The organism is Mycobacterium sp. 1081908.1, assembly GCF_001673535.1.
In the GTDB taxonomy this organism is placed as follows: domain Bacteria; phylum Actinomycetota; class Actinomycetes; order Mycobacteriales; family Mycobacteriaceae; genus Mycobacterium.
Genome location: NZ_LZLY01000102.1, coordinates 1 through 55,048 on the forward strand (window position 1 = coordinate 1; position 55,048 = coordinate 55,048).

The window sequence follows — 55,048 nt, forward strand, 5'->3', positions numbered from 1 at the left end:
GCGCGGCGCCGTCACTAGGCTGATCGTCGATGAGCGCCGTCGGCGACCACACGTTCAAGGGATTGGCCACCCGCCCCGGGGGGTGGCGGGTAGGACTCGCCGGGCGACGGTTGATCGGACATGGGCAACCCTCCACTGAGTTAGCTGAACCAGGCCGAATTACAGTACCTGCCGGGCCTGCGCAGCGGTATAAGCGCGAATCGCCGCGCGCCGCGCTAACGCCGGACCGTCGTTCCGCGGGGCCCGTCCGACAGGAATCCCAACAGGTCGTAGCGGGTGATCACGCCGACCGGCTTGCCCTCCTCCACCACCATCAGGGCGTCCCAGTCGCGCAGCGCCTTGCCCGCCGCGCTGACCAACTCGCCGGCGCCGATCATCGGCAGCGGCGGGCTCATGTGCAGCGACACCGCATCGGCCAGCTTTGCCCGGCCCTCGAAGACGGCCGACAGCAGCTCGCGTTCGGAAACGCTGCCGGCGACCTCGCCGGCCATCACCGGCGGCTCGGCGCCGACCACGGGCATCTGCGAGACGCCGTACTCGCGCAGGATGCCGATGGCGTCGCGCACGGTCTCGGCCGGATGGGTGTGCACCAGATCGGGCAGCGCCCCCGACTTGCGGCGCAGCACGTCGCCGACGCTGAACTCCTCCGTCGACCCGTCGAGGCGCGCCCGCAGGAACCCGTACGACGACATCCAGGCGTCGTTGAAGATCTTGGACATGTAGCCCCGCCCGTCGTCGGGCGGATTTGCGCCGCCCCCACCCGGACCGGCGATCCGCGCCTTGCCGACGGAGTCCTACACGCCGTGGGTCACCCGGGTGCTGGCGTTCATCATCGACAACATCCCGGCCGGCGTCCTCGTCGGCATCGGCGCGCTCATCCAGGCGCTGACCACGCAACAGTCGTGCGTCAGCGACATCACCCAGTACAGCGTCAACCAGTACTGCGTTAACCAGCCCAGCGGCATCGGCACGATGGCGTTCTGGTTGGCGTGGCTGGCCGCGGTGGCCTACCTGGTCTGGAACTACGGCTACCGCCAGGGCATCACGGGCTCGAGCGTCGGCAAGTCGGTGATGAAGTTCAAGGTGGTCAGCGAGGTGACCGGCCAGCCGCTGGGTTTCGCGATGTCGGTGGTGCGCCAGATCGCGCACTTCGTCGACTCGCTCATCTGCTACATCGGCTACCTGTTCCCGCTGTGGGACGCCAAGCGGCAAACATTGGCGGACAAGATCATGACGACGGTGTGCCTGCCGATCGAAGAGGGCGCGGCGGCCTGAATCCGGCGGGCATTTGGTCGGCGGGGCGGTGGCGCGGCGCCGTCACTAGGCTGATCGTCGATGAGCGAGGACCGTAGCGGAGACCACACGTTCAAGGGATTGGCCACCAAGGCGATCCACGCCGGCTACCGTCCGGATCCGGCGACCGGGGCGGTGAACGCCCCGATCTACGCAAGCAGCACGTTCGCCCAGGACGGCGTCGGCGGCCTGCGCGGCGGATTCGAGTACGCGCGCACCGGCAACCCGACACGGGCCGCGCTCGAGGCCTCGCTGGCGGCCGTCGAGGAGGGCGCCTTCGCGCGCGCGTTCGGCTCCGGGATGGCCGCCACCGACTGCGCCCTGCGCGCGATGCTGCGGCCCGGCGATCACGTCGTCATCCCCAACGACGCCTACGGTGGCACCTTTCGGCTGATCGACAAGGTGTTCACCAAGTGGAACGTCGAGTACACGCCGGTGGCGCTGTCCGACCTGGACGCCGTCGCGGGCGCGATCACCGCACAGACCCGGCTGATCTGGGTGGAAACGCCGACCAACCCGTTGCTGACGATCGCCGACGTCGCCGCGATCGCCGAACTGGGCAAGCGGAACTCCGCAAAGGTGTTGGTGGACAACACCTTTGCGTCGCCGGCGCTGCAGCAGCCGTTGACGCTGGGCGCCGACGTGGCGCTGCACTCGACCACGAAATACATCGGCGGGCACTCCGACGTGGTGGGCGGCGCGCTGATCACCAACGACCCGGAGCTGGACGACGCGTTCGCATTCCTGCAGAACGGGGCGGGCGCGGTGCCGGGCCCGTTCGACGCCTACCTGACGATGCGCGGTCTGAAGACCCTGGTGCTGCGGATGCAGCGGCACAGCGAAAACGCTTGCGCGGTGGCGGAATTCCTCGCCGAGCACCCGTCGGTAAGCGCGGTGCTGTATCCGGGCCTGCCCGACCACCCCGGCCACGAAATCGCCGAGCGGCAGATGCGCGGCTTCGGCGGCATGGTCTCGGTGCGCATGCGCGGGGGCCGGCGGGCCGCCGAGGAGCTCTGTGCCCGCACCGAGGTGTTCATCCTGGCCGAGTCGCTGGGCGGCGTGGAGTCGCTGATCGAGCTGCCCAGCGCCATGACGCACGCGTCGACGGCCGGTTCGCAACTCGAAGTGCCCGACGACCTGGTGCGGCTCTCGGTCGGCATCGAGGACGTGGCCGACCTGCTGGCCGACCTCGAACAGGCGCTGGCTTAGTACGGCCACCCCGCCACGGCGCCGAGCGTGAAGCTGCGCCGGGATTCCGCGCTGATTTTCGCCGTGGCTTCACGCTCGGTGTTGGTGCTATGAGCGCAATCCCCGCCGCGGGGGGAGCCGCCCAGACGGCTGCTCGCGCTGGCTTAGGAGTGGTACGGCTCCGCGCTGACCAGGGTGACCTCGACGGTGTTGCCGTTGGGCACCGTGTAGCTGCGGGTCTCGCCGACCTTGGCGTCGATCAGGGCGCCGCCCAGCGGTGAGTTCGGCGAGTACACCTCGAGCTTGCCGTCGTTGACGCCCTCCTGGCGGGTGGCGATCAAGAACGTCTCGCTGTCGGACTTGTCCCCGTTGTAGTAGACCTTGACCACCGAGCCGGGCAGCGCGACGCCGGACTGCTTGGGCGCCTCGCCGACCTTGGCGTTGTTGAGCAGGTCCTGCAGCTGGCGGATGCGGGCCTCCTGCTGACCCTGCTCCTCGCGGGCGGCGTGGTAGCCGCCGTTCTCGCGCAGATCGCCCTCTTCGCGGCGGTCGTTGATTTCCGCGGCGATGACCGGACGATTCGCGATCAACTGGTCGAGCTCGGCCTTGAGTCGGTCATGTGACTCCTGGGTCAGCCAGGTCACCTGAGTGTCCGTCATCTCGTCGTGCTCCTCGTATTTCTGTCTCGTTCGCGTAGTCGCGCAAGTTTTTGCACCCCGCTGCCTGGGTGTATCCGGGTCCCGCCCCGCCCTACCGCCGCTCCGTTCTTCCGACGGCCTTAATGCAGCAATACACGGTCCCTAAGGGAACCGTGCATTCATCCATGTTACCACCGCGCAAACAGATGATGACTCAATATTCGCTGTTGGTCTTGATCCTGCGGTCAGGCCGGACGCAGGTAGCCGGGCACATCGGTCCCGCAACCGTAGACGTCGGCCATCACCGGCGGCCGGACGGATTTCACCGTCGTCGTCACCTGCACGGTGGCCTGGTCGGACGGCGGTACCAGCACCTCGCGCCTGCCGGTCTCGCCGCCGTCCTTGGCCCGGACCCGCACGATGCAATCCACCGGGCGCGACGGGTCGGATCGCGTCACGCTGATCGTTACCGACGCCGTCTCGTTGTCGATCACCTGGTAGCCGGCCAGCGAGCCCGCGACGTCGCTGGTGCCGAGTCGCTGGTAGCCCACCACGGCGACGACGACACCCACGGCAACGACCAGCACGGCCAGACCGATGGCCACCCAACGACGCGATACGCGCGACAGCCGCGAACGCCCGTAGCGCGCCTCGGGGCGCGGAAGGGAGGTTTCAGTCATGCCTGGGTATGCCTGGGTAGACGGGCTGCCGGACGCCGGCCGACAGGGTGCAACGATCGGAACTGGAATTATAAGGTCGCTTCTAGCACTTCTAGCCCTGCAGGGGCGACCAGCGAACCGACAAGGGGGCACGTGAGCGAACTGCGGTTGATGGCGGTGCACGCCCACCCCGACGACGAGTCGAGCAAGGGTGCGGCCACCCTGGCGCGCTACGCAGACGAGGGTCACCGGGTATTGGTGGTGACGCTGACCGGCGGCGAGCGCGGCGAGATTCTCAACCCGGCGATGGACCTGCCCGATGTGCTGGAACACATGGCCGAAATCCGCCGTGACGAGATGGCCAAGGCGGCGGAGATCCTCGGGGTGGAGCACACCTGGCTGGGCTTCGTCGACTCCGGCCTGCCCCAGGGCGACCCGCCGCCCCCGCTGCCCGAGGGCTGCTTCGCGCTGGTGCCGCTGGAGGAACCGGTCGAGGCGCTGGTGCGCGTGATCCGCGAGTTCCGGCCCCACGTGATGACCACCTACGACGAGAACGGCGGCTACCCCCACCCCGACCACATACGCTGCCACCAGGTTTCGGTCGGCGCCTTCGAGGCCGCCGGCGACTACGCCCGCTTCCCCGACGCGGGCGAGCCGTGGACGGTGTCCAAGCTGTACTACAACCACGGCTTCCTGCGGGCGCGGATGCAGCTGCTGCACGACGAATTCGTCAAGCGCGGCCAGGAGGGCCCGTTCCAAAAGTGGCTCAAGCACTGGGATCCCGAGCACGACCCGTTCGAGTCCCGGGTGACGACGCGGGTCGAGTGCTCGGCGTATTTCAGCCAGCGCGACGACGCCCTGCGCGCGCACGCCACCCAGATCGACCCGAACGCCGAGTTCTTCGCCGCGCCCATCGAATGGCAGCAGCGGCTCTGGCCCACCGAGGAATTCGAGCTGGCCCGCTCCCGTGTGCCGGTCAAGCTGCCCGAGGACGACCTGTTCGCCGGGATCGAGGATGACGGGTGACGCATCATCTCCTGAAGGTGATCGCCGACGGCCCCCACAACCACGGGCCCGACTTCGGCAAGGCCAGTCCGGTCGGGCTGCTCGTCGTCGTGCTGCTGGTGGTCGCGACCCTGTTCCTGTTGCGGTCGATGAGCCGGCAGCTGAAGAAGGTTCCGAAGACGTTCGACCCGGAGCACCCCGAGCCCGATCAGGCCGCCGACGAGGGCACCGACACCCTCGGCGAGGGGCCCGGCCCGGCGAGCGGACCCACGCGTGCGCCAGGACCCGGCGATGAGCCCGGCTGACGCCGCCGGAACCAACACCCTCGGTCTGGCCACCAGCCCGTACCTGCGTCAGCACGCCGACAACCCGGTGCATTGGCAGCAGTGGACCTCGCAAGCGCTGGCGGACGCCGCGGCGCGCGACGTGCCGATCCTGCTGTCCATCGGCTACGCCGCCTGCCACTGGTGTCACGTCATGGCCCACGAATCGTTCGAGGACGACGAGGTGGCCGCGGTGATGAACGCGGGATTCGTGTGCATCAAGGTCGACCGCGAGGAACGACCCGACATCGACGCGGTGTACATGAACGCCACGGTCGCGCTCACCGGGCATGGCGGGTGGCCGATGACGTGTTTCCTGACACCTGACGGCCGCCCCTTCTTCTGCGGCACGTACTACCCGAAAGACGGCTTTTTGCAACTCCTTTCGGCCGTGTCCGCGACGTGGCGGGACCGCCGCGGCGAGGTCGAGGAGGCCTCCGACCACATCGCCGGGGAGCTGCGCAACATGTCCGGGGGGCTGCCGTCGGGCGGCCCCGACGTCGCGCCGGCGCTGTGTGACCATGCCGTCGCCTCCGTGCTCGGCGACCAGGACATGGCGCACGGCGGGTTCGGGGGCGCCCCCAAATTCCCGCCGTCGGCGATTCTCGAGGCGCTGCTGCGCAACCACGAGCGCACCGGGTCGGCGGCGGCGCTGGAGGCGGTGGCGCGCACGGGCAACGCGATGGCGCGCGGCGGCATCTACGACCAACTCGCCGGCGGCTTCGCCCGCTACAGCGTCGACAACGCTTGGGTGGTACCGCATTTCGAGAAGATGCTCTACGACAACGCGTTGCTGCTGCGCGCGTACGCCCACTGGGCGCGCCGCACCGGCGACCCGCTGGCCCGCCGGGTCGCCGCCCAGACCGCGGGGTTCCTCGTCGGCGCGCTGACCGACGGTGACATGTTCGTCTCGTCGCTGGACGCCGACGCCGACGGCCGCGAGGGCTCGACCTATGTGTGGACACCGGCGCAGCTGACCGAGGTGCTCGGCGCCGACGATGGTCCCTGGGCGGCAGAGCTTTTCGCGGTCACCCCGGCCGGCACCTTCGAGCACGGCAGCTCGGTGCTGCAGTTGCCCGCCGACCCGGACGACCCGCAACGGGCCGAACGGGTCCGCGCCGCGCTGCTCGCCGCGCGGCTCACCCGAGCGCAGCCCGGGCGCGACGACAAGGTCGTCACGTCCTGGAACGGGCTGGCGATCACCGCGCTGGCCGAGGCCAGTGTGGCGTTGGAGGACCCCGAATTGGCCGCTGCCGCAAGGCGTTGCGCGCTCTCGCTGCTGGCCCTGCACGTCGTCGACGGCCGGCTGCGGCGCGCCAGCCTGGGCGGGGTGGTCGGCGACAGCCCCGGCATCCTGGAGGATCACGCGATGCTGGCCACCGGCCTGCTCGCGCTGTACCAGCTGACCGCCGAGGAGTCGTGGCTGACCGCGGCGACCGACTTGCTGGACACAGCGCTGCGCCACTTCGCCGACCCGCAGCGGCCCGGCCGCTGGTTCGACACCGCCGACGACGCCGAGCAATTGGTGCTGCGCCCCGCCGACCCGCTGGATGGCGCCACGCCGTCGGGCGCGTCGTCGATCACCGAGGCGTTGCTGACCGCGGCGCACCTCGTCGACGGGGAACGCGCGGAGCGGTACCTGCGGGCGGCGGGTGAGGCCCTAGGCGCGCACTCGCTGCTGCTGGAGCGCGCGCCGCGGTCGGCCGGGCATTGGCTGGCCGTCGCCGAAGCCGCGGTGCGCGGGCCGCTGCAGGTCGCGGTCGCCTGCGACCCGTCGCGGTCCCCGCTGCTGGCCGAAGCGCGCCGGCTGGCGCCCGGCGGGGCGATCGTCGCGGGCGGCGAGCGGGATTCGTCGGCGCTGCTGGCCGGCCGGGACCGGGTCGGCGGCGCCGACGCGGCCTACGTGTGCCGCGGCCGGGTGTGCGACCTGCCGGTGACCGGGGCGGCCGAACTGGCGGCGGCCCTAGATGTTTCGGGAGGGTAGCCCGGAGGCTACCCTGCGTCCCATGCCAAACGCCTCGGACCGCGTCCACGCGATCACGGACACCGTCAACCGCTACATCGAGCTCGTCGCCAAGGGCAGCGCCGACGACCTGGTGGACCTGTACGCCGACGACGCGACCGTCGAGGACCCGGTCGGGGGAGAGGTGCACATCGGGCGCCAGGCGATCCACGGCTTCTACTCCGCGGTCGACGACGTGCAGCGCGAATGCGAGCTGGTGTCACTGCGGGTGGCCGGCAATGAGGCGGCGTTCCAGTTCCGCCTGACCGTCACCGCGGGGGAACACCGGATGGTGATCGAGCCGATCGACGTCATGGTCTTCGACGACCGCGGCAAGGTCACCGCGATGAAGGCCTACTGGTCGGCCGCGGACGTGACGCAGCTCTAGGCGGGGTTGCCGACGTAGAAGACGGCGAACCACATCGCGATGTAGTGCAGGATCGCCGCGATCGCCGTGAAGGCGTGGAAAAACTCGTGATAGCCGAACGTCTTTGGCCACGGGTCCGGCCAGCGCAGCCCGTAGAGCAGCCCGCCGACGCTGTAGAACGCGCCGCCGGTTGCGAGCAGCACCATCGCCGCCACCCCGGCGACGTGGATGATCGTCGGCGCATACCAGACCGCCACCCAGCCCAGCAGCAGGTACAGCGGCACGCCCACCCAGCGCGGCGCCGTCGGCCAGCACACCTTCAGCACGATGCCCGCCAGCGCGCCGCCCCACACGATCCACAACACCGTGCGCCCGTCGGCTGGCGGCATCGCCAGCATCGCGAACGGCGTGTAGCTGCCGGCGATGAACAGGAAGATCATCGAATGGTCGAGCCGCTTCATCAGGTTGCGGCTCTTCTCGGACTTCCAGGTGACGCGGTGGTAGGTGGCGCTGACCGCGAACATCGCCACGGTCGCCAGCGCGTAGGCGAACGTCGTCAGCCCGGCGCGGGTGGACGCCACCGCCCACGACACCGACACCAGGCTCGCGCCGCAGACGATCGCCAGCCACGCCGAGTAGAAGTGAATCCAGCCGCGCATGCGGGGCTTGGAAATGGCCTCGACGGCCCCCTCGACGAGCTGTTCGACGGGGTTGCCGGGCGCGATCGCCTCGGGATCCGGGTTGGTGGGCGTGCTGGTCTTGCTGCTCATGTCTCCTGATGCCTCGACTTGGGGCCGTTAGAACCAACAGTAGCGGCGAATGATCACGACCCGGTGTTGGACGTGCGGTGGGGTTGCGCAAATCCAGGCCGGAATTTGGGGTCGCTCACAGTAGGGTGGAGCTTCGTGGAGATCATCCCGCCGCGGCTCAAGGAGCCGTTGTACCGCGTCTATGAGCTGCGGCTGAGGCAGGGTCTGGCGGCCACGAAATCCGAACTTCCCCGCCACATCGCGGTGCTGTGCGACGGAAACCGGCGCTGGGCGCGCAACGCCGGTTACGACGACGTGAGCTACGGCTACCGGATGGGGGCCGCCAAGATCGCCGAGATGCTGCGCTGGTGCCAGGAGGCCGGCATCGAGATGACGACGGTGTACCTGCTCTCCACCGAAAACCTGCAACGCGACCCCGACGAGCTGGCCGGCCTCATCGAGATCATCACCGACGTGGTCGAGGAGATCTGCGCCCCGGCCAACCGCTGGAGCGTGCGCACCGTCGGGGACCTGGCGCTGATCGGTGAAGAGCAGGCCCGCCGGGTGCGCGACGCGGTGGAATCGACCCCGGCCGTCGCGCCGTTCCACGTCAACGTCGCCGTCGGCTACGGCGGCCGCCGGGAGATCGTCGACGCGGTGCGGGCGCTCTTGAACAAAGAACTCGCCAACGGTGCCAGCGCCGAGGAGCTCATCGACGCGGTGACCGTGGACGGTATCTCCGAAAACCTTTACACCTCCGGGCAACCCGACCCCGACCTGGTGATCCGCACCTCGGGGGAACAGCGGCTGTCGGGGTTTTTGCTGTGGCAGAGCGCCTATTCGGAGATGTGGTTCACCGAGGCGCACTGGCCCGCGTTCCGGCGCGTCGACTTCCTGCGCGCGCTGCGTGACTACAGCCAACGGCATCGGAGGTACGGCAAGTAACCCGTGCCACACTGGATGCATGGCTGCGCTGTCGGCGGTGGTGTTCACGCTGAGTGGGTGGCTGGGGTTGTATCTGCTGGCCCGTGATCCGCGTAAGCCGGTGCTGGCGCTGGCGGCGATCGGGCTGTGCGGTTTCGCGCTGGTTGTGGCGCTGGACGCGGTGCGCACGGCCGGCACCGGGCACCTCGCGCTCCTCGGCCGGCTCGAGATCTATCTCGCCGCGGTCCCCAGCGTGGCGTGGTTCGCGGTGCTCGTCGAGCTCTCCCGGCCGGGCGACCGCTGGCGGGCGCGCACCGGCGAGTTGCTGCTCGTCGGCGGTGTGGGCGCGCTCATCCTGCTCGGCGCGGCGCTGGCCGGCAGCGTCGAAGGGCCGCTGCGGCTGGGGCACCTGCTGATGATGGCGGTGATCTCGACGTCCACGTTGGGCGCGATGGTCGTCGCGGTTCGGCGGCCCGCCCAGCCCACCCCAGTCGTGGGCGTCGTGGTGGTCGCGACCCTGTTCTTCGCCCTGGCCAACGCCATCCTGATCATCCCGTTGGGCATCGTGCCGAGCTGGCTTGCCCTGGCGTCGACGGGCTGCGACGTCCTGACGCTCGGCGTGGCGGTGGCCCTGTGGGACGCCTTCGACGAGGGCCAGGCGCTGCGCGCCGACATGCTGCGCTCGTTCTCCGGTTCGATGGCGGTCGCGGTGCTGTTCGGCGGCCAGGCGCTGATCGGCCTGACCCTGACCCGCGGGGAGCCCACCGCGCAGAGCGTGCTCACGGTGCTGCTGTTCACCACCCTGGCGATCGCGATCGCGGTGCAGGTGCTGGCCGACCCGCTGGCCGGCGTGCTGGACCGGCTGGCGTTCTCCCGGTCGCCCGCGCTGCGCGCCGACCGGGCCGCGCTGCGGCACACCGGCGCGGCGCTGCCGCTGCGCTCGGTCGATCCCCGCAAGGACCTTCAGCACATCGATGACGACGCCTTCGCCCGCCTCACCCGCCGCGCGCTGGGCCACTACGCCGACCTGACCAAGCTCGTCGCCAGCCCGCTGACCGCGTTGCCCGTGATCGACGAGCGACTGGCCGCACGCGGCGCCCCCGACCACCCGGTGGAGCGGGCGAACGAGCTCAAGGCCGTTCTCGCCGACGGCATCGCCCGGCTCAAACCCCGCGACGCGGGCGATTTCGGGACCACCGAGGAATGGCGCTACTACAACTCCCTGTACTTCCCGTACGTCGTCGGGGTGCGCGCGTACGCGCAGAACGCCACCGCGGCCGGCCTGGACCCCACTGCCCGGCAGGCCTGGCACTGGCTGGTCACCGAGGTGCCGCAGCGTTCGCTGCACAACTGGCAAAACGCCGCCGCCCGGCTCATCGCCGCCGATCTGCGCGGACGGGTGCCGGTCCCCAGCGACTAGCGGCTCGCGAGACGTAAACGCGGCGCGGAGCAACCGATCAGGCCACCAGCCCCACGATTTGTGACACGTGTGGAATTAATTGGCGCCAGGCGGGAATAGCCGGGCGAAATGCCTCGTCCTTGTATCCGTGGCAGCAGTTGGCAGCGCCACGCGTCGATATGGCAGTGCTCCGGCGGCACGCTCAAACCAGATCGACCCCCTACGCCATCGCTAGGAGTAATCACATGACCGCTGTTTCTGGTCTCCCCACCCGCCCCCTGTACGACTCGACCGACTCGCTGCTGCGTTTCGCCATGCGCGCCGACGCCACGCTGACGGGGCTGTGCGGCCTGGCCGTCGCCTTCTTCGCCGACCCGATCTCGTCGCTGACCGGCCTCACGTCGGGCCAGGAATACGCGATGGGCGCGTTCTTCGTGCTCGCCGGCCTCGTCGTGTTCAGCCTCGCCGCGGCGCCGGACCTGCGCCGCGTCGGGATCGGCATCATCGTGGCCAACGTCGTCTTCACGCTGGCCGCGATCGTGGCCGCCGGGGCAGTGCCCATGTTGACCGCAACCGGGGTGGCGGCGACGCTGGCCACCGGCGTCTACACGGCGGCGTTCGCCGGCCTGCAGTACCTGGGAGTGCGTCGCCTCGCGACGTAGCTTTTCCGCGCCTCCGGCCCGGTTCCCGCGCTACAGCTTGCGCAGGCGGAGGCGATTGATGGAGTGGTCGGCGTCCTTGCGCAACACCAGGGTGGCGCGGGGCCGGGTCGGCAGGATGTTCTCGACCAGGTTGGGTCGGTTGATCGACCGCCAGATCTCGCGCGCGGCGGCGACGGCCTTGGTGTCGTTGAGCGCCGAGTAGTGGTGGAAGTGTGACTCCGGGTCGGCGAACGCCGTGCCGCGCAGCGACAGGAACCGCGACACGTACCACTGCTCGATGTCCTCGATCCGGGCGTCGACGTATAGCGAGAAGTCGAACAGGTCCGACACCATCAGGGTCGGACCGGTCTGCAGGACGTTGAGGCCCTCCAGGATCAGGATGTCGGGGTGGCGGACCACGTGCTTGGCTCCCGGAATGATGTCGTACTTCAGGTGCGAATAGACCGGCGCGCACGCGTAGTCGGAGCCGGATTTGACCGACGTCACGAACCGCATCAGCGCCCTGCGGTTGTAGCTTTCCGGAAAACCCTTGCGGTGCATCAGGTTTCGCCGGTCCAGCTCGGCGTTCGGGTAGAGGAAGCCGTCGGTGGTCACCAGGTCGACCCGGGGGTGGTGATCCCAGCGGGCCAACAGCGCCTGCAGCACGCGGGCCGTCGTCGATTTGCCGACGGCCACGCTGCCCGCCACCCCGATGACGAACGGCACCGGCCGGTCCGGGTTCTGCTGGGGTTCCCCGAGGAATTCCGCGGTGGCGGCGAACAGCCGCTGGCGCGCCGCGACCTGAAGGTGGATCAGCCGGGCCAGCGGCAGGTAAACCTCTTCGACCTCCAGCAGGTCGATCTGCTCACCGAGACCACGCAGCCCGACCAGTTCCTCCTCGGTGAGGGCCAGCGGCGTCGACATGCGAAGCGCACGCCACTGTTTTCGGTCGAACTCCACATAAGGGCTCGGCTCGCTAGGCCGCGGCATAGTGGTCAAGTGTGGCAGGGGCGGACGCGCGCCCGACGGCTGGGCTGGCGAAAACCGCGCTGGATAGACTGGCAGCCGTGACTGCCGCACCCGACGCCCGTACCTCCTCCGCACTGATGTCGGCCCCGCTCGCCGAGGTCGACCCCGACATCGCCGAGTTGCTGGACAAGGAGCTGCACCGGCAACGCGACACCCTGGAGATGATCGCCTCCGAGAACTTCGTGCCCCGCTCGGTGCTGCAGACCCAGGGCAGCGTCCTGACCAACAAGTACGCCGAGGGATTGCCCGGCCGGCGCTACTACGGCGGATGCGAGCACGTCGACGTTGTGGAGAACATCGCCCGCGACCGGGCGAAGGCGTTGTTCGGCGCCGAGTTCGCCAACGTCCAGCCGCATTCGGGCGCCCAGGCCAACGCCGCGGTGCTGCACGCCCTGATGTCGCCCGGGGAGCACCTGCTCGGCATGGACCTCGCCAACGGCGGCCACCTCACCCACGGGATGAAGCTGAACTTCTCCGGCAAGCTGTACGAGGCCGGCTTTTATAGCGTGGACCCGAAGACGCACCTGGTCGACATGGACGCGGTGCGGACCAAGGCGCTCGAGTTCCGGCCCAAGGTGATCATCGCCGGCTGGTCGGCCTACCCGCGGATCCTCGACTTCGCCGCGTTCCGGTCGATCGCCGACGAGGTCGGCGCCAAGCTGTGGGTGGACATGGCGCACTTCGCCGGGCTCGTCGCCGTGGGCCTGCACCCGACGCCGGTGCCGCACGCGGACGTGGTGTCCACGACCGTGCACAAGACGCTGGGCGGCGCCCGGTCCGGGATGATCCTGGGCAAGCAGGAGTACGCCAAGGCCATCAACTCCGCGGTGTTCCCGGGCCAGCAGGGCGGCCCGTTGATGCACGTCATCGCGGGCAAGGCGGTCGCGCTCAAGATCGCCACCACCCCCGAGTTCGCCGACCGCCAGCAGCGCACGCTGTCCGGGGCGCGCATCATCGCCGACCGGTTGCTGGCGGCCGACGTCGCCAAGGCCGGCGTCTCGGTGGTCAGCGGCGGCACCGACGTGCACCTGGTGCTGGTCGACCTGCGCGACTCGCCGCTGGACGGCAAGGCCGCCGAGGACCTGCTGCACGAGATCGGCATCACCGTCAACCGCAACGCTGTCCCGAACGACCCCCGGCCCCCGATGGTGACGTCGGGGCTGCGGGTGGGAACGCCGGCGCTGGCCACCCGCGGTTTCGGGGACGCGGAGTTCACCGAGGTCGCCGACATCATCGCCACCGCCCTGGCGGCCGGCGCCTCGGCGGACGTGTCGGCGCTGCGGCAGCGGGTTACCCGCCTGGCCAGGGATTTCCCGCTCTACGAGGGCCTGGAGAACTGGACGCTCGTCGACCGCTGACGGGGTTAGGGACCAAAGTCACCATTCGGCGGCGACACACCTCAACAATTTCACCGAACCTGTACCTACGAGTTACGGTAACCGCATGGCACAGAAACCTGTTCCTAACACGCTGACCCTCGAACTCGAGCCCGTGGTCGAGCGGCTGATGGACCACCACCTCAACACCGAGGACCTGTGGTTCGCCCACGACTACGTGCCCTTCGACCAGGGCGAGAACTTCGCCTTCCTGGGCGGACGCGACTGGGACCCGTCGCAGACCACCCTGCCCAGGAGCGTCACCGACGCCTGCGAGATCCTGCTGCTGCTCAAGGACAACCTCGCCGCACACCACCGCGAGCTCGTGGAGCACTTCATCCTCGAGGAGTGGTGGGGCCGCTGGCTGGGCCGCTGGACCGCCGAGGAGCACCTGCACGCCATCGCGCTGCGCGAATACCTGGTGGTGACCCGGGAGGTCGACCCGACCGCCAACGAGGAGGCCCGCGTCCAGTACGTGATGAAGGGCTACCGCGCGGACACCTACTCGCAGATCGAAACCCTGGCCTACATGGCGCTCACCGAGCGCACCCACGCGGTGTTCTGCCGCAACCTGGCCGCGACGATCGAGGAGCCGGTGCTGGCCGGCCTCATCGACCGCATCCGCAGGGACGAAGAGCGCCACGAGCACATGTTCGCCAGCCTCGTCGCGCACTGCCTCTCCTACACCCGCGACGAGACCATCGCCGCGATCGCGGCGCGGGCGGCCGAGCTGCAGCCGGTGGGAGCCGACATCGACGCCTACGCGGGCAAGGTGCAGAACGTCGCCGAGGCGGGCATTTTCACCCCGGCGGATTTGCGGCAGGCGATCTCCGACCGCATCACCGAATGGGGTGTGGCGGGCGAGCCCGCGCTGAAGCAATTCGTCATCAGTTAAGCCGATCGTCACCCGAACCGGCCGCGGCCCGCGGCCGGTTTTTGGTGTCGCCGTGTCGGTCTCGGCGCGCCTGCGCGGCGCCGAAGCGGCCACGAGAGTAGCGTCGTTCCCGATGGCCAGCGACAAGATCTGCTGCCAGGGCGGCACCTCCCGTCACGACAAGGGCAGGACCGGCCCCGGTCCTGGTGCTGCGGCTCCCGCCGACATGCCTGTGCGGGTCCGCGCGGGCTTACCCGCTCGAGGAGCGCTTCGTGACCGATCTCCGGACCTATGTGCTCGACACCTCTGTGCTGCTGTCCGATCCGTGGGCGTGCAGCCGGTTCGCCGAACACGAGGTGGTGGTGCCGCTGGTGGTGATCAGCGAGTTGGAGGCCAAACGCCACCACCACGAACTGGGCTGGTTCGCCCGTCAGGCGTTGCGCCTGTTCGATGATCTTCGGCTCGAGCACGGACGGCTGGATCAGCCGATTCCCGTTGGGACACAAGGCGGTACGCTGCACGTCGAACTCAATCACACCGACCCGATGGTGCTGCCCGCGGGATTCCGCACCGACAGCAACGACTCCCGGATTCTGAGCTGCGCCGCCAACCTCGCCGCCGAGGGCAAGCGAGTTACGTTGGTCAGCAAGGACATTCCGCTGCGGGTGAAGGCCGCCGCGGTGGGCCTGGCCGCCGACGAGTATCACGCGCAGGACGTCATCGTCTCCGGTTGGGCGGGGATGCAGGAGATCGAGACCGGCGCCGACGACATCGACGCGCTCTACGCCGACGGTGAGATCGACCTGGTCGAAGCTAGAGACCTCCCCTGCCACACCGGAATTCGGCTGCTGGGCGGCAGCTCTCACGCACTTGGGCGCGTCAACGCGGCCAAACGCGTGCAGTTGGTTCGCGGCGACCGCGAGGTGTTCGGGCTGCGCGGCCGTTCCGCCGAACAGCGGGTGGCGCTGGACCTGCTGCTCGACGAGTCGGTGGGCATCGTGTCCCTGGGCGGCAAGGCCGGCACCGGCAAGTCGGCGCTGGCGCTGTGCGCGGGACTCGAGGCGGTGCTCGAACGGCGCACCCACCGCAAGGTGGTGGTGTTCCGCCCGCTGTATGCGGTCGGCGGCCAGGAGCTGGGCTATCTGCCCGGCAGCGAGAGCGAAAAGATGGGCCCGTGGGCGCAGGCGGTCTTCGACACCCTCGAAGGCCTCGCCAGCCCGGCGGTGCTCGAGGAGGTGCTTTCCCGCGGCATGCTCGAGGTGCTGCCGCTGACCCACATTCGGGGCCGCTCGCTGCATGACTCGTTCGTCATCGTCGACGAGGCGCAGTCGCTGGAGCGCAACGTGCTGCTGACCGTGCTGTCCCGGTTGGGCACCGGTTCGCGGGTGGTGCTGACCCACGACATCGCCCAGCGCGACAACCTGCGCGTCGGCCGCCACGACGGGGTCGCGGCGGTGATCGAGAAGCTCAAGGGCCACCCGCTGTTCGCCCACATCACGCTGCTGCGCAGCGAGCGCTCGCCGATCGCCGCGCTGGTCACCGAGATGCTCGAGGAGATCGCCGGGCCGCACTGAGTGTGAATCCTTGGCCTTGAGTGTGAGTACAGGGCGGGAAATCCGCGCAAATCTCGCCCTGACGCAACACCGAAAGCCCTGGTTACACGGGCAACGCCGCGGTTGCGCGCCCTACCCCGGGTAGGCTTCTCACGTGCCGAAACGACCCGACAGCCAGGCCTGGCGCTATTGGCGGACCGTCCTGGGCGTCGTGGCGGCCGCGGCGGTGCTGGTGATCGGGGCCCTCACCGGTCACGTGACGCGGGCGGACAACCTCAGCTGCTCGGTCGTCAAATGCGTCGCGTTCACGTTCGACGACGGGCCGGGGCCATACACCGACCGGCTGCTGCAAATCCTGAAGGACGCCGACGCCAAGGCCACCTTCTTCCTGATCGGCAACAAGGTCGCCGCCAACCCCGCGGGCGCCAAGCGCGTCGCCGACGCCGGCATGGAGTTCGGCAACCACACCTGGGAACACCCCAACATGACCACGATCCCCCCGGAGGACATCGCGGGCCAGTTCTCCCGTAGCAACGACGCGATCACCGCCGCGACGGGCCGGGCACCCTCGCTGTGGCGTCCCGCCGGCGGGCTGTCCAACGACGCGGTTCGCCAGACCGCCGGCCGGTTCGGCCTGGCCGAAATCCTCTGGGACGTCATCCCTTTCGACTGGATCAACGACTCCAACACGGCCGCGACGCGATACATGCTGATGACGTACATCAAGCCCGGCTCGGTGGTGTTGTTCCACGACACCTACTCGAGCACCGTCGACCTGGTGTACCAGTTCATCCCGGTGCTCAAGGCCAACGGCTACCGGCTGGTGACGGTCAGCGAATTGCTGGGGCCCCGGGCGCCGGGCAGCACGTACGGCGGCCGGGACAACGGTCCACCGGCCAACCAGCTGCACGACATTCCCCCCGGCGACATCCCCGCGCTGCCCAACACCTCCTCACCCAAGCCGATGCCGAATTTCCCGATCACCGACATCCCGGGCCAGAACTCGGGCGGCCCCAACAACGGCGCCTAGGTGATCACGCCGCGCCGGCTGCGGACCCCAGCGGCGGGGCGGCGAAAGTCCGCGCGCAGGTTGACGATTGACTACGCGACCGACCTCGCGCTGGCCTACGTCCTGGCCTTCGTGGACGCGGCCGCGATCTTGATCCCGCTGCGGGGGCACACGTCCGTCGCTCCCAGCGCTGACTTCGTCGAGAAGAACACCGCGGTGATGCTGGCCCTCGTCACGGTGGGCGTCGCGGGCGTCGCGGTGGCCGGGGCGCTGAACCTGACTCCCACGCTGCGCTGGTATGTCGCCGGCGACGAACCAACCCGCGAACAGCGCGAAGCCGCCATGAAGATGCCGGGGCGCCAGTCGGCGATCCTGGTGCTGGCGTGGGCAGCGTCCGGTCTGTTCTTCGCGCTGTTCAACCTCGACGCCGGGGCGCAGCCGCTGCTGCCGGTCGCGCTCGGCGTGCTGCTGGGCGCACCGGCCGCCGCCGGCACCGGGATGCTGCTCGCGCAACGCACTTTGCGGCCCATCATGGGCGCGGCCACCCTGAGGGCTGAGCCGCGGCTGGCGGTACCCGGCGTGTTCGCGCGGCTGGTACTGCTGTGGTTTCTGTGCAGCGCGCTCCCGATCGGGGTGATCGCGACCCTGGTCGTGATGCGCTCCTACGGCTGGCTGATCGAGAAGTCCGCCGCGCTGGACGTGCCGATCCTGGTGGTGTCGATGGCGGCGCTGGTCCTCGGGCTGCCGACGATGATCCTGACGTCCCGATCCATCGCCGATCCGCTGGGCGAGGTCGTCGACGCGATGGCGGAGGTGGAGCACGGCCGCATGGAAACCTACGTGGGGGCCTATGAGCGATCCCAAATCGGGCGCCTGCAAACGGGATTCAACCGAATGGTTACCGGGCTCGCCGAGCGGGATCGGCTGCGAGACCTGTTCGGCCGGCACGTCGGAACCGATGTCGCGCAGCGCGCCATTCAGGAGGGTGCGTCGTTGTCCGGCGATGTGGTCGAGGCGGGGATCCTCTTCATCGACCTGGTCGGCTCCACGCAACTCGCCGAAAGCCGCCCGCCGCAAGAGGTTGCCGAGGTGCTCAACGACTTCTTCCGGATCGTGGTCGACGCGGTCGACGAACACAACGGGCTGATCAACAAATTCGCGGGCGACGCCGCGCTGGCCGTCTTCGGCGCCCCGTTGCGCACGGCGCAGCCGGCATCGGCGGCGCTGGCGACGGCGCGTGCGCTGGCCACCCAGTTGCGCCGGCTACCGGTCGTCGATTTCGGCATCGGCATCTCGGCGGGCCGGGTGTTCGCCGGCAACGTCGGCGCCGAAAATCGTTACGAGTACACGGTAATCGGCGATGCGGTCAATGAGGCGGCGCGGCTGGCCGACCTTGCCAAGACCGCCGAGCGGCGAATCTTGTGTTCGGCGGCGGCCATCGAGCGGGCCGACGACGCCGAGCGCGCGCACTGGGCCGAGTGCTATTCCACCGTGTTGCGCGGGCGCTCCGAGGCCACCCACGTGTCGGCGCCGGCGGGGCCGGTTACCGCCTGACCTACTTCTTTACCTTCAGCGCCCCAACGACTTTGTTGATGATGCCCGCCGAGGCCGCGTCGCCGATGGGCGTCGCGCCCATGAAGACGGTGACCGGCTTGGTGTCGACCGCGACGATCACCACCGAGTCACCCTTGACGTTGCGGGCGGGGTCGGCGATCGTGATGTCGGCGTCCACCCGGGCGGCCTTGACGCCGTCGACCGTGAGCGACGACGTCTTCGTCGGGCCCAGGGTGGGCGTGGCGTTCGCGTAGCCCGGTCCGTTGGCCACGCAGTCCAACAACTTCGCCGCCTGCGCGCCGACGTCCATGCTGGAGACGAAGTTGGTGACGGCGACCTCTGCCTGCATCATCCATTGATTGGCCCCGGGCACCTCCGCCCCCACGCCGACCGCGCCGATGAGGTTCGGGGATTGGTCGTCGGAGAAACCCTGCCAGCCGGGCGTGGCGCTGGCCGGGAACGACAGCTTGCCCGCGCTGATCGTGTCGCCGGACGGCTTGTCGCCGCCGGACACATTCGGCGTGCAGCCGGTCGCCGTCTGCTGGCCGCTGTTCGGCGACGACGACGGGGCGCTGGTGGACGAGGGGACGGACGGATTGGTCGAGGGGCCCGCCCTGTTCGGCTTGTTTCCGCTGTTGAGCCCGATCACCAGGAGCACCACCAGCACGATGACGCCCAGCACCGCGATGCCGGCGAGGATCAGCCACGGGGCCTTGGAGCGTGGCCCTGGCGGCGGCCCGGGCGGGTACGGCCCGCCGGGCCAGCCCGGCGGAACCTGCTGCCCGGGTGGCGGGAACTGCTGGGGCTGGTAGGGGCCGGCCGCGTACGGGCCACCCGGCGCGGGGTAGGGGTAGCCGCCGCCCGGCGGCGGGCCACCCGGTGGCGGACCACCCGGGGGCGGGCCGCCCTGCGGCGGGCCGCCCTGCGGCGGGCCGCCCCAATATGGGCCCTGCCCATAGGGATTCGCCCCGTAGGGATCCTGACCGTACGGGCCGCCGGGGGGAGTCGTCATCGCTGAACCGCTCTCATCTATTTCTCCGGCTTCACTTTGGCCATCGCCAACACGTCGAGTCGGCGGTCCAGCTCTTCAACCGACAGCTTGTCACCGATCAGGCCGCGGTCGATGACGGTCTGCCGGATCGTCTTGCGCTCCTTGAGCGCCTGTTTGGCCACCGCGGCGGCCTCCTCGTAGCCGATGGCCGAGTTCAGCGGCGTCACGATCGACGGCGACGACTCGGCCAGCTCGCGCAGGTGCTCGACGTTGGCCTTGAGCCCGACGATGCAGCGCTCCGCGAACAGCCTCGAGACGTTGGACAGCAGCTTGAAGGACTCGAGAATGTTGCGCGCCATCATCGGGATGTAGACGTTGAGCTCGAAGGCGCCGGACAACCCGCCGACGGCGACGGCGGCGTCGTTGCCGATCACCTGCGCCGCGACCTGCGTAACCGCCTCCGGCAGAACGGGATTCACCTTGCCCGGCATGATCGAGCTGCCCGGCTGCAGGTCCGGCAGCTGGATCTCGGCCAGGCCGGTCAGCGGGCCCGACCCCATCCAGCGGACGTCGTTGGCGATCTTGGTCAACGACACAGCGATGGTGCGCAGCGCGCCCGAGGCCTCGACCAGCCCGTCGCGGGCGGCCTGGGCCTCGAAAGAGTTGACCGCCGGGCGCAATTCGCTCAGGCCGGTGGAGGCGACCAGGGTCTCGACCACCTTGACGCCGAACCCGTCCGGCGCGTTGAGTCCGGTGCCCACGGCGGTGCCCCCGATCGCGAGCTCTCCCAGCCGCGGCAGCGTGGCCCGGACCCGTTCGATCCCGGCCTCGATCTGGCGGGCATACCCGCTGAATTCCTGGCCCAGCGTCACCGGGACGGCGTCCATCAGGTGGGTGCGGCCGGACTTGACGACCGTGTGCCACTCGCGGGCCTTGCTCGCCAGCGCGTCGTGCAGCACCTCGAGCGCGGGGATGAGGTGACGCACCGCGGCCTCGGTCGCCGCGATGTGGGTGGCGGTCGGGAAGGTGTCGTTCGACGACTGCGACATGTTGACGTCGTCGTTGGGATGCACCGTCACGCCGTTGGCGGCGGCGATGCTGGCGATCACCTCGTTGGTGTTCATGTTCGAGCTTGTCCCCGAACCGGTTTGGAAGACGTCGATGGGGAACTGATCGTCGTGGCGCCCGTCGGCGATCTCGGCCGCCGCGGCGATGATCGCGTCGGCCTTCTCCGGCGCCAGCAGCCCGAGGTCCTTGTTCACTTGCGCGCACGCGCCCTTGAGCAGCCCGAGCGCGCGGATCTGGGTGCGCTCCAGGCCGCGGCCCGAGATCGGGAAGTTCTCGACCGCGCGCTGAGTTTGCGCGCGCCACAGGGCCTTTGCCGGCACCCGAACCTCGCCCATGGTGTCGTGCTCGATGCGGTACTCGGCGTCCTCAGTGGCCATAGATTGGTCTTCCTCGTTTCGGGTTGGGTTCAGGGCAGGGGATAGGCGGCAGAGCTGTCGCCGGTGAAGTCGATCGCGGAGTACTCGTTGAGCTTGGACAGCCGGTGATAGGCCTCGATCAGGCGCACGGTGCCCGACTTCGACCGCATCACGATCGACTGGGTGGTGCAGCCGCCGGGGTAGTACCGGACGCCCTTGAGCAGGTCTCCCTCGGTGACCCCGGTCGCGCAGAAGAAGACGTTCTCGCCTGACACCAGGTCCTCGGTGGTCAGTATCTGGTCGAGGTCGTAGCCGGCGTCCAGCGCCTTGCGGCGCTCGGCGTCGTCTTTGGGCGCCAGTTGCGCCTGGATGGCCCCGCCCATGCAGCGGATCGCGGCCGCGGCGATGATGCCCTCCGGTGTGCCGCCGATCCCGGCCAGCATGTCGGTGCCCGACTCCGGCCGGCACGCGGAGATGGCGCCGGCGACGTCGCCGTCGGTGATCAGCCGGATCCGGGCCCCGGTGGCCCGGACGTCTTCGATGAGCTGTGCGTGCCGCGGCCGGTCCAGGATGCACACCGTCATGTCGCGCACCGACAGCGCCTTGACCTTGGCGACGGCCTTGATGTTCTCGGCGATCGGGGCGGTGATGTCCAGCACGTTGGCGGCCTCGGGCCCGACGGCGATCTTGTTCATGTAGAACACCGCCGACGGGTCGAACATCGCGCCGCGGTCGGCCACCGCCAGCACGGAGATGGCGTTGGGCATGCCCTTGCTCATCAGCGTGGTGCCGTCCACCGGGTCGACGGCAAAGTCGCACTCGGGCCCGTCGCCGTTGCCGACCTCCTCGCCGTTGTAGAGCATCGGCGCCTGGTCCTTCTCGCCTTCGCCGATCACCACCACGCCGCGCATCGACACGGTGTTGACCAGCTCGCGGATGGCGTCGACGGCCGCGCCGTCGCCGCCCTCCTTGTCGCCGCGGCCCACCCACCGGCCGGCCGCCATGGCCCCGGCCTCGGTGACCCGGACCAGCTCCATCGCCAGGTTGCGGTCGGGGGCTTCACGGCGTTGAGGGCGATCGCTCATGGTTGCCGATTGTCCCAGAAGCGAATCGGTCCCCCGGAACTGGGATACTCGGGCTCATGACCGACGAGCCGCAGCCGAACGCCGAGGTAGGCGAGCCGGCGCCGGCGCCCAAACCGGCGAAGCCCCGGCTGCTGCAGGACGGTCGCGACATGTTCTGGTCGCTGATCCCGCTGGTCATCGGCTGCATCCTGCTGGCCGGGCTGGTCGGGATGTGCTCGTTCCAGCCGGTCGGGACGAACAAGGGCGCGATCCCGTCCTACGACGCGGCGGCCGCCTTGCGGGCGGACGCCCAGACGCTGGGCTTTCCGATTCGGCTGCCCCAGTTGCCCGCCGGCTGGCACTCCAACTCCGGCGGTCGCGGTGGCATCGACAACGGCCGAACCGACCCCTCGACGGGTCAGCGGCTGCACGCGGCCACCTCGACCGTGGGCTACATCAGCCCGACGGGCATGTACCTCGGCCTGACCCAGAGCAACGCCGACGAGGACAAGCTCGTCGGATCGGTCCATCCGTCGGCGTATCCGACCGGGGCCGTCGACGTCGACGGCGTCAACTGGGTCGTCTATCACGGCGCGGGCCAGAACGGCTCCGCCGCCGAGCCGGTATGGACCACCAGGCTGACCGGACCGGCCGGTGCCACCCAGATCGCGATAACCGGTGCCGGCGGCGCCGACGAGTTTCGTACGCTGGCCTCGGCGACGCAGTCAGCGTCGCCTTTGCCCAGCCGCTGAAAGAAGGCATCGCGTGACCGCACCCGAAGCAGACCTGTCCGGATGGTCGGTGGCACCGTTCACCGGAGGCGGCTACACCCACGACGTCTATCGCAAGGGCGCGGGCCCCGGCGTGGTGCTGATTCCGGAGATCCCCGGAATCCACCCCGCCGTGCTGGGCCTCGGTAATCACCTGGTGGACAACGGGTTCACCGTCGCCATGCCGTCGCTTTTCGGTGTGCCGGGTAAGCCGAAGACGCTCGGCTACATCATCGGCACCACCACGCGGGCCTGTGTCGCAAGGGAATTCGCGGCGTTCGCCACCAACAAGGAGCGGCCGGTGTCGTTGTTCCTGCGCGCGCTGGCCCGCGACCTCAACGCGTCGACGCCGGGCAAGGGCGTCGGCGTCATCGGCCAGTGCTTCACCGGCGGCTTCGCGCTGGCCGCCGCCGTCGACGACAGCGTTTTGGCCCCGGTGCTTTCCCAGCCGTCGGTGCCGATGCCGCTGGGCCGCGCGCGGCGCGCCGACACGGGGTTGAGCGAGTCCGAGATGACCACCGTGGCCGACCGTTGCGCCAATGACGGCCTGTGCGCGATGGGCCTGCGCTTCAGCGAGGACAACATCGTGCCGCGGGAACGGTTCGCGGCGCTCAAAGCGCGCCTCGGCGACGCGTTCGAGGTGATCGAAATCGACTCGCGCCCAGGCAATGAAGGCGGCTTCGGCAAGATGGCGCACTCGGTGCTGACCGACGAGGTCCGCGAAGTCGACGGCCAACCGGCTTACGAGGCGCGCAAACGGGTAGTCGAGTTCCTAACCGAGCGGCTCAGTTAGGGAAGTTCGAGATCATGGCGACCGACGACCGCGTGGTCGAAACCACCCATGGCCCGGTGCGGGGCGCTGACGACGGCGGCGTCAGGACCTGGAAGGGCGTCCGATACGCCGCGCCGCCCGTCGGCGACTTACGGTTCCGGCGACCGGAGCCCCCGGAGCGGTGGGCGGAGGTCGCCGACGCCACGTCCTACGGCCCCGCGTGCCCGCAACCCGCCTTTCCCAACATGCCGCTGGACCTCGGTGCCCCGCAGGGCGAAGACTGCCTGAGCCTGAACGTCTTCGCGCCGGCGGGCACCGCGCCCGGTGACGTCAAACCGGTGATGGTGTGGCTGCACGGCGGTGCTTACGTTCTGGGGTCGGCCAGCCAGCCGCTCTACGAGGGCCACCGGTTGGTCACCGGCGGGGACGTTGTCGTCGTGACGGTCAACTATCGGCTCGGGGCGCTGGGCTTTCTCGACCTGTCGTCCTTCAACACCGCCGGGCGCCGCTTCGATTCGAACATCGGGCTGCACGACGTGCTGGCGGCGTTGCGCTGGGTGCGCGACAACATCGCGGCGTTCGGGGGTGACCCCGGACGGGTCACGCTGTTCGGCGAATCCGCGGGCGCCGGGATCGTCACGACACTGCTGGCCGCCCCGGCGGCCGAGGGCCTGTTCGCCGGCGCCATCGCGCAAAGCTCGCCGGCCACATCGGTATACGACCGCGACCGGGCCGAGCGCGTCGCCGTGAGCTTCCTCGACAAGCTGCGCGTCGACCCGGCCGCGTTGCCCGAAGCGCCGATCGCGGCGATCCTGGCGGCGTCGCAGGAGGTGTTCGACGAAGTGCCCGTGCGCAATCCGGGCTTGCTCGCGTTCGTACCGATCGTCGACGGCGACCTGCTGCAGGACTACCCGGTCAAGGTCGCGCAGGAGGGTCGCTCGCACCCGGTGCCGCTGATCATCGGCACCAACAAGCACGAGGCGGCGCTGTTCCGCCTGATGCGCTCGCCGCTGATGCCGATCACCCCGAGCGCGATCACGTCGATGTTCACCCAGATCGCCGCCGAACAGCCCGACCTGCAATTGCCAAGCCAGGAGCAGATCGTGTCGGCGTACTCCGGATTGCGCCGCAAGGCAAGGTTTTTGAGCATCGCAACCGACGTCGGCTTCCGGATGCCGTCGGTGTGGCTGGCCGAGGGGCACAGCGGCGTTGCGCCGGTGTATCTGTACCGGTTCGACTACTCGACCCCGCTGCTGAAGCTGCTGCTGGTCAACGCCGCCCACGCCACCGAATTGCCTTACATATGGGGCAATCTCGGGGCGCCGAAGGACCCGACCCTGAAGCTCGGCGGCGCCAGGACCGCCAAGGCGGTCTCGAAACGGGTGCGCACCAGGTGGGTCAACTTCGCCACCCACGGCAAACCCGCGGGCCCGGCCGGCGAGCCGGAGTGGACGCCCTACCAGGAGGCCGACCGGGCCTGCCTGGTCATCGACAAGCGCGACACGATCGCCGCCGATCTCGACGCCCCGATCCGGGCCGCGTGGGGCACCGAGATGGTGAGCTTCCGCTAGCCTGTCGTCTTGGCCGCGGCGGCCTGACTTTTCATCTGCTGGAACAGGTCCACGTAGTACGGCAGGCATTCGGACATGGCCTTGTCGGTGGTGAACAGCGGCTCATACCCGAGGTCGCGCCGCGCCTTGTCGATCGAGAAATAGTTGTCCAGGTACAACCGCTCGACGGCCAGCGGCTCCAGCAGCGGTGCGGGTATCCCGAACCGGAAATGCAGCCGCTGCCAACCGCTCATCGCCGCGCGGACCATCGGGCCGTTGACCCGCATTCGCGGCCAGGTCTGCCCGCAGGCCTCTACGACTGGCCGGGCGAACTCGAACATGTTGATCGGTTCGGCGTCGTTGATGAAGTACGCCTGACCGGGCGCCGTCCCACCCGGGACCAGATGCTGGGCGGCCAGGATGAAGCCGTGAATCAGGTTGTGCACGTAGGAGTTATCCAGTCGCGCCGACTTGCGGCCGATCAGCACCTTGACGTGGCCGGCGATCACGCTTTCGAACAGCATGCGGAACATCGTCTGATCGCCGCGGCCCCAGATGCCACTGGGCCGGATCGCGCACGTCAGCATGTCCCCAACGCCGTTCTGCGACAAGACGAATCGCTCGGCGACCACCTTCGTCTCGGTGTAGAGGTCGTTGAACCTGTTGGTGTACGGCAGTGTTTCGTCACCACCGGCGATGTTCTGCCCGCCCATCACCACGCTGTTGGACGAGGTGTAGACGAACCGCTTCACGCCGGCCTGCTGCCCGGCGTGCACCAGGTTCTCCGTGCCGCCGACGTTGACGGCGAAGCTGCGCTGGCGGTATTCGTCGGTGACCGACGCGCCGCCCATCAGCTCGATGAGCGCGGCGGTGTGGAACACCGTGTCGATGCCGTCCACCGCGGCGGCGCAGACGCCCGTGTCGGTGATGTCGCCCTGCAGCACCTCCAGCTGTGGATGCGCGGGGAGCGGGGAGGGGGCGCGGTCGAAGGACCGCACCTGGTGCCCGCGGTCGAGCAGGCTGGTCACCAGGTTCGCGCCGACAAATCCCGAGCCGCCGGTGACCAGGACGCGCCCGAGTTCGGTTGTCAGTGATGGATCACCCATAGTTCGCGAAGCATAGTCCAGAACAATTGGAACGTGTTCCAGTGTGCGGCGCGGTCAGCCCTCGTCGGGCTCGCCGGCCGCGAGCGCGTCCTCGACCCGCTTGCGGGCGCCAGCTAAGTGCTCTTCGCACCGTTTGGCCAGCTGCTCGCCCCGTTCCCACAGCTGCAGCGACGCGTCGAGGTCCAGCCCGCCCTGCTCCAGCAGCCGCACCACCTCGATCAGCTCGTCGCGGCAAGCCTCGTAGCCGAGCTGACTAATGGGAGTAATTGATTCGCCGTCGTTACCGACCATCGGTCACCCCCTCGCTCACCGCCGCCACGGCGCCGTCGGCCACCCGCACCCGCAGGTGCGTGCCCGCCGGCGCGTCGCCGACCGAACGCAGCACCGCCGCGGCACCCGCGTCGGGAAGGGTCTGCACGACGGCGTAGCCGCGGGCCAGGGTGGCCGCGGGGCCCAGCGTGGCCAGCCGCGCGCCCAGGTGACCGACGCGGTCGGCCTCGGCGGTGATCAGCCGCCGGATGTCGCGGCGCACCGCCGAGCGGGCGCGGTGGATTTCGTCGGCGCGGGCCGCCAGGGCCGTCAGCGGCTCGGCCAGCACCGGGCGGCTGCGCAGCTGGGTCAGCGCGCGTTGTTCCCGGGACACCCAGTTGCGCAGGGCCTGCGCGCTGCGCCTCCGCAGGTCATCGATCAGCCGCTGCTCGGCGGCGGTGTCGGGCACGACCTTCTTGGCGGCGTCGGTGGGGGTCGCGGCGCGCACATCGGCGACCAAATCGCACAGCGGGTTGTCGGGCTCGTGCCCGATCGCGCTGATCACCGGGGTGCGGCAGGCCGCGATCGCGCGGCACAGGGTTTCGTCGGAGAACGGCAGCAGGTCCTCCACGCTGCCGCCGCCGCGGGCCAGCACGATCACGTCGACGTCGGCGTCGCGGTCGAGTTCGCGCAGCGCCTCGACGATCTGCGCGACCGCGTTGGGCCCCTGCACGGCGGTGTTGCGCACCGCGAAACGCACCCCGGGCCAGCGGGCGGCGGCCACGGTCGTCACGTCGTGCTCGGCGGCGCTCGCGCGGCCGGTGATCAGCCCGATCATGTTGGGCAGGAAGGGGATTGGTCGCTTGAGCCGAGGATCGAACAGCCCTTCGGCATCGAGCAGCCGGCGTAGCCGGTCGATGCGCGCCAGCAGCTCGCCGATGCCGACCGCGCGAATCTCGCTGAGCCGCAACGAGAATGTGCCCCGGCCGGTGTAGAACGACGGCTTGCCGCAGACCACCACCTGGGTACCCTCGGCGAGCTTCACCGGAGCGTTCGCCACCAGGTCGCGCGAACACGTCACGGTCAGCGACATGTCGGCCGCGGGGTCGCGCAGCACCATGAACACCGTTTTGGAGTCGGGCCGCATCGTGATCTGGGCCAGCTGCCCCTCCACCCAGACGATGCCCAGCTTGTCGATCCAGCCCGCGACGCGGACCGCCACCGCGCGCACCGGAAAGGGGTTCTCCGCGGAGTTGGATTCGGGATTAGCCGCTCGGGTCACTTCGCGTTCGCGCGGGTGATCCTGTTGGCGAGGAGCGTCTGGAACGGCGCCCGGGCCTTGGTGGCCTGTTCGTAGGCCAGCAGGGCCTCGAGTTCGTCGACGCTCAGCGACTGCAGCCTGGCGCGCAGCTGGGCCAGCGTCAGCGCCGGGTAGTCGAGTTCGGCCGCCACCGCCGGCTGCGCGACGGCCGATTTCGCCGCCGGCTTCTTCGATTGCTTCGCGGGTTTGACGAGCGCGCTGGCGTCCTCGTGCGCGTCGGCCACCGAGTACAGCGCGAACCGGCCCTCGGCCCGCCGGTCGGCGTCGTCGCCGTCCGCCGCCGGGGCCCCGTCGTCTTCGGGCAGGTCCTCGTCGAAGGTCGCCCACTCCGGCTTCTCGTCCTTGGGCGGAAAGATCGACTCCAGGGTGCTGTCGCCTTTGATCACCAGTTCGGCGAGGTTCTGCTGAAACCGCATCACAATGTGCGCCGCCGTGCTGGCCAGCGTCATGGGGTACATCAGGATGGTTTTCGGCAGCTTCATGGTCTCCTCGACAGCGACTGTCGCCGCGCCGACTATCAGCCGAACTCCGTACGGTGCAGTGGCCATGGGTCCAAGACTGCCTCAACCGGCGGATAAGTCCAAGCCGACCGCCTGCCGGTACCCTGAATGGCATGCCGCCGACCGTCGACATGGGAATTCCCGGCGCAGCCAGCTCGGTCGCCAACGACCCCATCCGCAAGAGGGTGCTACTGGCGGAGCCGCGCGGCTACTGCGCGGGGGTGGACCGCGCCGTCGAAACGGTGGAGCGCGCCCTGGAGAAGCACGGCGCCCCGGTCTACGTGCGCCACGAGATCGTGCACAACCGGCACGTGGTCGACACGCTGAAAAAGGCCGGCGCCGTCTTCGTCCAAGAGACCGACGAGGTCCCCGAGGGCGCCATCGTCGTCTTCTCCGCGCACGGCGTCGCGCCGACCGTCTACGCCGCCGCCGCCGAACGCAACCTGCACACCATCGATGCCACCTGCCCGCTGGTGACCAAGGTGCACAACGAGGCCAGGCGCTTCGCCCGGGACGACTACGACATCCTGCTCATCGGCCATCAGGGGCACGAGGAGGTCATCGGGACCGCCGGCGAGGCGCCAGAGCACGTGCAACTGGTCGACGGCGTGGCCGCGGTGGACGACGTGACGGTGCGCGACGAGGACAAGGTGGTCTGGCTCTCCCAGACCACGCTCTCGGTCGACGAGACGATGGAGATCGTCGAGCGGCTGCGGCAACGTTTCCCGAAGCTGCAGGACCCGCCCAGCGACGACATCTGCTACGCGACCCAGAACCGCCAGGTCGCGGTCAAGGCGATGGCGCCCGAGTGCGAGCTGGTCATCGTCGTCGGGTCGCGCAACTCGTCCAACTCGGTGCGCCTGGTCGAGGTGGCGCTCGGCGGCGGCACGGCGGCCGCCCACCTGGTCGACTGCGCCGACGACATCGACCCGGCGTGGCTGGAGGGTGTCACGACGGTGGGCGTCACCTCCGGCGCGTCCGTGCCCGAGGTGCTGGTGCGCGGCGTGCTGGAGCGGCTCGCCGACTGCGGCTTCGACGTGGTGCAGCCGGTGACGACGGCCCAGGAGACCCTGGTGTTCGCGCTGCCCCGGGAAATCCGGTCTCGCCGCTAGCCCTCGTACTCCCAGGATTCCGTCGGGAAGCCGCGCCGCTCGGCGCGCGGGTCCCTCGGTTCGTTTGACGGGGCTTCCCCGCGGTAGCGCACCCGGGAAATCGGGTGGTGTGTCGAGTTGCCGTTGCCGCTGGGGGCGGGCCGACGACGCCGGGGCTCGTAGGACTCGTACCGCTCGAAGCGCTCGGGCGCGCTGGGCGGCTCGTAGCCATCGAACCGGCTGCTCCGGGGCGTCGGCCGGTCGTAGGGATCGCGGCGGGCGTCTGCGCCGCGGCCGCTCGGCCACGTCGTCTCGGGGGTCGTCCTCCACCGGCGGGCGCCCATTCCGGGAGTGGCTTCGGCTGGAACGCGCGCCGGATCGGCCGCCGCGCGCCGTCGCCCGGCCGTCCCGCGCGGCGGCTTTGGCGGACCGGCCGGCGGACCGGGTTCGTTTGGAGCCGGCGGCCGGTGCTTCCTCCGCATCGTCGTCCCGAGGACCCATGCCGAGGAACGAATTCAGTTTCGCGCCAATGGCGCTGACGAACGAGTGGGATTCCGCTGACGGTGCGGCGTCGTCCGTGGAGCCTGCTGCGACCGCCGGGTCCGTCTTCCCGAAATACCAGCGCACCAGGCCGATCAACAGCACGCCGCCGGCGGTGCCCAGCATCAGCGGGAAGCGCTCGATGAGCGGATAGCCGCAGTTGATCAGGAGGTCCTTGAGGTTGCCGAGCTTGCGCCCGTGGAACATCCAGTAGGCGCCGGGGACCGCGCAGAAAAGAATCAGCGGCGGCTGAATGATCGCGGTGAACACGCCCTCCTGCCGCACCGCCAGCACGGCCGCCACGCAACCGGCTATATAGAAGGCGGCGAAGACGTGCGTCAGGTCCTTGTGGCCCATGGCGGTGTCGACCGCGTAACCGATGGCGGTCGCGGACACAGCGATGAGCAGCGCCGCCCACCACGGCACACCTGGGATCCTGGGGTGGATCGAGCGGTGGTTGGCCTCCACCGCCGATCTTCCCCGCTGTGCTGACACATGTAGACCGTACCGGGAATGAGCCGAAACGCTCGTAAAGACCTTGTTAGCGACGGTTGGCGTGCCCCCGCCAAATCAAAGCCGCACGCACGAACGAACCGCCGCGGTCGGCCCCTTAGACTTGGTTCCCCGTGAGCCTCAGCCTTGGAATCGTCGGCCTGCCCAATGTCGGCAAGTCGACGCTGTTCAACGCGCTGACCCGCAACAACGTGGTGGCGGCGAATTATCCGTTCGCGACGATCGAACCGAACGAGGGCGTGGTTTCGCTGCCGGATCCGCGGCTGGCCAAGCTGGCGGAGCTCTTCTCCTCCGAGCGCATCGTTGCGGCGCCGGTCACATTCGTCGACATCGCGGGACTGGTCAAGGGTGCCTCGGAGGGGGCCGGGCTGGGCAACAAGTTCCTGGCCCACATCCGCGAATGCGACGCCATCTGTCAGGTGGTGCGGGTGTTTTCCGACGACGACGTGACCCACGTCGCGGGCGAGGTGGACCCCAAGTCCGACATCGAGGTCGTCGAGACCGAGCTGATCCTGGCCGACCTGCAGACGCTCGAGCGCGCGCTACCGCGGCTGGAAAAGGAAGCGCGCACCAGCAAGGAGCGCAAGCCCGTCCACGACGCCGCCGTCGCCGCCCAGGCGGTGCTGGACGGGGGCAAGACGCTGTTCGCCGCGGGCAACGACGTGTCGCTGTTGCGCGAGCTGAACCTGCTGACCATCAAGCCGTTCTTGTACGTCTTCAACGCCGACGAGGCGGTGCTGACCGACGCCGAGCGGGTCGCGCAGTTGCGCCAGCTCGTCGCGCCGGCCGACGCCGTATTCCTCGACGCCGCAATCGAATCCGAGCTGGTCGAGCTCGATGACGAGTCGGCCGCGGAGCTGCTGGAGTCCATCGGGCAGACCGAGCGCGGGCTCGACGCGTTGGCCCGGGCGGGTTTTCACACGCTCAAGCTGCAGACGTTCCTGACGGCGGGGCCAAAAGAGGCGCGGGCGTGGGTGATTCATCAAGGCGACACCGCGCCCAAGGCCGCTGGGGTGATTCACACCGATTTCGAGAAGGGCTTCATCAAGGCCGAGATCGTGTCCTACGACGACCTGATCGCCGCGGGGTCCATGGCCGCGGCCAAGGCCGCCGGCAAGGTCCGCATGGAGGGCAAGGACTACGTGATGGCCGACGGCGACGTGGTCGAGTTCCGCTTCAACGTCTAGCGCGTGCAAACAAGTGACTGGCGGCCCTCCCGCGCTCCGTCTGCGCACCCGAGTCGGGAGTGACGAGTATCCGCGACTGGTTGAGGTCTGGCGGAGTGCGGTCGACGCCACCCATGGGTTCCTCCGGCGGTCGGATCGTGACGAGATCGAGCGGCGACTGCCTTCCGACTATCTGCCACATGTGCGCCTGGTTGTGGCCGAACGCGGCGACGAGGTGGTCGGCTTCGCAGGCGTTGCTCACGACAAACTCGAAATGCTGTTTGTGGACGCGGGACACCGCGGCAGCGGGGTTGGGAGTGCGCTTCTGTCGCACGTGATCGACGTGGATTCGGTCCGGTACGTGGACGTCAATGAGGACAACGCAGAGGCCGTCGCGTTTTATCGCAATCGGGGTTTCACCGTCGTGGGGCGAAGTGACCTCGACGATGACGGGAGACCCTATCCATTGCTCCGGATGGAGCGACGTCCACTGGGCCGAGGAACTCAGCGGCCGAAGGAGTAGGCCCTGTCAACTGGACAGGTGTCCAGGTAGTGTGACCATCACGTTGGTGTAAGCAGAGTAGGGGCTGAGATGAGCAAGGTTCCGAGCCGTGAGGCTCGTTTGGCGCACGCCGCCAAACACGCTGACTTGTGGAATCAGGGCAAAAAGGACGAGTGGGTTGCCTCGTGGCGCACGATCTGCCCCGGTGACGTCCGGATGTTCGACCCTGTCGGCACCGAGGAGAAGCACGGTTTCGCCACCGCCACGTCGGAGGCTTTCGACATGTTCCAGTCGATCCTGAAGATCAAGATGATCACGGTGCAGGTCAACGGGAACGAGATGGCGTGGGTGTGCGAGAACTACTTCGGTACCGAGCCGAACGTCCAAATGGCTTACAGCATCGAGACGTTCGCGTGGGACGACGACGGCAACCTGCTCATCAAGACGTACTACCCGATGCCGGAATCCGTTGGGGCCGAAGCGGACCCGTACGCCCATCTGCTGGAAGCGCAGCAGTAGCGGATGCCGCTACGCGACGGCGGGCGGAAGAACGCTTGGCTCCCCAGACTGGCTGCTCGTCTTCGTCAAGGTAAAGCGATGGGCGAGGGGTTGGCTGCTGTGGTCCGCATATCCGCACGCGGCCTCGGTACGGACGACCACCATCGTGCCAGTCCCCGCAATGGGGTCCCAACTCCATTCTTCGAAGCCCCGATGCGTCGTCCCGTCATTGCACCGCCACGCCGCGGGATTCGGCGGGAGGGCCAGATGCCAGCGATCGGCATAGAACTGGGCCTGGCCCGAGGCGTTGGCAAAAGCAACTTGGGTGCAGCCCACGCCGCACGACGTGGCCTTGAATGTCACGTCCGGGAGACTTCCGTCGACGAAGTGGGCGGTATACATCCCGTTCACCACCTCGTCGGCGGCCATCACCGGCTCGGCTGATGCCGGTGCCGCGAGCGGAATAGCCATAGCGGCCAGCGCGACCGTCGTTGCGGGTAGCTTCCTCATCGGCGTTCCTAACTTGGTAGCCCTCCGGCAGCACGATACGACCAAGTCAGCGGAAAAAACAGGCCCGATAACGGGTTTGCTGCCGGTTCGCCAATCACTGGCCCCCGCGGCGTTAAGCTAAGCCGTGGCCGCTGAGGACCGAGACGACGCGCTGGCGAGACCATGGCCCCGGTGGGCCGCGAGCGTGCTGGGCGGGTTGGCCTTGCTCGTCTTCGGCCTGGCGGGCGGCCCCGCTCCGCGGGCCCAGGCCGCCCCGGCCCCTGGGCCCGCCAATCACTGGTGCCCGGGCGATCCATGGGACCCGGGCTGGGGCACCGCCTACGACTGGGATTGGAACCACTGCCACGACTGGCAGGGCCGGCCGGGCCCGGCCGGTTGGGGCCCCTGGGGACCCCCGCCGGGCTGGGCGCCGCCGCAGCCGCCCCCGCCGCCGTGGGCGCCCGGGGCTCTGTTGATGTGGAACCCGACGCTCAACAGCTGGGGATTCTGGAACAACGGGATTTGGAACTCGGTCTAACGCTCGTTGTCGGTGCCGCCGCCTAGCCTTGCCGTCGACGCGTGAGACCGCGCACCGATCGCCACAGGGAGGGCTCCATGAAGTTCGTTTCGACCCGCATCATCACCGCCGACGTCAATCGGCTCGTCAACTTCTACGAGATGGTCACCGGGGTCGCCGCGGTATGGGGGAACGAGCTTTTCGCCGAGATTCCGACCTCGGTGGGCACGTTGGCCATCGGCAGCGACAAGACGGTGCCGCTGTTCGGGGACGGATCCGCCGAGCCGGCGGCCAACCGCAGCGCGATCGTGGAATTCCTGGTCGAGGACGTGGACGCGGAATACCAGCGGCTTCGCGATGGGGTTGGCGAGGTGGTGACCGAGCCGACAACCATGCCATGGGGAAACCGGGCGCTGCTGTTCCGGGATCCCGACGGCAATCTCGTCAACCTGTTCACGCCCGTCACCGACGCGGCCCGCGCCAAGTTCGGAGTGTGACTGTCGCGCAATAGATTTCGACTACTCAGCGCCGCCTGACGGCGTGCGCACGCACCGACGGTGCGATCCAGTCCTCCAGGAAGGCCCGCAGCCTCTTTCCGGTGCGGGCGGGGCGCCCGGGGTCCACGATGAGCGACTGCAGCATGCGCAGCATGACCTCGACGAGTTCGTCGAGCTTGCCTTCGGCGAATCCCGCTGCGGCCCAGTCAACTTCGAACCGCTGCAGGATCGACCTGCCGAACGAAATCGCCATGTCCGAGGTCACCCCGGCGGTCAGTGCGCTGGCCTTGCCGGGCTGCATGACCAGGCTGAGGTACCTGTCGTGGGCGATCTGCTCGTAGGTGTAGGCGATGCCTTCCACGACCGCCTCGGTGGGGTCGGTGATCGACCCCAAATGGGTGGCCAGCCGATTCAGGAAGGCATCGACGGACGAGAGCGCCGTGGCACCCAGGAGCGCCTCATGGGTGGGGAAGTAGCGATAGACGGTTTGACGCGTCACGCCCAGGGTTTGGGCGACCTCGGACACGCTCACGGTGCCGCGTTCGTCGATGGCGGTTCGCGCCGTGTCGATGATGCGAGCGACCGCTTCCTCGTCGTCCGCCGGGATGTCCCCGGACCAGCCGTGCCGTCGCATTGCGTGATCGTCGCACAACGGGGCGTCGGGGCTTGACAATACAACCCGTCGTGATTGTATGGTCAGATGGCTCCTGTGAGTGGCACCGACGTGAACCTGACCCGGCGGGGGTTGCGGCACGCCCTGGACGGCACGACGGATCTGGCCGATCGCGAACTGAGGGTGCCGCTGCACTACTACCGCGATCCGAAGATCACCGAGATCGAGGAGTCGCAGATCCTGCGCAGGGTGCCGTTGGCCATCGTCCCGTCGGCGCAGGTGCCGGAGAAGAACGACTACGTGGTCCGCTCGGTGCTGGGCGATTCGCTGCTGGTGACCCGGGACCGCTCCGGCGCCAGCCATGTCCTGCTCAACTACTGTCGCCACCGCGGGGCCATGCCGGCGTGCGGGTCCGGCAACGCCTCGCGATTCGTGTGTCCCTATCACGCCTGGACATACCGCAACACCGGTGAGTTGTTCATGGTTCCGGGCAAGGCCGCCTTCGATTCCATGGATCCCAAGGAATACGGGTTGGTGGAACTGCCGTCCGAGGAGCGCCACGGCTTCATCTGGGCGGTGCTGGCCGCCGACGCGACCATCGACCTCGACGCGCACCTCGGCGCCCTCGACGCCGAGCTGGCGCTGTGGAACTACCGGGCGTACGGGTACCACACGCAGCGCGAGTTCACATCCGGGGTGTCGTGGAAGGGCGCGCTGGAAGCGTTCGCCGAGGGATACCACTTTCCCTACGTCCACGGCCAGAGCCTCATCGGACAGAACACGCTGGCCAACACCATGGTCTACGACGAGTTCGGCAAGCACCACCGGATCGGCTTTCCGTTCAACTGGATCACCAATGTCGACGCCGACCCCACCGCGTCGACGGAACCGCTGATGAATATGGGGGTGATCTACTGGGTGTATCCGAACCTCATTCTCGCGAACAGCCCTGTGGGCGTGGAGATTATCGACATACTGCCCGATGGTGAGCCGACGCGCTGCACGGTCCGGCACAGCTGGATGGCCCGAATACCGGCAACCGACGACGCCATGAGGGCCGGCTACGACGCGGTCTACGAAGGGGTGCACGCGGCGGTTCGCGACGAGGACTTCGCGATGCTGCCCCAGTGCGGCGAAGGCGTCAGGCGCGGGCAGCACGACCACATGATCATCGGCCGCAACGAGATTGGCGTCCAGCACATGATCAAAGTGTTCGGCCAAGAACTCGGCGTGGCGCTGCAATGACCGCACCCAAGCGGCCCGAGCAGCTGGATTCGCCGCTGCTGCCCATCATCTTCCGCCACATGAGCAGGGCGCAGGTGTGGGTGTACCGCAAGACGAACGGGCGCATCGGGGGCAAGTGGCGGATCGGCGCCGGCTTCCGCAAGCCGGTGCCGACCCTGCTGCTCGAACACCGGGGCCGCAAATCGGGCAAGCTGTTCACGGTGCCGCTCCTCTACCTACGCGATGGACAGGACGTGGTCGTGGTCGCCTCCCAAGGGGGGCTGCCGCATCATCCGCAGTGGTACCGCAATCTGGTCGCCGACCCCGATACGACCGTTCAAATCGGGGGCGAGCGGCGATCGGTGCGCGCGGTGACCGCCGACGCGGAGCAGCGACGCCGCCTGTGGCCGCGCCTGGTCGAGCTCTACGCGGACTTCGACACCTATCAAAGTTGGACCGACCGCGAGATTCCGGTCGTGGTCCTGCGGCCCCGCTGAGCCCGCGGGTCGAAGGATTTTCTCGTCCAGAAATTTGCTGGCATGTAATCGACCCGCTATCTCGATGTGGCGCACGCCATTGCGTTATTTACGCATGACGATGGCCACAAATTTTGGTTCGCGGTAATGCAATTGCTAGCGTGCCTGCCCATGGTCGTTTTAGCAACGTTGATGTCGCTCATCAATCAGGTCTCCGGGACGCCCTATATTCCGGGTGGAGATTCTCCCGCCGGGACCGATTGCTCTGGGCTCGCTTCCTGGGTCGCCAACGCGGCCACCGACCGGCCGGTCTTCGGCAGCCGGTTCAACACCGGCAACGAAGAGGCCGCATTGCTGCAACGCGGCTTCCAGTACGGAACCGCCCCCAACGCGTTGGTGATCGGCTGGAACGGCGGTCACACCGCGGTGACCCTGCCGGACGGCACGCCGGTATCCAGCGGCGAACGCGGCGGCGTGCACATCGGTGGCGCGGGGGCCTACCAGGCCGGATTCACGCACCACATGTTCCTGCCGATGCCGGACGGCGACTTCGCGCTGCCGCCGCCGCCCGACGCGCCGCCGCCTCCGCCGGACGCTCCGCCGCCGCCGCCGGAGGCACCGGCTCCGCCGGCGGTTCTGGTCGACGCCGCGGCGCCCGCGCCGCCGGCCCCCGACGCGCCGCCGCCCGCGGACCCCGCAATTCCCAATCCATAAAGAATTGGATTCGCGCCGGTCTCATTATTCGAATAGGAGTGCATTCCCCGCGAATGTGAACCGATCGGGATAATCGCACGGTTGTGACGCGCGTCACGTGATTGCGCGCATATGGCCGGCGGAAATCCAATATCAGAAATTCGCCTGGGCGTCAAAGTGGACGCCCAGGCGAATTTTGCTGGAGACCCACTAGTGCCCCGGTGCCACACGGGGGAGGTGCACGGGCGGCCGTGCAGCGGCGATGATCGGTTCATGATCTTCATCGTCGTCAAGTTCGAGACCAAGCCCGAGTGGACCGACCGCTGGCCGGAGCTGGTCGCCCCGTTCACCGCTGCCACCCGCGCCGAGGCGGGCAACCTGTGGTTCGAGTGGTCGCGCAGCCTGGGCAACCCGGCGGAGTACGTCCTCGTGGAGGCGTTCCGCGACGGTGACGCCGGAGACGTCCACGTCAACAGCGATCACTTCAAGCGGGCGATGCACGAGCTCCCGCAGGCGCTGACGTCCACGCCCAAGATCATCAGCCAGACGATCGATGCGACGGGGTGGTCCGAGCTGGGCGAAATGACGGTCGATTAGCCGACGGCGACCGCGATTTCGCTGCCCAGCTGATACCCCGGGGCGAGCGGAAGTGTGTCGCCGCTCCAGAACGAGCCCGGGTCAAACCAATTCGCGTCCTTGTCGGTGACGAGCAGTCCCATCTCCTCGTAGGTGATCGCCACCGTCTCCGCGCAGTACGCCGTCTCCAGGCTCATCTTGCGCTCCTGCCTGCGGCGCCGTGTCTGTTCGCGAACCTTCCTGTCCACCAACGGGATTCCACGCACCCAGTCGTTGATGGTCGGGATCCGGCCGCGGAACCACCGGCCGGTCAGCCGGGCGGTGGTGGGAAACGCGGTGCCGTCCATCCGCGCGATCGTCCGCAGCAGCCTGTTCTCCTGTTCGCGGGTGGCGTAGGGCGTCAACTGGCGTAGCCAGCACCGCTGTTGGTAGCGATCGGTCCACTGCAGGACGGCCTGACGCAGATCGTTGAGCTGTACGCCACGGTGGTTGGTGCCGGTCCAGACGTCGACCAGTTTGTCGCCCAGCTCGGCATGCCAGATCAACGGGGGAAGGTCGTCGACGGCCACCGTCATGCCGACGTGGTTCACCGGAGCGTTCGTCAACGTCTGAATCGCCCGGTCAGGTCCTGATCGGCCGCGGAACAGCCAGAGGTCGCCGGTCCGGGTCTCGTCCAGCGCCTGGTCCAGGGTCAGCATGTAAGTCCGCTCGTCGCTTCGGGTTTCGCCATCGCAGCCATTATGAGCCCGGGAGGAGTTCGCGGGCGACCGGGCGTGGTAATAGCCTGTCAGTTATGCGCAGGGTTTGGAAGTGGATCGGGCTCGCCGGTGTCGCCGGCGTCGTCGCCGGGGGAGTGCTGGTAGCCCGCGACCAACGCAAGCGGCGGGCCTACACGCCCGACGAGATCCGTGCGCGGCTGCACGAGCGCTTGGCCGAATCCGATGCGGCGAGCTTTCAGTCCAAGTCGGGCTCGGCGTCGGGTTCGACGGAGAACAAGCGGTAGCTGCCCGAAAAGCCCTTCAATTCGACCTCGCGCCCCTTGTCGAACCGGATGCCGTCACAGTCGCGCAGGGCGTCTCGCACCGGTTCGCTGACCAGGATCTGGCCGCCGACGGCCTGCGCGGCGACCCGGGCCGCCATCGCGACGTTGCGCCCGAACAGGTCGTCGCCGCGGCGCACCGAGCGGCCCATGTGAATGCCGATCCGGACCCGAATGTCGGGCTGCCGCTTGCGTTTTGCGTTTTGGTGCAGCGCGTGCTGGACGTCCATGCCGCAGCGCACCGCCTCCTCGGCGCGCGAGAAGGCGATCATGTAGCCGTCGCCCTGGCTCTTGACCACGTGGCCGGAGCGCTGCCGCACCAGCCCCGAAACGAGCTTGTCGTGCGAGCTGATCAGCCTGACCCAGGCGCGGTCGCCGATGCGCTCGTTGAGGGCGGTGGACTCCTCGATGTCGGAGAACAGGATCACCACCCGGCCGTCGGGGGTGACCCGGGCCAGGTCGGGCCGCTCCACCTCGGCCCAGTCGGCGAGGTCCTCGATCGAGCTGCGCACGGCGGCGCCGAAGCCCTCCTTGCGCATCACGTTGGCGGCGTTCCACACCCGTTTGACCGCCTCGCGACCGCCCGACAACAGCTGATTGCGGGCGTCGGTGCGTTGCCGCAACTCGTCGATCTCGCGGCGGCCGCGCACCAGCAGCACTGAGAGCACGGCAATGGCGCCGGCTTCGATCGCGGCCACCCCGGCGAGGACGTAGACCGCGAGATGCAGCATGTCACCCACGGTTGGCATCTTGCCAAAGGCCCTGGCGGCTTCGGCTTGTCGGGCCTATCGACACGCTTTAGGGTTGAGCACGGGCCGCCGCGGGTAGCGAATCTCAAGGGAGGTGCGCGTCTTGGCCGACGGTGAGACTGGCTCGTCGAATCTTTTGGTGATCTTCGGCATTACCGGTGATCTGGCCCGCAAGATGACCTATCGCGCGCTGTACCGGCTCGAGTCGCGCGGCCTGCTGAAGTGCCCGATCATCGGCGTGGCCAGTGACGACATGCCCGTGGAGAAGCTGGTCGAGCGGGCGCGGCAGGCGATCGGCGAATCCGGCGAGAAACTCGACGATGCGGTGTTCGACCGGTTCGCGGCCCGGCTGTCGTATCTGCACGGCGACGTCACCGACCCCGGCCTCTACCAGCAACTCGCCAAGCGGATCGGCAAGGGCTGCCGCACGCTGTACTACCTGGAGATGCCGCCGTCGTTGTTCGCGCCGATCGTCGAGAACCTCGCGAAGGTGGAACTGCTGGAGGGCGCGCGCGTCGCGGTGGAAAAGCCGTTCGGCCACGACCTGGCGTCCGCGCGTGACCTGAACGCCCGGCTGCGCGCGGTGTTGGACGAGGACCAAATCCTGCGTGTGGACCACTTTTTGGGAAAACAACCCGTCGAGGAACTGCAGTACCTGCGCTTCGCGAACAACGGCCTGGCCAAGGTGTGGGACCGCGACAGCATTTCCGAAATCCACATCACCATGGCCGAGGACTTCGGAATCGAGGACCGCGGCAAGTTCTACGACGCCGTCGGCACCTTGCGCGACGTCGTGCAGAACCACCTGCTGCAGGTGCTCGCACTCGTCGCGATGGAGCCGCCGGTCGGCCCCAGCGATGACGACCTGAACGACAAGAAGGCCGAAGTCTTCCGCGCGATGCCGGCGCTGGATCCGGAGCGCTGCGTGCGCGGCCAGTATCGCGGCTACACCGACGTCGCCGGGGTGGCCAAGGATTCGCAGACCGAGACCTACATCGCGCTGCGGACCGAGATCGACAACTGGCGCTGGGCCGGGGTGCCGATCTTCCTGCGCGCCGGCAAGGCGCTGCCGGAGAGGGTCACCGAGGTGCGGATGTTCCTGCACCACGTCCCCGGGTTTTCCTTCCTGCCCAACCGCCGGCCCCCCGAGCCCAACCAGATCGTGTTGCGCATCGACCCCGACCCCGGAATGCGCCTGCAGCTGTCCGCCCAGGCCGGAAACTCCTGGCACGACGTTCACCTCGACTCGTCGTTCGCCGAGGATCTCGGCGAGGCGGTGCGGCCCTACGAACGGCTGCTCTACGCCGCGTTCACCGGCGATCGCCAGCTCTTCGCCCGCGAGGACGCCATCGAGGAGACGTGGCGCATCGTGCAGCCGGTGCTGGACAAGCCGGGCCGCATCCACCACTACGAGCCCGGCTCCTGGGGACCCGACGCCGCGCATTCGCTGCTGCACGGTCACCACAGCTGGCAGGAACCGTGGCTACCCCACCGCACGCAGGCGACAAACTAAGGAGACGGGACAAATGCAGCTAGGGATGATCGGCCTGGGGCGCATGGGCGCGAACATCGTTCGGCGTGTGGCCAAGGGCGGCCACGAGTGCGTGGTGTACGACCACAGCCCCGACGCCGTGCAGGCGATGGCCGGCGAGGACAACACCACCGGGGTGTCCTCGCTGGCGGAGCTGGCCGAAAAACTCAGCGCCCCCCGGGTGGTCTGGGTGATGGTGCCGGCCGGGACCATCACCACCGGGGTGATCGACGAACTGGCGAAGACGCTGGACTCCGGGGACATCGTGATCGACGGCGGCAACTCGTACTACCGCGACGACATCCGCCACGCGAAGACGTTGGGCGAGAAGGGCATTCGCTTGCTCGACTGCGGCACCAGCGGCGGGGTGTGGGGCCGCGAGCGCGGCTACTGCCTGATGATCGGTGGCGACGACGACGCGTTCGAGCTTGCCGAGCCGATCTTTGCCACCGTCGCACCCGGCGCAAACGCGGCGCCGCGCACACCCGGCCGCGACGGCGCGATCGCCCAGGCGGAGAAGGGCTACCTGCACTGCGGCCCGTCCGGGGCGGGGCACTTCGTCAAGATGGTGCACAACGGCATCGAGTACGGGATGATGGCCTCGCTCGCCGAGGGGCTGAACATCCTGCGCAACGCCGACGTCGGCAAGCAGATCCTCGAGGGGGACGCCGAAACCGCGCCGCTGTCCAATCCCGAGTTCTACCAATACGACTTCGACATCCCCGACGTCGCCGAGGTGTGGCGTCGCGGCAGCGTCATCGGCTCGTGGCTGCTGGACCTGACCGCGATCGCGCTGCACGAATCGCCCGAGCTGAAGGAGTTCTCCGGGCGGGTCTCGGACTCCGGGGAGGGCCGGTGGACCGCCATCGCGGCGATCGACGAGGGCGTCCCCTCGCCGGTGCTGACGACCGCGCTGCAGTCCCGCTTCGCCAGCCGCCAGCTCGACGACTTCGCCAACAAGGCGCTATCGGCGATGCGCAAGCAGTTCGGCGGGCACGCCGAAAAACCGGCCAACTAGCGCTCGACGAAGGCGACGACGGCGTCGCTGAAGGCGTCGTTGTCGTCGCCGGCCGCGGTGTGTCCCGCGTTCGACAGTTCGACGAATTCGGCGCGGGGCACCTGGGTGAGGAAGTGCTGGACGCCCTCGGGGCTGACGACGTCGGACAGCTTGCCGCGGATCAACAGGACGGGGATCGACAGGTTGGTCGCGGCATGCTCGAATTTTTCGGTGCGCAGTTCGGGGTCGTCCCCGGGCTTGGTCATGAACGCCGGGTCCCAGTGCCAGTACCAGCGCCCGTCGCGCAGGCGCAGGTTCTTCTTCAGTCCCTCGGGGCTGCGCGGCTTCTCCCGGTAGGGCAGGTAGGCGGCGACGGCGTCGGCGGCCTGCTCCAGCGACTCGAACCCGTCCAGGCCGCTGAACATGAAGTCGCGGATGCGGGCGCTGCCGCCCTTCTCGAATCGGGGCACCACGTCGACGAGCACCAGCTTGATCACCCGGTCGGGGCCGGCCCGGTCGGCGGCCAGGATGCCGGTCAGCCCGCCCATGCTCGCCCCGATGATCACGACGGGCCGGCCGATGGCGTCCAGCACGTGCATCACGTCGGTGGTCAGCGTCTCGACGTCGTAGTCGGCGTCCGGTGCGCGGTCACTGTCGCCGTGGCCCCGGGAGTCCAGCGCCACGACGTGAAACCCGTCGTCGGCCAGGATCTGGCCGGTGTTTTTCCAGGAAAACCGGTTCTGGCCGCCGCCGTGCAGCATCAGGATCGTGGGCCGGTCGGCCGCCGCCGTCGAGCCGCGGTTCCATTCGTCGGCGACCAGGGTGATCCCCTGATGGCCGGAAAACTCGACCGTCTGAAAACTGCTGCTCACGGCGCTCATGGGCGTCCTCTCGATAGATCGCCCCTCGACGTTACCTAGGCAATCTATTAACCGTGGCGTTGGCCCCCGATGAGTTCCCGTCGCCGCCGCGGTCTATCAAGGGGACGCACCTACGACGAATGCAAGGAGATTGCCATGCCATCGATTACGCCCTCGCTGTGGTTCGACAACAACCTGGAAGAGGCGGCGCAGTTTTACACCTCGGTGTTCCCCAACTCACGAATCGAAGGCTTCAACCGGACCACGGAGGCCGGTCCCGGGGAGCCCGGAACCGTCCTTTCGGGCAGTTTCGTGCTGGACGGCGCCCGGTTCATCGGCATCAACGGCGGGCCCCACTTCTCGTTCAGCGAGGCGGTGTCCTTCACGGTCCACTGCAAGGACCAGGACGAGGTCGACTACTACTGGGAGCGGTTGACCGACGGCGGCGAGGAATCTCAGTGCGGCTGGTGCAAGGACCGGTTCGGCCTGAGCTGGCAGATCATCCCCGACCGGCTCTACGAACTGATCGGCGACCCGGACCGAGAGCGCGCCGCGGCGGCCACCCAGGCGATGTACGGCATGCGCAAGATCGTCGTAGCCGACCTGGAGCGGGCGGTGGCGGGGGAGCTCACCCGGTAAGCCGATCGAACCCCGCCCACAGCCGGATCGAAAGGCATTGCCGCGGTGCGGATCTGGCGATTTTCGGCGAGGGTCGGTGCATCCCGGGCGCGCAGGCGTTAGGTTGGTCGGTGCGGACGCGCCGAACGGGAGTGAAAATGGCTGACGAGACCGAGCGAGCCTGCGGTGGGTGAACCGGGCTGGATCGACGTGCCCGGACCTTGCGGCGACCTCAAGGCGCTCACCTGGGGGCCACCGGACGCCCCGATCGCGTTGTGCCTGCACGGCTTCCCCGACACCGCCTACGGGTGGCGCAAGCTCGCGCCGCGACTCGGCGAGTCGGGATGGCGGGTCGTCGCCCCGTTCATGCGCGGGTACGCGCCGTCGTCCATCCCGACCGACGGCGTTTTTCACGTCGGCGCGCTGATGGACGACGCCCTGCGGGTGCGCTCGGCCGCGGGCGGCACCGAGCGTGACGTCGTGATCGGGCACGACTGGGGTGCCATCGCCGCGACCGGCCTCGCCGCGATGCCCGACAGCCCGTTCGCCAAGGCGGTGATCATGTCGGTGCCGGTCTCGGCGGGCTTCCGTCGCCGGGGCGGCGTGGCCGAGCGGGCGCGGCTGATCGGCCACCTACCGCCGCAGCTGCTGCGCAGCTGGTACATCCTCTACTTCCAATTGCCTTGGCTGCCTGAGCGTTCCGCGTCCTGGGTGCTGCCGCTGCTGTGGCGGCGGTGGTCGCCGGGCTATCACGCCGACGAGGACCTGCGGCATGTCGACGCCGCGATCGGCACACCGGAGAGCTGGCGGGCGGCGCTGGGACCGTACCGCGCCACCATCCGCGCGCCGCGGCCGCCGGAGCGGTATGCCGAATTGAACCGGCTGTGGACCGAGGCGCCGCTGCTGCCGTGTTTGTACCTGCACGGTCGCGACGACGGTTGCATGACATCGGCTTTCACCCGGTGGACGGAAAAGGCGCTGCCCGCGGGCAGCGAGGCGGCGATCGTCGACCACGCGGGGCACTTCCTGCAGCTCGAACAGCCGGACAAGGTCGCCAACCTGGTGCTCACGTTCATCGGCTCGCCCGGCTGAGGCCATGGCGCGGCGGATGGCGGCCGTCGATGCGCAGTTCTACTGGATGTCGGCCAAGATTCCCAACGACGAGTTCCTGCTGTACGCGTTCGACGGCGAACCCGCGGACCTCGGGCGCGCGGTCGAGCGGGTGTACCGGCGGGCGCGCGAGTGCCCCGGCCTGACGGTTCGGGTCCGAGAGCGGGGCCGGCTGGCCTATCCGCAGTGGGTGCCCGCGGCGGTCGGGCCGCAGTGGGTGGTCCGACACGACCCGGCCGCCGGGGGCTGGAGCGATTGCCTGGCGGCCGTCGTCGGCCTCGCCGCCGAACAGCTCGACGCGCGCCGGATGCCGTGGCGGCTGCACCTGTTCACCGCGGTTGAGGGCATTCCGGGGGTGCCACGGCCGGGCACCGTCGCGGTGCTGCAAATAGCGCACGCGCTGGCCGACGGCGCGCGCGCCGCGGCGATGGCGGCGTGGCTCTTCGGCCGGGACGCGCCGGTGCCCGAGGCGGTGTGGCCGTCGGCGGGCTTCTTGCCCTGGCGGGCTTTCGACGCGGCGCGCGCCCATCGCCGGCTGGTTCACGACACCCGCGTCGGGTTGCTGGCGCCGACGCTCGGGCCACGCCCGCTGCAGGCGACCAACGCGCGCCCGGGCGCCGCCCGCTCGGTGCGCACCCTGGTGCGGCGCCGCCCGCAACTGCGCGGGCCGACGGTCACGGTCGGGGCGCTGGCCGCGGTGTCCACCGCGCTGTCCGAGCTGCTCGGCGAGGGCAGCGACTCGTTGGGTGCCGAAGTGCCGATGGCCAAACCCGGTGCGCCGCACGCGCATAACCATTTCGGGAACGTCGTCGTCGGGCTCTACCCGACGCTGGGCCTCGATGCCCGGGTCGAGCGAATCGCCGCCGACCTGGACAACGGCCGGCGCCGCTTCGAGCATCCGGCCACCCGCGCGTCCGACCGGGCGTTCGCCGCGGTACCCGCGGCGCTATTGCGTTGGGGCATCGAACAGTTCGACGCCGACGCCCGCCCGACCCAGGTGGCCGGCAACACCGTGGTGTCCAGCGTCAACCGCGGCGCCGCCGACCTCAGCTTCGGCGGTGCCCGGGTGGTGCTGACGGCCGGATACCCGGCGTTGTCGCCGGCGATGGGGCTGACTCACGGCGTGCACGGCATCGGCGACACCGTGGCGATCAGCGTGCACGCCGCCGAGTCCGCCATCCCGGACATCGACGGGTACGTCCGGCTGCTCGATGCCGCATTGTGAGAGCTATTGCGCGTCACCGGATCTCGCCGCCTCCTCGCGGGTCATGCCCATGGCGCCGATCAGTTCTTCGTGCAGCTCGAACCACACGGTGTGATAGGAGTCGATGAGCGGTCGGGCCAGCCAGGTCGTATCGCCGGCCTTGACCCTGTCGAGTGCCGCGCGCAGTTTCGTCGAGTACGCGTGCAGCCGCGGCAACTGGGCCGCGGCCGCGCCGATGATCGGCAGCACCCGCGCGTGCACGGCGTCGAGGCGGGCAAGCACCGCGGCGTCGTATTCGGCGTCGTCGTGGGCGTTGGGCGCGCCCTCGGTGCCGCCCTTGAGCTGCCAGTCGGTGACCACGGCCTTGAAATCGGTGTTCACTGGCCGGAATTCGTCGTACGCGGCGGCGATCGCGGCCGGGTCGGCGCCCGCGCGTTCCTCGTCGAGCAACTCCTGCAACCGGGCTCGGCCGGCGGGGGTGAGCCGCAGCGCCGCGCCGTCGATCAGCAGCCCCGACTCGGTCAGCCGCTCCACGATGGCGGTTGGGTCTTGGCCCAGCGTCGCGGCCAGGTCGGCGGGACTCACCCGGCCCTTCAGCCGGACCGCTTGCAGCACCGCCAATTCGGTCATGGGGCGACCCCCGCGGTCAGCCGCAGCGCGAGCAGCATGACGAGCAGCGGGGTGGTGGAAACCACGTCGGTATGCCCTTCGTCGATGGCCGCGCGCACCGCGGCCTCGGAGGCGTCATCGAGCCTGGGGTGGTCGCCGGCGGCGTGCGCACGCAGTGGGCTGACGCTGCGCGCGATGTCGGCCAGCTCGCGCAGTTCCGGCGTGTCGTCCTCCGACCACGCCGACAGGCTCAGGTCACCCTCGCGCACTTCACCTTCGGAGCCGTCGACGGTGATCTGCCTGCCGGCCAGGGACGCCGCGGCGCCACGGCCGCAACCCACCACGGCCACCCGGCCGAGCTCGCGGCTGACCACCGCGGCGTGGCTGGCGGCGCCGCCGACCTCGGTGACGATTCCCTGGGCGGCCAGCATGCCGTGGACGTCTTCGGGCCTGGTGTGATCGCGCACCAGGATGACCCGTTCGCCGCGCTCGGCGGCGTCCAGCGCCTCGTCGACGTCGGTGTACGCCTTGCCCGAGGCCACGCCCGGGCACGCCGGCAGGCCCGTCGCCAAAAGCGGTGCGGCTAAGCGCGTTTCGGGTTGCAAAGCGGGCAGCAGCAGGGTCTCGACGTGCGCCGGCGTCACCCGGCGAAGCGCCTCGGCGTCGTCGATGAGCCCCTCGTGGCGCAGCTGGAGGGCCAGTCGCACCGCCGCCTGCGCCGAGCGCTCGGCCGCCCGGGTCTGCAGCAGCCACAGCTTGCCGTCGTCGACGGTGAACTCGATCTCCTGGATGTCGGACGCGAGCCGCTCCAGGCGGCGGGCGGCGTCCGCCAGCTGGTCGTAGACGGCCGGTTGCTCATCGCGCAGGGCCGTGATCGGACCCACGTCAACCAGTCCCGACACCACGTCGTCGCCCTGGCCGCCGGGCAGCCACTCGCCGAACGGTTCGTCGGCGCCGGTGATCGGGTTGCGCGAAAAGAAGGCTCCGGCACCGGAATTGGGGCCGCGGTTACCGAACACCATCGCCTGCACGACGACGGCGGTGCCGCCGCGATTGTCCAGACCGTAGTGGGCGCGGTAGGCGACCGCGCGGGGCGAATCCCAGGAGGCGAATACCGCCTCGATCCCGGCGCGCAGCTGCGCGTAGGGGTCTGTCGGTTCCGGCTCACCCACCACGCGCCGATACATGCGGGTGAACCGCTGCCGGGTGTCGCGGGCGAATTGCGGGCCGCCTTCGGCCGCGAGCGCCCGTTCGACGGCGTCGGTCATCCCCACGTCCAGGATGGTGTCCATCATCCCGGGCATGGAGTGCGTGGCGCCCGAGCGCACGCTGACCAAGAGCGGCCGCGGGCCCCGCCCGAAGGTGCGCGAGGTTTCCGCTTCCAGCCGGCGCATCCGGTCGAGCACGTCGTCCCAGATCGCGTCCATGGTCGCCGCGGGATCCGCGAGGCAGCCGAGGCCCACCTCGGTCGTGAGGCAGAACGCCGGCGGCACCGGCAGATTTTCCCGGCGCATCGCGTCGATGCCGTGGCCCTTGTTGCCGAGAAGCTCCCGCGGGTGACGCGCGTCGCCGTCCAGGTCGACCACGGCGGTGCTGCGAGTCGTGGTGCACCCCCTCGTCGTGCGGCACGGTCCGCCGGGACCGTCCCGGCGGGCCTCGACGAGTATGTCAGGACTGCCCGCGCAGCAACCCGAAGCCGAAGTTGGTGCCCAACCCGCGGCGCAGCGCCAGGTGGATCCACAGCAGCCCGTAAGGCTCGAGCAGCCGCGCCAATGTCAGGTCGCCGACGTCGACGGTCTCGAAACCGAGCTCGCCGACCAGCCCCGCGGTCACCGCCTTGGCGTCATCGTCGTCGCCGCAGACGAACATGACCGGTTGGCCCGGCAGGCGGGGCGCGTCCATCATCCCCGCGCCGATTTGGTTCATCGCCTTGCACACGCGGGCGCCGGGCGCCCACTTCGCGACTTCCTCGGCCCCGGAGTTGTCGAACCCGACCTCGAGCGCCTCGATGTCGGGTGTCAGCGGGTTGGTGCAGTCGATCAGGACCTTGCCCGACAGGTCGCCGCAGCCCTGCACCGCCGCCCGCGTGCTCTGCCACGGCGTGCACAGCACCACGACATCGGCTGCGGCGGTGGCGAATTCGTTCGTCTCGACCGAACTGAGCGAAGCATATTTCGGGTCGTCGGGATTTCGCACGCCGAACATGATCTGGTGGCCCCGATTGGCCCACGCGGTGCCCAAGGCGTTGCCGACATTGCCTGCGCCAATGATCGCGATTTTGATGTCGGCCTCCTTCCCGACTCTTGAAACGCTACCCGCTAGGTTTGCACCTATGAATGTGTATGACGTCGGGTTACTGCTCCTGCGGCTGGTGCTGGGACTGACGCTCGCCGCGCACGGCTTCAACAAATTCTTCGGCGGCGGCCGGATTCCGGGAACCGCTCGGTGGTTCGAGAGCATCGGCATGAAACCCGGCAAGTTCCACGCGACCGTGGCCGCGACGACGGAGATGGCCGCCGGGCTGGGCCTGGCGGCCGGGCTGCTCACGCCGATTCCCGCGGCGGGCTTCGTCTCGCTGATGCTGGTCGCGGCGTGGACCGTGCACCGGGCCAACGGCTTCTTCATCGTCAAGGAGGGCTGGGAGTACAACCTGGTGCTGGCCGTGAGCGCCGTCGCGGTGGCCACGCTGGGCGCCGGGCGGCTCAGCCTGGACTGGCTGATCTTCGGCAAGAACTGGTACGACGGCTGGCCCGGCCTGGCGATCTCGGCGGGGCTCGGCCTCGCCGGCGCCGTCGGGCAGTTGGTGATCTTCTACCGGCCGCCGGTCAAGCAGGCCGGATAGCCGCCGCCCGGCGCGGCGTCGCCAGGCTAGGTCTTCCCGTTGTTCCCGTTCTGGCCGACCAGGACGCCGGCGTCGCCGCCCGTGCCCGGTGTGCCGGGCGGGGTGCCCGGGTTTCCGCCGTTTCCGCCGTTGCCGCCGTCGCCGATCGCCACGGCGTTGCCGCCGTTTCCGCCGGCGCCGCCCGCGCCGCCGTGACCGGACCCGCCGGCGCCGCCGTCACCGCCGTTACCGATCAGCCCGCCCTTGCCGCCTGCCCCGCCCGCGCCGCCGGGGGTCAGCGGGCTGGCGCCGGCAAGTCCGCCGCCGCCGCCCGCGCCGCCGGAGCCGGTGAGCGCGCCGGCGTTGCCGCCGGCGCCACCGGCCCCACCCCGGGAATCGCCGGCGCCGCCTGCGCCTCCGGCCCCGCCGTCGCCGAAGAGCATCCCGCCGTTGCCGCCTGCGCCGCCAGCCCCGGCGGTGAAGTCGCTGCTCCCGCCGGCGCCGCCGGCCCCGCCGGTGGCGCCCATGCTCAGCACGCCGGCGTTGCCGCCGCGCCCGCCGGCGCCGGCGGCGGTTTGTCCTACTCCGCCGGCGCCGCCGGCACCGCCGCCGCCGAACAGCCCGCCGTTGCCGCCGTTGCCGCCGCCGCCGCTGCTGCCGCCGAGGCTGCTGTATCCGCCGGCGCCGCCGGCCCCGCCGTCGCCGGACAACACGCCGCCCGCGCCGCCGCCCCCGCCGGCGCCGCTGGTGAGGCCGAAGCCGCCGTCGCCGCCGAGACCGCCGCGGGCGAACAGCCCGCCGGTGCCGCCCGCCCCGCCGGCACCGGCGGCACCGCCGATACCACCGGTGCCCCCGGTTCCGCCAGTCGCGATGCCGTCTCCGCCGCTGCCGCCGTGGCCGCCGTGGCCGCCGTCGCCGCCGAGGCCACCCGACCCGGCCGCCCCGCCCAGCAGCGCCTGATTCGCGCCACCGGCCCCGCCCTGACCGCCGGCTCCGCCGTTACCGCCGGGCCCGCCGGTGCCGCCGGCCGAGTTGCTGTCAACGCCGGCTGCGCCCGTGCCGCCGAGGCCGCCTGCCCCGCCGGCACCGCCGGCACCGAACAAGGAAAGCAGTTGCCGGTTTGCGCCGCCGGCGCCGCCGTCCCCGCCATGTCCGCCTTTCCCGCCGAATACGCCAGAGCCGCCGGCCCCGCCGTTCCCGCCGGCGCCGCCGATCAGGGCCTTGCCTGCTCCGCCGGTTCCGCCGTCACCGCCGTGACCCCACAATCCCGCCGATCCGCCGGCCCCGCCGGCCTGACCGGTGCCGCCCGACCCGCCGTTGCCGCCGTTGCCGATCAGCCAGCCGCCGTCGCCGCCGGGCGCCCCGGTCCCCGGCGCCCCGTTGGCCCCGTTGCCGATCAGCGGGCGCCCCGTGAGCAGCTTGACCGGCCCGGGCGGCAACCCCAGGCCCTGGAGTTCACCGACCAAGGACGTCAGCGGGTCCGCATTGGCCGCCTCCGCGGCCGCGTACTGCCCCGAACCGGACGTCAGCGCCTGGACGAATTGGTCGTGAAAAGCCGTCGCCTGCGCGCTGAGCGCCTGAAACTCGCGGGCGTAGCTGCCGAACAGCTGAGAAATCGCGGCCGAGACCTCGTCCTGCGCCGCGGCCGCCACCGACGTCGTCGACGCCGCCGCGGTCGCATTGGCCGACCTGATCGCGGATCCGAGCGCGTCCAAGTCCGCCGACGCGGCGCTGAGTATCTGCGGGTCTACCTGCAAGAAAGAGGACATCTCCGGCTCCTAATCCCTTGTGGGGCCGTAGGTTAAAGCCGGCGACTTGCGAATTTCTTGCGGGCGCGTCAGTCGGGGAGATGCGGCATTTCGAAGCCGGGGTCGCGGCCGACCAACACCGCGGGCGTGAGCGCGGACTTGCCATAGCGGCGGCGAACCCGGTCGATCGCGTCGTCGACCTCGAGCCGGCCCGCGTCCCCGCCGAGCGGCAGCATCAGCTGCTGAGCTCCGCTGCGGTCGATACCCGAGACCGCGAAGCCGACCAACGTCAGCCCGCGAAGCGCGATCAGGGGCTCCGCGGACGCGACCAGCCGCCGCGCGGCGGCCAGGATCGGCTGCGTCGCCGAGGTGGCCCACGGCAGCGTGTGGGAACGGGTCGCCCGGCTGAAGTCGTCGAAGCGCAGTCGCAGCACGACCGTGCGTCCCGTCCGCCCGGCGGTGCGCATCCGGGCGGTGATCCGGTCGATCAGGTTCACCACCACCGCGTCGACCTCGGCGGCCGACATGCGATTGCCCGCGCGGCCCAGCGCCCGCTGCGCCCCCACCGAGCGCCGGCGCACCCCGGTGGTCACCCGGCGGCGGTCGATGTTGCGGGACAACGCATAGAGCTGACGTCCCATCGCGGGCCCGAGCAGCGACGCGAGCGTCGACTCGCTGAGCTCGGCGACGTCGGCGACGGTGACCAGTCCGTGCGCGTGCAGCTTCTCGGCCGTCACCGCGCCCACGCCCCACAGCCGGCGCACCGGCAGCGGGCGCAAAAACGCCAGCTCCCGATCGGGCGGCACCAGCAGCAGCCCGTCGGGCTTGGCTTCCTGGCTGGCCACCTTGGCGAGGAACTTCGTCCGGGCGATCCCGACGGTGATGGGCAGGCCGACGCGCCTGCGCACGTCGGCGCGCAGCCTGTGCGCGATCTGGGTCGGAGCGCCGGAGACCCGGCGCAGGCCGCCGACATCCAGAAAGGCCTCGTCGACCGACAGCGCCTCCACCACCGGTGTGCAGTCACGGAACACCTCGAACACCGCGTCGCTGGCGCGGCTGTAGGCGTTCATCCGCGGCGGCACCACCACGGCGTGCGGGCAGAGCCGCCGCGCCTGCGCCCCGCCCATCGCCGTGCGCACGCCGTAGGCCTTGGCCTCGTAGCTCGCGGCCAGCACCACCCCGCCGCCGACGATCACCGGGCGACCGCGCAACGTCGGGTCGTCGCGCTGTTCGACGGACGCGTAGAACGAATCCAGGTCCGCGTGCAGGATCGACGCATCACACCGCACGAACAGATGTTCGCACGCGGGTATGACAGCTAGACGGGTTGGCCGTAGATGCTGGTGACCCAGATGTGGGTCAGGGTATCGACGACGCGATCCTCGCCGACGGCCGGTTTCTCGGCCGACAGCGCGGCCATCATGGTGCGTTCGTTCATCTGGTTCAGCGACGTCGCGAGGTCGGCGGCGGGGATGGTCTCCGGGGCCGCGCCGCGCGCCCGCTCGGCGGTGATCAGCGCCGCGGTCTGGTCGATCCACTTCTGCATGAATCCCAGCCACACCGACCGCAGCTCGGTGCTGGTGGCCAGCGCCTCCGTCGCGGCGCGCGCCAGCGTCCGGTGCGAGCTGAACGCCATGTAGAAAGCCTTGATGCCGTTGCGCCACACGCGGCGCGGGTCCTCCGGGAGGCGCTGCACGGCGCCGTCGAACTCGGAGTCGGCGCGCGCGATCACCGGCTCCAGCAGCGACAGCAGCACGTCCTCCTTGGACTTGAAATAGAAGTAGAAGGTCGGCCGCGACAGGCCGGCGCCCTTGGCCAGGTCGTCGACCGAGATGGCGGCGAACCCCCGCTCTTCCAGCAGCCGCTCGGCGGTCGCCAGGATCGCCTGCTCGCGGTCGTCCCCCGAGGGGCGCAGGGCGCGGCGGCCGCGCAGGGCGCGAGTCGTGCCGGCGGTAGTCACAGGCGCTACTTTACATGTAGTCGAAAGTTTCGACACACCGTTGACCCGTTCAACACTGTGTTGATAGCGTGGGGCCATGACTGAGCACCTTGACGTCGTCGTCGTGGGCGCCGGAATCTCCGGTGTGAGCGCGGCCTGGCACCTGCAGGACCGCTGCCCGACCAAGAGCTACGCCATCCTGGAGAAGCGCGCGGCCATGGGGGGCACCTGGGATTTGTTCCGCTACCCGGGCATCCGTTCCGACTCGGACATGTACACGCTGGGCTTCCGGTTCCGTCCGTGGACGGAGCGCCAGGCCATCGCCGACGGTGGGCCGATCCTCGACTACGTCAAGGACACCGCGGCCATGTACGGCATCGACAAGCGCATCCGGCTCAACCACAAGGTGCTTGGCGCCGACTGGTCCAACGCGGAGAACCGCTGGACCCTGCAGATCGAAAACGACGGTGCGCCAAGCACAATCACGTGCTCGTTCCTGTTCCTGTGCAGCGGCTACTACAACTACGAACAGGGCTTCGCGCCGACGTTCGCCGGGTCGGAGGATTTCCAGGGCCCGATCATCCACCCGCAGCACTGGCCCGAGGACCTCGACTACACGGACAAGAACGTTGTCGTGATCGGCAGTGGCGCCACCGCCGTAACCCTGATTCCGGCGATGGCGGAGTCGGGTGCCAAGCACGTCACGATGCTGCAGCGGTCCCCGACCTACATCGTCTCGCAGCCGAAGCGGGACAAGTTGGCCGAGCGGCTCAACCGCTGGCTGCCCGAGAAGCAGGCGTACAGCGCGATTCGCTGGCGCAACGTGCTGCGGCAGGCGGCGCTTTACGGGGCCTGCCAGAAGTGGCCGCAGCGGATGCGAAAGATCCTGCTCGGCTTTGTGCAGCGCCAGCTTCCCGAGGGATACGACGTGCAGAAGCACTTCGGCCCGCACTACAACCCGTGGGACCAGCGGCTGTGCCTGGTGCCCAGCGGCGACCTGTTCCGCGTCATCCGGAAGGGCAAGGCCGACGTGGTCACCGACACCATCGACCGGTTCACCCCGACCGGCATCCGGCTCAACTCGGGTCAGGAGCTGCCCGCCGACATCATCATCACCGCAACGGGTTTGAATCTGCAGCTGTTCGGCGGCGCGACCGTGACCGTCGATGGGCAGCCGGTGGACCTGACCAAGACGATGGCCTACAAGGGCATGATGCTATCCGGTCTGCCGAACATGATCTACACCGTCGGATACACCAACGCGTCGTGGACGCTGAAGGCCGACCTGGTGTCCGAGTTCGCCTGCCGTCTGCTGAACTACATGGACGACAACGGTTTTGACACCGTCGTGGTCGAGCACCCGGGTTCCGACGTCGAGGAGCGCCCGTTCATGGAGTTCACTCCCGGCTACGTGCTGCGCTCGCTCGACGAGTTGCCCAAGCAGGGCTCACGCACGCCGTGGCGGCTGAACCAGAACTATGTGCGCGACATCCAGCTGATCCGGCGCGGCAAGATCGCCGACGAAGGCCTGCGATTCGCCAAAAACTCCGCGGCCGTGTCGGTTTAGTCGGGCGGCGCCGTGACGACGATGCCGTCGTCGTCGCTGTAGGCGATCTCACCGGGCGCGAAAGTCACACCGCCGAGGCTGATTTCGACGCCGCGCTCTCCGGCGCCAGTCTTGGTGCTCTTGCGTGGATTGGTGCCCAGCGCCTTGATGCCGATGTCGATGCCGCGCAGTGCGGCGGCGTCCCGCACCGCGCCGTTGATGACCAGCCCGGCCCAGCCGTTGGAGCGGGCCAGTTCGGCGATGACGTCGCCGACCAGCGCGGTGTGCAGCGAGCCCGACCCGTCGATCACGAGCACCCCGCCGTTGCCCGGCCCCGAGAGCACCGATTTCAGCAGCGCGTTGTCCTCAAAGCAGCGCACGGTGCTGATGGGCCCGGCGAATTCCGAGCGGCCGCCGAACTGGCGGAATTGAAGGTCGCAGCTACGTACGTCGGGGCCGATGGCGTCGACGAGGTCGGCGGTCGGCCGGAATGGCACCGCCACCTCAGCGGCGCCGCAGTTGCCGGATCAGCAGGATCGCCAGCAGGCTGAG

General features: G+C 69.3%; 58 protein-coding genes and 3 pseudogenes (1 of these 61 cut by a window edge). 35 read left to right on the plus strand and 26 right to left on the minus strand.

The features are described from left to right. Positions 1 to 215 precede the first annotated feature (215 nt). Positions 216 to 740 (minus strand): annotated as a pseudogene (locus A5655_RS15825) (CBS domain-containing protein); the annotation flags it as partial. Between A5655_RS15825 and A5655_RS15830 the strand changes: the two are divergent. Continuing rightward, positions 724 to 1,275 (plus strand): annotated as a pseudogene (locus tag A5655_RS15830) (RDD family protein); the annotation flags it as partial. The pseudogenes A5655_RS15825 and A5655_RS15830 overlap by 17 nt on opposite strands. Positions 1,276 to 1,335: 60 nt before the next feature. Then, positions 1,336 to 2,502, plus strand: a complete 1,167-nt coding sequence (locus tag A5655_RS15835) for a cystathionine gamma-synthase (protein WP_067011430.1) — start codon at positions 1,336 to 1,338, stop codon at positions 2,500 to 2,502. Between the two features lie 143 nt (positions 2,503 to 2,645). Here A5655_RS15835 and greA read toward each other — a convergent pair whose 3' ends face one another. Further along, the gene (gene greA, locus A5655_RS15840; protein ID WP_067011431.1) at positions 2,646 to 3,140 is read right to left on the minus strand and encodes a transcription elongation factor GreA; all 495 of its coding nucleotides are present in this window, start codon (positions 3,138 to 3,140) and stop codon (positions 2,646 to 2,648) included. Positions 3,141 to 3,364: 224 nt separating this feature from the next. Beyond that, on the minus strand, positions 3,365 to 3,799 hold the full coding sequence (locus tag A5655_RS15845; protein WP_067011432.1) for a DUF4307 domain-containing protein: 435 nt from the start codon (positions 3,797 to 3,799) through the stop codon (positions 3,365 to 3,367). Positions 3,800 to 3,931: 132 nt separating this feature from the next. On the opposite strand from A5655_RS15845, the gene mca reads away from it, so the two are divergent. Genes mca through A5655_RS15865 form a run of 4 tightly spaced genes read left to right on the plus strand, consistent with a single transcriptional unit; the run spans position 3,932 to position 7,496 of the window. After that, positions 3,932 to 4,804 (plus strand): mycothiol conjugate amidase Mca, encoded by an 873-nt coding sequence (gene mca, locus A5655_RS15850; protein WP_067011433.1) that lies wholly within the window; start codon positions 3,932 to 3,934, stop codon positions 4,802 to 4,804. Continuing rightward, positions 4,801 to 5,088, plus strand: coding sequence for a hypothetical protein (locus A5655_RS15855; protein ID WP_067011434.1), 288 nt, complete (start codon positions 4,801 to 4,803; stop codon positions 5,086 to 5,088). Before mca ends, A5655_RS15855 begins: the two co-directional genes overlap by 4 nt. Next, positions 5,075 to 7,090, plus strand: a complete 2,016-nt coding sequence (locus A5655_RS15860; protein WP_067011435.1) for a thioredoxin domain-containing protein — start codon at positions 5,075 to 5,077, stop codon at positions 7,088 to 7,090. The genes A5655_RS15855 and A5655_RS15860 overlap by 14 nt, the downstream gene beginning before the upstream one ends. Before the next feature lie 22 nt (positions 7,091 to 7,112). Then, a complete protein-coding gene (locus A5655_RS15865) occupies positions 7,113 to 7,496 on the plus strand; it encodes a nuclear transport factor 2 family protein (RefSeq protein ID WP_067011436.1) in 384 nt (127 codons plus the stop codon). On the opposite strand, the gene A5655_RS15870 is transcribed toward A5655_RS15865, so the two are convergent. Next, positions 7,493 to 8,245: a hemolysin III family protein gene (locus tag A5655_RS15870; protein ID WP_067011437.1), complete on the minus strand. Its 753-nt coding sequence runs from the start codon at positions 8,243 to 8,245 to the stop codon at positions 7,493 to 7,495. The two genes, A5655_RS15865 and A5655_RS15870, sit on opposite strands and share 4 nt — an antisense overlap. 135 nt (positions 8,246 to 8,380) lie before the next feature. On the opposite strand from A5655_RS15870, the gene A5655_RS15875 reads away from it, so the two are divergent. The 3 genes from A5655_RS15875 to A5655_RS15885 all read left to right on the plus strand — a co-directional run bounded on the left by A5655_RS15875 (position 8,381) and on the right by A5655_RS15885 (position 11,209). After that, complete coding sequence (locus A5655_RS15875) at positions 8,381 to 9,169, plus strand: (2Z,6E)-farnesyl diphosphate synthase (RefSeq protein WP_067011438.1); 789 nt, start codon at positions 8,381 to 8,383, stop codon at positions 9,167 to 9,169. Positions 9,170 to 9,188: 19 nt separating this feature from the next. Beyond that, on the plus strand, positions 9,189 to 10,568 hold the full coding sequence (locus A5655_RS15880) for a hypothetical protein (protein WP_067011439.1): 1,380 nt from the start codon (positions 9,189 to 9,191) through the stop codon (positions 10,566 to 10,568). A gap of 224 nt (positions 10,569 to 10,792) precedes the next feature. Continuing rightward, positions 10,793 to 11,209, plus strand: coding sequence for a hypothetical protein (locus A5655_RS15885; protein ID WP_067011440.1), 417 nt, complete (start codon positions 10,793 to 10,795; stop codon positions 11,207 to 11,209). 30 nt (positions 11,210 to 11,239) lie between these two features. Here A5655_RS15885 and coaA read toward each other — a convergent pair whose 3' ends face one another. Next, positions 11,240 to 12,178: a type I pantothenate kinase gene (gene coaA / locus A5655_RS15890; RefSeq protein ID WP_067011441.1), complete on the minus strand. Its 939-nt coding sequence runs from the start codon at positions 12,176 to 12,178 to the stop codon at positions 11,240 to 11,242. A gap of 116 nt (positions 12,179 to 12,294) precedes the next feature. On the opposite strand from coaA, the gene glyA reads away from it, so the two are divergent. The 5 genes from glyA to A5655_RS15915 all read left to right on the plus strand — a co-directional run bounded on the left by glyA (position 12,295) and on the right by A5655_RS15915 (position 18,583). After that, complete coding sequence (gene glyA, locus A5655_RS15895; protein WP_067011442.1) at positions 12,295 to 13,575, plus strand: serine hydroxymethyltransferase; 1,281 nt, start codon at positions 12,295 to 12,297, stop codon at positions 13,573 to 13,575. An 85-nt stretch (positions 13,576 to 13,660) separates the two neighbouring features. Continuing rightward, positions 13,661 to 14,488, plus strand: a complete 828-nt coding sequence (locus A5655_RS15900; protein ID WP_067011443.1) for an acyl-ACP desaturase — start codon at positions 13,661 to 13,663, stop codon at positions 14,486 to 14,488. Between the two features lie 251 nt (positions 14,489 to 14,739). Further along, a complete protein-coding gene (locus A5655_RS15905; RefSeq protein WP_067011519.1) occupies positions 14,740 to 16,041 on the plus strand; it encodes a PhoH family protein in 1,302 nt (433 codons plus the stop codon). A 133-nt stretch (positions 16,042 to 16,174) separates the two neighbouring features. Then, positions 16,175 to 17,050: a polysaccharide deacetylase family protein gene (locus A5655_RS15910; RefSeq protein ID WP_067011444.1), complete on the plus strand. Its 876-nt coding sequence runs from the start codon at positions 16,175 to 16,177 to the stop codon at positions 17,048 to 17,050. Positions 17,051 to 17,116: 66 nt separating this feature from the next. Beyond that, complete coding sequence (locus A5655_RS15915; protein WP_067011522.1) at positions 17,117 to 18,583, plus strand: adenylate/guanylate cyclase domain-containing protein; 1,467 nt, start codon at positions 17,117 to 17,119, stop codon at positions 18,581 to 18,583. A gap of 1 nt (position 18,584) precedes the next feature. Here the strand turns inward: A5655_RS15915 and A5655_RS15920 are convergent, their stop codons facing one another. From A5655_RS15920 to glpX, 3 genes are read right to left on the minus strand one after another with little or no spacing between them, the layout of a single operon-like run. Further along, positions 18,585 to 19,595, minus strand: coding sequence for a hypothetical protein (locus A5655_RS15920; RefSeq protein ID WP_067011445.1), 1,011 nt, complete (start codon positions 19,593 to 19,595; stop codon positions 18,585 to 18,587). Positions 19,596 to 19,612: 17 nt separating this feature from the next. Beyond that, on the minus strand, positions 19,613 to 21,019 hold the full coding sequence (locus A5655_RS15925; protein ID WP_067011446.1) for a class II fumarate hydratase: 1,407 nt from the start codon (positions 21,017 to 21,019) through the stop codon (positions 19,613 to 19,615). Positions 21,020 to 21,048: 29 nt separating this feature from the next. Next, positions 21,049 to 22,083 (minus strand): class II fructose-bisphosphatase, encoded by a 1,035-nt coding sequence (gene glpX / locus A5655_RS15930; RefSeq protein ID WP_197508712.1) that lies wholly within the window; start codon positions 22,081 to 22,083, stop codon positions 21,049 to 21,051. Positions 22,084 to 22,139: 56 nt separating this feature from the next. Between glpX and A5655_RS15935 the strand changes: the two genes are divergently transcribed. Genes A5655_RS15935 through A5655_RS15945 form a run of 3 tightly spaced genes read left to right on the plus strand, consistent with a single transcriptional unit; the run spans position 22,140 to position 25,175 of the window. Then, the gene (locus tag A5655_RS15935; RefSeq protein ID WP_067011447.1) at positions 22,140 to 22,814 is read left to right on the plus strand and encodes a DUF4245 domain-containing protein; all 675 of its coding nucleotides are present in this window, start codon (positions 22,140 to 22,142) and stop codon (positions 22,812 to 22,814) included. Between the two features lie 13 nt (positions 22,815 to 22,827). Further along, positions 22,828 to 23,625, plus strand: a complete 798-nt coding sequence (locus tag A5655_RS15940) for a dienelactone hydrolase family protein (RefSeq protein ID WP_067011448.1) — start codon at positions 22,828 to 22,830, stop codon at positions 23,623 to 23,625. 14 nt (positions 23,626 to 23,639) lie between these two features. Next, positions 23,640 to 25,175 (plus strand): carboxylesterase/lipase family protein, encoded by a 1,536-nt coding sequence (locus tag A5655_RS15945; RefSeq protein WP_067011449.1) that lies wholly within the window; start codon positions 23,640 to 23,642, stop codon positions 25,173 to 25,175. On the opposite strand, the gene A5655_RS15950 is transcribed toward A5655_RS15945, so the two are convergent. Genes A5655_RS15950 through A5655_RS15965 form a run of 4 tightly spaced genes read right to left on the minus strand, consistent with a single transcriptional unit; the run spans position 25,172 to position 28,378 of the window. Continuing rightward, the gene (locus A5655_RS15950; RefSeq protein WP_067011450.1) at positions 25,172 to 26,260 is read right to left on the minus strand and encodes an NAD-dependent epimerase/dehydratase family protein; all 1,089 of its coding nucleotides are present in this window, start codon (positions 26,258 to 26,260) and stop codon (positions 25,172 to 25,174) included. The two genes, A5655_RS15945 and A5655_RS15950, sit on opposite strands and share 4 nt — an antisense overlap. A gap of 54 nt (positions 26,261 to 26,314) precedes the next feature. Further along, positions 26,315 to 26,551 (minus strand): exodeoxyribonuclease VII small subunit, encoded by a 237-nt coding sequence (locus A5655_RS15955; protein WP_067011451.1) that lies wholly within the window; start codon positions 26,549 to 26,551, stop codon positions 26,315 to 26,317. Further along, a complete protein-coding gene (gene xseA, locus A5655_RS15960; protein WP_067011452.1) occupies positions 26,541 to 27,791 on the minus strand; it encodes an exodeoxyribonuclease VII large subunit in 1,251 nt (416 codons plus the stop codon). Before xseA ends, A5655_RS15955 begins: the two co-directional genes overlap by 11 nt. Beyond that, positions 27,788 to 28,378, minus strand: a complete 591-nt coding sequence (locus A5655_RS15965) for a lipid droplet-associated protein (RefSeq protein ID WP_067011453.1) — start codon at positions 28,376 to 28,378, stop codon at positions 27,788 to 27,790. Before A5655_RS15965 ends, xseA begins: the two co-directional genes overlap by 4 nt. Before the next feature lie 65 nt (positions 28,379 to 28,443). Between A5655_RS15965 and A5655_RS15970 the strand changes: the two genes are divergently transcribed. Beyond that, on the plus strand, positions 28,444 to 29,442 hold the full coding sequence (locus A5655_RS15970; protein WP_067011454.1) for a 4-hydroxy-3-methylbut-2-enyl diphosphate reductase: 999 nt from the start codon (positions 28,444 to 28,446) through the stop codon (positions 29,440 to 29,442). Here A5655_RS15970 and A5655_RS28740 read toward each other — a convergent pair. Beyond that, positions 29,439 to 30,456, minus strand: a pseudogene (locus tag A5655_RS28740) (DUF6542 domain-containing protein). The gene A5655_RS15970 and the pseudogene A5655_RS28740 overlap by 4 nt on opposite strands. A 131-nt stretch (positions 30,457 to 30,587) precedes the next feature. Between A5655_RS28740 and ychF the strand changes: the two are divergent. The 3 genes from ychF (at position 30,588) to A5655_RS15990 (ending at position 32,661) form a co-directional block, all read left to right on the plus strand. Continuing rightward, a complete protein-coding gene (gene ychF / locus A5655_RS15980) occupies positions 30,588 to 31,661 on the plus strand; it encodes a redox-regulated ATPase YchF (RefSeq protein WP_067011455.1) in 1,074 nt (357 codons plus the stop codon). Positions 31,662 to 31,674: 13 nt separating this feature from the next. After that, a complete protein-coding gene (locus A5655_RS15985) occupies positions 31,675 to 32,163 on the plus strand; it encodes an acetyltransferase (RefSeq protein ID WP_082978681.1) in 489 nt (162 codons plus the stop codon). A 69-nt stretch (positions 32,164 to 32,232) separates the two neighbouring features. Next, entirely contained in the window at positions 32,233 to 32,661 is a 429-nt protein-coding gene (locus A5655_RS15990) for a hypothetical protein (protein WP_067011456.1), read from the plus strand. Between the two features lie 9 nt (positions 32,662 to 32,670). On the opposite strand, the gene A5655_RS15995 is transcribed toward A5655_RS15990, so the two are convergent. Next, complete coding sequence (locus A5655_RS15995) at positions 32,671 to 33,150, minus strand: hypothetical protein (protein ID WP_067011458.1); 480 nt, start codon at positions 33,148 to 33,150, stop codon at positions 32,671 to 32,673. Positions 33,151 to 33,274: 124 nt separating this feature from the next. On the opposite strand from A5655_RS15995, the gene A5655_RS27190 reads away from it, so the two are divergent. Next, complete coding sequence (locus A5655_RS27190; protein ID WP_369807222.1) at positions 33,275 to 33,667, plus strand: hypothetical protein; 393 nt, start codon at positions 33,275 to 33,277, stop codon at positions 33,665 to 33,667. 77 nt (positions 33,668 to 33,744) lie between these two features. Beyond that, positions 33,745 to 34,143, plus strand: coding sequence for a VOC family protein (locus tag A5655_RS16000; RefSeq protein WP_067011459.1), 399 nt, complete (start codon positions 33,745 to 33,747; stop codon positions 34,141 to 34,143). Positions 34,144 to 34,168: 25 nt separating this feature from the next. Here A5655_RS16000 and A5655_RS16005 read toward each other — a convergent pair whose 3' ends face one another. Beyond that, a complete protein-coding gene (locus A5655_RS16005; protein ID WP_067011461.1) occupies positions 34,169 to 34,777 on the minus strand; it encodes a TetR/AcrR family transcriptional regulator in 609 nt (202 codons plus the stop codon). Positions 34,778 to 34,843: 66 nt separating this feature from the next. Here A5655_RS16005 and A5655_RS16010 point away from each other — a divergent pair, with 66 nt between their 5' ends. The 4 genes from A5655_RS16010 to A5655_RS16025 all read left to right on the plus strand — a co-directional run bounded on the left by A5655_RS16010 (position 34,844) and on the right by A5655_RS16025 (position 37,746). Then, the gene (locus A5655_RS16010; RefSeq protein ID WP_067011463.1) at positions 34,844 to 36,001 is read left to right on the plus strand and encodes an aromatic ring-hydroxylating dioxygenase subunit alpha; all 1,158 of its coding nucleotides are present in this window, start codon (positions 34,844 to 34,846) and stop codon (positions 35,999 to 36,001) included. Continuing rightward, on the plus strand, positions 35,998 to 36,477 hold the full coding sequence (locus A5655_RS16015; protein WP_067011465.1) for a nitroreductase family deazaflavin-dependent oxidoreductase: 480 nt from the start codon (positions 35,998 to 36,000) through the stop codon (positions 36,475 to 36,477). The genes A5655_RS16010 and A5655_RS16015 overlap by 4 nt, the downstream gene beginning before the upstream one ends. 150 nt (positions 36,478 to 36,627) lie before the next feature. Continuing rightward, positions 36,628 to 37,170 carry a glycoside hydrolase gene (locus A5655_RS16020; protein ID WP_067011468.1) on the plus strand — a complete coding sequence of 181 codons (543 nt, stop codon included), beginning with the start codon at positions 36,628 to 36,630 and terminating at the stop codon, positions 37,168 to 37,170. Between the two features lie 252 nt (positions 37,171 to 37,422). Next, a complete protein-coding gene (locus tag A5655_RS16025) occupies positions 37,423 to 37,746 on the plus strand; it encodes a putative quinol monooxygenase (RefSeq protein ID WP_067011470.1) in 324 nt (107 codons plus the stop codon). Here the strand turns inward: A5655_RS16025 and A5655_RS16030 are convergent. Beyond that, entirely contained in the window at positions 37,743 to 38,423 is a 681-nt protein-coding gene (locus A5655_RS16030) for a guanylate cyclase (protein ID WP_067011472.1), read from the minus strand. The genes A5655_RS16025 and A5655_RS16030 overlap by 4 nt on opposite strands. A gap of 95 nt (positions 38,424 to 38,518) precedes the next feature. On the opposite strand from A5655_RS16030, the gene A5655_RS16035 reads away from it, so the two are divergent. After that, positions 38,519 to 38,728, plus strand: a complete 210-nt coding sequence (locus A5655_RS16035; protein WP_067011474.1) for a hypothetical protein — start codon at positions 38,519 to 38,521, stop codon at positions 38,726 to 38,728. Here A5655_RS16035 and A5655_RS16040 read toward each other — a convergent pair. After that, the gene (locus A5655_RS16040) at positions 38,680 to 39,513 is read right to left on the minus strand and encodes an adenylate/guanylate cyclase domain-containing protein (RefSeq protein ID WP_067011476.1); all 834 of its coding nucleotides are present in this window, start codon (positions 39,511 to 39,513) and stop codon (positions 38,680 to 38,682) included. The two genes, A5655_RS16035 and A5655_RS16040, sit on opposite strands and share 49 nt — an antisense overlap. A 103-nt stretch (positions 39,514 to 39,616) precedes the next feature. Here A5655_RS16040 and A5655_RS16045 point away from each other — a divergent pair, with 103 nt between their 5' ends. Both A5655_RS16045 and gnd read left to right on the plus strand, forming a co-directional pair. Further along, positions 39,617 to 41,026 (plus strand): glucose-6-phosphate dehydrogenase, encoded by a 1,410-nt coding sequence (locus tag A5655_RS16045; protein ID WP_067011528.1) that lies wholly within the window; start codon positions 39,617 to 39,619, stop codon positions 41,024 to 41,026. 13 nt (positions 41,027 to 41,039) lie between these two features. After that, positions 41,040 to 42,062 carry a phosphogluconate dehydrogenase (NAD(+)-dependent, decarboxylating) gene (gnd, locus tag A5655_RS16050; protein ID WP_067011478.1) on the plus strand — a complete coding sequence of 341 codons (1,023 nt, stop codon included), beginning with the start codon at positions 41,040 to 41,042 and terminating at the stop codon, positions 42,060 to 42,062. Here gnd and A5655_RS16055 read toward each other — a convergent pair. After that, the gene (locus tag A5655_RS16055; protein ID WP_067011480.1) at positions 42,059 to 42,922 is read right to left on the minus strand and encodes an alpha/beta fold hydrolase; all 864 of its coding nucleotides are present in this window, start codon (positions 42,920 to 42,922) and stop codon (positions 42,059 to 42,061) included. The two genes, gnd and A5655_RS16055, sit on opposite strands and share 4 nt — an antisense overlap. 135 nt (positions 42,923 to 43,057) lie before the next feature. Between A5655_RS16055 and A5655_RS16060 the strand changes: the two genes are divergently transcribed. From A5655_RS16060 to A5655_RS16070, 3 genes are all read left to right on the plus strand, one after another. Next, positions 43,058 to 43,540, plus strand: coding sequence for a VOC family protein (locus A5655_RS16060; RefSeq protein ID WP_067011482.1), 483 nt, complete (start codon positions 43,058 to 43,060; stop codon positions 43,538 to 43,540). 165 nt (positions 43,541 to 43,705) lie between these two features. Continuing rightward, positions 43,706 to 44,611: an alpha/beta fold hydrolase gene (locus A5655_RS16065; protein WP_067011484.1), complete on the plus strand. Its 906-nt coding sequence runs from the start codon at positions 43,706 to 43,708 to the stop codon at positions 44,609 to 44,611. A gap of 16 nt (positions 44,612 to 44,627) precedes the next feature. After that, positions 44,628 to 45,854 (plus strand): WS/DGAT domain-containing protein, encoded by a 1,227-nt coding sequence (locus A5655_RS16070; protein ID WP_067011530.1) that lies wholly within the window; start codon positions 44,628 to 44,630, stop codon positions 45,852 to 45,854. A 3-nt stretch (positions 45,855 to 45,857) separates the two neighbouring features. Here A5655_RS16070 and A5655_RS16075 read toward each other — a convergent pair whose 3' ends face one another. The 3 genes from A5655_RS16075 to A5655_RS16085 all read right to left on the minus strand — a co-directional run bounded on the left by A5655_RS16075 (position 45,858) and on the right by A5655_RS16085 (position 48,776). Then, positions 45,858 to 46,463, minus strand: a complete 606-nt coding sequence (locus A5655_RS16075) for a hypothetical protein (RefSeq protein ID WP_067011486.1) — start codon at positions 46,461 to 46,463, stop codon at positions 45,858 to 45,860. Continuing rightward, complete coding sequence (locus tag A5655_RS16080; RefSeq protein ID WP_067011487.1) at positions 46,460 to 48,028, minus strand: pyruvate, phosphate dikinase; 1,569 nt, start codon at positions 48,026 to 48,028, stop codon at positions 46,460 to 46,462. The genes A5655_RS16075 and A5655_RS16080 overlap by 4 nt, the downstream gene beginning before the upstream one ends. Positions 48,029 to 48,110: 82 nt before the next feature. Then, entirely contained in the window at positions 48,111 to 48,776 is a 666-nt protein-coding gene (locus A5655_RS16085; protein ID WP_369807224.1) for an NADPH-dependent F420 reductase, read from the minus strand. Here A5655_RS16085 and A5655_RS16090 point away from each other — a divergent pair. Beyond that, positions 48,775 to 49,284, plus strand: a complete 510-nt coding sequence (locus A5655_RS16090) for a DoxX family protein (protein WP_067011489.1) — start codon at positions 48,775 to 48,777, stop codon at positions 49,282 to 49,284. The two genes, A5655_RS16085 and A5655_RS16090, sit on opposite strands and share 2 nt — an antisense overlap. A gap of 26 nt (positions 49,285 to 49,310) precedes the next feature. On the opposite strand, the gene A5655_RS16095 is transcribed toward A5655_RS16090, so the two are convergent. From A5655_RS16095 to A5655_RS16105, 3 genes are all read right to left on the minus strand, one after another. Next, entirely contained in the window at positions 49,311 to 51,032 is a 1,722-nt protein-coding gene (locus A5655_RS16095) for a PE family protein (protein ID WP_067011490.1), read from the minus strand. Positions 51,033 to 51,100: 68 nt separating this feature from the next. Continuing rightward, a complete protein-coding gene (gene dinB / locus A5655_RS16100; RefSeq protein WP_067011534.1) occupies positions 51,101 to 52,306 on the minus strand; it encodes a DNA polymerase IV in 1,206 nt (401 codons plus the stop codon). A gap of 23 nt (positions 52,307 to 52,329) precedes the next feature. Continuing rightward, on the minus strand, positions 52,330 to 52,971 hold the full coding sequence (locus A5655_RS16105) for a TetR/AcrR family transcriptional regulator (RefSeq protein WP_067011492.1): 642 nt from the start codon (positions 52,969 to 52,971) through the stop codon (positions 52,330 to 52,332). Between the two features lie 76 nt (positions 52,972 to 53,047). Between A5655_RS16105 and A5655_RS16110 the strand changes: the two genes are divergently transcribed. Then, on the plus strand, positions 53,048 to 54,517 hold the full coding sequence (locus A5655_RS16110; RefSeq protein ID WP_067011494.1) for an NAD(P)/FAD-dependent oxidoreductase: 1,470 nt from the start codon (positions 53,048 to 53,050) through the stop codon (positions 54,515 to 54,517). Here the strand turns inward: A5655_RS16110 and rraA are convergent. After that, entirely contained in the window at positions 54,514 to 54,999 is a 486-nt protein-coding gene (gene rraA, locus A5655_RS16115) for a ribonuclease E activity regulator RraA (RefSeq protein WP_067011496.1), read from the minus strand. The genes A5655_RS16110 and rraA overlap by 4 nt on opposite strands. A gap of 1 nt (position 55,000) precedes the next feature. Beyond that, positions 55,001 to 55,048: the end of a nucleoid-structuring protein H-NS gene (locus A5655_RS29230; RefSeq protein ID WP_067011497.1), read on the minus strand. The gene runs 381 nt beyond the window's last position; only the last 48 of its 429 coding nucleotides appear in the window; its start codon lies off the right edge, out of view; the stop codon is at positions 55,001 to 55,003.

Bases quoted from the DNA above. Each gene is read 5' to 3' on its own strand.
- A5655_RS15835 (WP_067011430.1), top strand. From the start codon at position 1,336: ATGAGCGAGGACCGTAGCGGAGACCACACGTTCAAGGGATTGGCCACC.
- greA (WP_067011431.1), bottom strand. From the start codon at position 3,140: ATGACGGACACTCAGGTGACCTGGCTGACCCAGGAGTCACATGACCGA.
- A5655_RS15845 (WP_067011432.1), bottom strand. From the start codon at position 3,799: ATGACTGAAACCTCCCTTCCGCGCCCCGAGGCGCGCTACGGGCGTTCG.
- A5655_RS15860 (WP_067011435.1), top strand. From the start codon at position 5,075: ATGAGCCCGGCTGACGCCGCCGGAACCAACACCCTCGGTCTGGCCACC.
- A5655_RS15865 (WP_067011436.1), top strand. From the start codon at position 7,113: ATGCCAAACGCCTCGGACCGCGTCCACGCGATCACGGACACCGTCAAC.
- A5655_RS15870 (WP_067011437.1), bottom strand. From the start codon at position 8,245: ATGAGCAGCAAGACCAGCACGCCCACCAACCCGGATCCCGAGGCGATC.
- A5655_RS15880 (WP_067011439.1), top strand. From the start codon at position 9,189: ATGGCTGCGCTGTCGGCGGTGGTGTTCACGCTGAGTGGGTGGCTGGGG.
- A5655_RS15885 (WP_067011440.1), top strand. From the start codon at position 10,793: ATGACCGCTGTTTCTGGTCTCCCCACCCGCCCCCTGTACGACTCGACC.
- coaA (WP_067011441.1), bottom strand. From the start codon at position 12,178: ATGCCGCGGCCTAGCGAGCCGAGCCCTTATGTGGAGTTCGACCGAAAA.
- glyA (WP_067011442.1), top strand. From the start codon at position 12,295: ATGTCGGCCCCGCTCGCCGAGGTCGACCCCGACATCGCCGAGTTGCTG.
- A5655_RS15900 (WP_067011443.1), top strand. From the start codon at position 13,661: ATGGCACAGAAACCTGTTCCTAACACGCTGACCCTCGAACTCGAGCCC.
- A5655_RS15920 (WP_067011445.1), bottom strand. From the start codon at position 19,595: ATGACGACTCCCCCCGGCGGCCCGTACGGTCAGGATCCCTACGGGGCG.
- A5655_RS15925 (WP_067011446.1), bottom strand. From the start codon at position 21,019: ATGGCCACTGAGGACGCCGAGTACCGCATCGAGCACGACACCATGGGC.
- glpX (WP_197508712.1), bottom strand. From the start codon at position 22,083: ATGAGCGATCGCCCTCAACGCCGTGAAGCCCCCGACCGCAACCTGGCG.
- A5655_RS15935 (WP_067011447.1), top strand. From the start codon at position 22,140: ATGACCGACGAGCCGCAGCCGAACGCCGAGGTAGGCGAGCCGGCGCCG.
- A5655_RS15945 (WP_067011449.1), top strand. From the start codon at position 23,640: ATGGCGACCGACGACCGCGTGGTCGAAACCACCCATGGCCCGGTGCGG.
- A5655_RS15950 (WP_067011450.1), bottom strand. From the start codon at position 26,260: ATGGGTGATCCATCACTGACAACCGAACTCGGGCGCGTCCTGGTCACC.
- A5655_RS15955 (WP_067011451.1), bottom strand. From the start codon at position 26,551: ATGGTCGGTAACGACGGCGAATCAATTACTCCCATTAGTCAGCTCGGC.
- A5655_RS15965 (WP_067011453.1), bottom strand. From the start codon at position 28,378: ATGGCCACTGCACCGTACGGAGTTCGGCTGATAGTCGGCGCGGCGACA.
- A5655_RS15970 (WP_067011454.1), top strand. From the start codon at position 28,444: ATGCCGCCGACCGTCGACATGGGAATTCCCGGCGCAGCCAGCTCGGTC.
- A5655_RS15990 (WP_067011456.1), top strand. From the start codon at position 32,233: ATGAGCAAGGTTCCGAGCCGTGAGGCTCGTTTGGCGCACGCCGCCAAA.
- A5655_RS15995 (WP_067011458.1), bottom strand. From the start codon at position 33,150: ATGAGGAAGCTACCCGCAACGACGGTCGCGCTGGCCGCTATGGCTATT.
- A5655_RS16000 (WP_067011459.1), top strand. From the start codon at position 33,745: ATGAAGTTCGTTTCGACCCGCATCATCACCGCCGACGTCAATCGGCTC.
- A5655_RS16005 (WP_067011461.1), bottom strand. From the start codon at position 34,777: ATGCGACGGCACGGCTGGTCCGGGGACATCCCGGCGGACGACGAGGAA.
- A5655_RS16010 (WP_067011463.1), top strand. From the start codon at position 34,844: ATGGCTCCTGTGAGTGGCACCGACGTGAACCTGACCCGGCGGGGGTTG.
- A5655_RS16015 (WP_067011465.1), top strand. From the start codon at position 35,998: ATGACCGCACCCAAGCGGCCCGAGCAGCTGGATTCGCCGCTGCTGCCC.
- A5655_RS16020 (WP_067011468.1), top strand. From the start codon at position 36,628: ATGGTCGTTTTAGCAACGTTGATGTCGCTCATCAATCAGGTCTCCGGG.
- A5655_RS16025 (WP_067011470.1), top strand. From the start codon at position 37,423: ATGATCTTCATCGTCGTCAAGTTCGAGACCAAGCCCGAGTGGACCGAC.
- A5655_RS16030 (WP_067011472.1), bottom strand. From the start codon at position 38,423: ATGCTGACCCTGGACCAGGCGCTGGACGAGACCCGGACCGGCGACCTC.
- A5655_RS16035 (WP_067011474.1), top strand. From the start codon at position 38,519: ATGCGCAGGGTTTGGAAGTGGATCGGGCTCGCCGGTGTCGCCGGCGTC.
- A5655_RS16040 (WP_067011476.1), bottom strand. From the start codon at position 39,513: ATGCCAACCGTGGGTGACATGCTGCATCTCGCGGTCTACGTCCTCGCC.
- gnd (WP_067011478.1), top strand. From the start codon at position 41,040: ATGCAGCTAGGGATGATCGGCCTGGGGCGCATGGGCGCGAACATCGTT.
- A5655_RS16055 (WP_067011480.1), bottom strand. From the start codon at position 42,922: ATGAGCGCCGTGAGCAGCAGTTTTCAGACGGTCGAGTTTTCCGGCCAT.
- A5655_RS16060 (WP_067011482.1), top strand. From the start codon at position 43,058: ATGCCATCGATTACGCCCTCGCTGTGGTTCGACAACAACCTGGAAGAG.
- A5655_RS16070 (WP_067011530.1), top strand. From the start codon at position 44,628: ATGGCGGCCGTCGATGCGCAGTTCTACTGGATGTCGGCCAAGATTCCC.
- A5655_RS16075 (WP_067011486.1), bottom strand. From the start codon at position 46,463: ATGACCGAATTGGCGGTGCTGCAAGCGGTCCGGCTGAAGGGCCGGGTG.
- A5655_RS16090 (WP_067011489.1), top strand. From the start codon at position 48,775: ATGAATGTGTATGACGTCGGGTTACTGCTCCTGCGGCTGGTGCTGGGA.
- A5655_RS16095 (WP_067011490.1), bottom strand. From the start codon at position 51,032: ATGTCCTCTTTCTTGCAGGTAGACCCGCAGATACTCAGCGCCGCGTCG.
- A5655_RS16110 (WP_067011494.1), top strand. From the start codon at position 53,048: ATGACTGAGCACCTTGACGTCGTCGTCGTGGGCGCCGGAATCTCCGGT.